Source organism: Amycolatopsis sp. NPDC059027, from assembly GCF_042739735.1.
Lineage (GTDB): Bacteria > Actinomycetota > Actinomycetes > Mycobacteriales > Pseudonocardiaceae > Amycolatopsis.
This window is the reverse complement of record NZ_JBHYIK010000058.1, coordinates 1-57,013: the sequence shown is the minus strand read 5'-3', so window position 1 is coordinate 57,013 and position 57,013 is coordinate 1. Positions and strand designations below refer to the sequence as shown.

Annotated in this window: 56 protein-coding genes and 3 pseudogenes (1 of these 59 cut by a window edge); 15 read left to right on the top strand and 44 right to left on the bottom strand. The window is 70.0% G+C overall.

The window, feature by feature from the left end; translation table 11 throughout:
- From ACFWY9_RS32860 to ACFWY9_RS32845, 4 genes are all read left to right on the top strand, one after another.
- Positions 1-384 carry the 3' portion of an alpha/beta fold hydrolase gene (locus ACFWY9_RS32860; protein ID WP_378340684.1) on the top strand. Its footprint begins 1,113 nt before the window's first position, so the window shows 384 of its 1,497 coding nt (coding positions 1,114-1,497); the start codon falls outside the window, past its left edge; the stop codon is at positions 382-384.
- Between the two features lie 380 nt (positions 385-764).
- Positions 765-1,622: an oxidoreductase gene (locus ACFWY9_RS32855; protein WP_378340683.1), complete on the top strand. Its 858-nt coding sequence runs from the start codon at positions 765-767 to the stop codon at positions 1,620-1,622.
- A gap of 108 nt (positions 1,623-1,730) precedes the next feature.
- Positions 1,731-2,246, top strand: a complete 516-nt coding sequence (locus ACFWY9_RS32850; protein ID WP_378326779.1) for an MBL fold metallo-hydrolase — start codon at positions 1,731-1,733, stop codon at positions 2,244-2,246.
- 66 nt (positions 2,247-2,312) lie between these two features.
- A complete protein-coding gene (locus ACFWY9_RS32845; RefSeq protein WP_378326762.1) occupies positions 2,313-2,963 on the top strand; it encodes a TetR/AcrR family transcriptional regulator in 651 nt (216 codons plus the stop codon).
- Between the two features lie 304 nt (positions 2,964-3,267).
- Here ACFWY9_RS32845 and ACFWY9_RS32840 read toward each other — a convergent pair whose 3' ends face one another.
- Positions 3,268-4,266, bottom strand: coding sequence for a 4,5-dihydroxyphthalate decarboxylase (locus ACFWY9_RS32840; protein ID WP_378340682.1), 999 nt, complete (start codon positions 4,264-4,266; stop codon positions 3,268-3,270).
- A gap of 109 nt (positions 4,267-4,375) precedes the next feature.
- Between ACFWY9_RS32840 and ACFWY9_RS32835 the strand changes: the two genes are divergently transcribed.
- Positions 4,376-5,230 carry a LysR family transcriptional regulator gene (locus ACFWY9_RS32835; RefSeq protein WP_378340681.1) on the top strand — a complete coding sequence of 285 codons (855 nt, stop codon included), beginning with the start codon at positions 4,376-4,378 and terminating at the stop codon, positions 5,228-5,230.
- Between the two features lie 747 nt (positions 5,231-5,977).
- Here ACFWY9_RS32835 and ACFWY9_RS32830 read toward each other — a convergent pair.
- Both ACFWY9_RS32830 and ACFWY9_RS32825 read right to left on the bottom strand, forming a co-directional pair.
- The gene (locus tag ACFWY9_RS32830; protein ID WP_378326759.1) at positions 5,978-6,547 is read right to left on the bottom strand and encodes a GNAT family N-acetyltransferase; all 570 of its coding nucleotides are present in this window, start codon (positions 6,545-6,547) and stop codon (positions 5,978-5,980) included.
- Positions 6,538-7,725 (bottom strand): hypothetical protein, encoded by a 1,188-nt coding sequence (locus ACFWY9_RS32825; RefSeq protein ID WP_378340680.1) that lies wholly within the window; start codon positions 7,723-7,725, stop codon positions 6,538-6,540. Before ACFWY9_RS32825 ends, ACFWY9_RS32830 begins: the two co-directional genes overlap by 10 nt.
- Before the next feature lie 195 nt (positions 7,726-7,920).
- Between ACFWY9_RS32825 and ACFWY9_RS32820 the strand changes: the two genes are divergently transcribed.
- Positions 7,921-9,210, top strand: coding sequence for a DUF222 domain-containing protein (locus ACFWY9_RS32820; protein WP_378340679.1), 1,290 nt, complete (start codon positions 7,921-7,923; stop codon positions 9,208-9,210).
- A 1-nt stretch (position 9,211) separates the two neighbouring features.
- Here ACFWY9_RS32820 and ACFWY9_RS32815 read toward each other — a convergent pair whose 3' ends face one another.
- The 14 genes from ACFWY9_RS32815 to ACFWY9_RS32750 all read right to left on the bottom strand — a co-directional run bounded on the left by ACFWY9_RS32815 (position 9,212) and on the right by ACFWY9_RS32750 (position 23,022).
- Complete coding sequence (locus ACFWY9_RS32815; protein WP_378326756.1) at positions 9,212-9,307, bottom strand: DUF397 domain-containing protein; 96 nt, start codon at positions 9,305-9,307, stop codon at positions 9,212-9,214.
- Positions 9,304-10,134, bottom strand: a complete 831-nt coding sequence (locus tag ACFWY9_RS32810) for a helix-turn-helix domain-containing protein (RefSeq protein ID WP_378340678.1) — start codon at positions 10,132-10,134, stop codon at positions 9,304-9,306. The genes ACFWY9_RS32815 and ACFWY9_RS32810 overlap by 4 nt, the downstream gene beginning before the upstream one ends.
- A gap of 27 nt (positions 10,135-10,161) precedes the next feature.
- Positions 10,162-11,883 (bottom strand): glycosyl transferase, encoded by a 1,722-nt coding sequence (locus tag ACFWY9_RS32805; RefSeq protein ID WP_378340690.1) that lies wholly within the window; start codon positions 11,881-11,883, stop codon positions 10,162-10,164.
- A 101-nt stretch (positions 11,884-11,984) separates the two neighbouring features.
- A complete protein-coding gene (locus ACFWY9_RS32800) occupies positions 11,985-13,136 on the bottom strand; it encodes a serpin family protein (protein ID WP_378340677.1) in 1,152 nt (383 codons plus the stop codon).
- A gap of 121 nt (positions 13,137-13,257) precedes the next feature.
- Positions 13,258-14,532, bottom strand: a complete 1,275-nt coding sequence (locus ACFWY9_RS32795) for a deoxyguanosinetriphosphate triphosphohydrolase (RefSeq protein WP_378340676.1) — start codon at positions 14,530-14,532, stop codon at positions 13,258-13,260.
- 41 nt (positions 14,533-14,573) lie between these two features.
- Positions 14,574-15,227, bottom strand: a complete 654-nt coding sequence (locus ACFWY9_RS32790) for a YdcF family protein (protein ID WP_378340675.1) — start codon at positions 15,225-15,227, stop codon at positions 14,574-14,576.
- 56 nt (positions 15,228-15,283) lie between these two features.
- Positions 15,284-15,889: a response regulator gene (locus ACFWY9_RS32785; RefSeq protein ID WP_378326751.1), complete on the bottom strand. Its 606-nt coding sequence runs from the start codon at positions 15,887-15,889 to the stop codon at positions 15,284-15,286.
- A complete protein-coding gene (locus tag ACFWY9_RS32780; protein ID WP_378340674.1) occupies positions 15,886-17,097 on the bottom strand; it encodes a sensor histidine kinase in 1,212 nt (403 codons plus the stop codon). The genes ACFWY9_RS32785 and ACFWY9_RS32780 overlap by 4 nt, the downstream gene beginning before the upstream one ends.
- Positions 17,098-17,122: 25 nt before the next feature.
- Entirely contained in the window at positions 17,123-17,860 is a 738-nt protein-coding gene (locus ACFWY9_RS32775) for an ABC transporter permease (RefSeq protein WP_378326749.1), read from the bottom strand.
- Positions 17,857-18,948, bottom strand: a complete 1,092-nt coding sequence (locus tag ACFWY9_RS32770; RefSeq protein ID WP_378340673.1) for an ABC transporter ATP-binding protein — start codon at positions 18,946-18,948, stop codon at positions 17,857-17,859. The genes ACFWY9_RS32775 and ACFWY9_RS32770 overlap by 4 nt, the downstream gene beginning before the upstream one ends.
- A gap of 104 nt (positions 18,949-19,052) precedes the next feature.
- Positions 19,053-20,441, bottom strand: a complete 1,389-nt coding sequence (locus tag ACFWY9_RS32765) for a glycine--tRNA ligase (RefSeq protein ID WP_378326777.1) — start codon at positions 20,439-20,441, stop codon at positions 19,053-19,055.
- A 92-nt stretch (positions 20,442-20,533) separates the two neighbouring features.
- Entirely contained in the window at positions 20,534-21,196 is a 663-nt protein-coding gene (locus tag ACFWY9_RS32760) for a class F sortase (protein ID WP_378340672.1), read from the bottom strand.
- 84 nt (positions 21,197-21,280) lie between these two features.
- On the bottom strand, positions 21,281-21,919 hold the full coding sequence (locus ACFWY9_RS32755; RefSeq protein ID WP_378326746.1) for a class F sortase: 639 nt from the start codon (positions 21,917-21,919) through the stop codon (positions 21,281-21,283).
- A 5-nt stretch (positions 21,920-21,924) separates the two neighbouring features.
- Positions 21,925-23,022, bottom strand: coding sequence for a hypothetical protein (locus ACFWY9_RS32750; RefSeq protein ID WP_378340671.1), 1,098 nt, complete (start codon positions 23,020-23,022; stop codon positions 21,925-21,927).
- A 282-nt stretch (positions 23,023-23,304) separates the two neighbouring features.
- On the opposite strand from ACFWY9_RS32750, the gene ACFWY9_RS32745 reads away from it, so the two are divergent.
- Both ACFWY9_RS32745 and ACFWY9_RS32740 read left to right on the top strand, forming a co-directional pair.
- Positions 23,305-23,688, top strand: coding sequence for an ArsR/SmtB family transcription factor (locus ACFWY9_RS32745; protein ID WP_378326744.1), 384 nt, complete (start codon positions 23,305-23,307; stop codon positions 23,686-23,688).
- A 5-nt stretch (positions 23,689-23,693) separates the two neighbouring features.
- Positions 23,694-24,107 carry a Fur family transcriptional regulator gene (locus ACFWY9_RS32740; protein WP_378326743.1) on the top strand — a complete coding sequence of 138 codons (414 nt, stop codon included), beginning with the start codon at positions 23,694-23,696 and terminating at the stop codon, positions 24,105-24,107.
- A gap of 5 nt (positions 24,108-24,112) precedes the next feature.
- On the opposite strand, the gene ACFWY9_RS32735 is transcribed toward ACFWY9_RS32740, so the two are convergent.
- From ACFWY9_RS32735 to ACFWY9_RS32630, 22 genes and pseudogenes are all read right to left on the bottom strand, one after another.
- Entirely contained in the window at positions 24,113-24,868 is a 756-nt protein-coding gene (locus tag ACFWY9_RS32735) for a TIGR03943 family putative permease subunit (RefSeq protein WP_378326742.1), read from the bottom strand.
- A complete protein-coding gene (locus ACFWY9_RS32730) occupies positions 24,865-25,884 on the bottom strand; it encodes a permease (protein ID WP_378340689.1) in 1,020 nt (339 codons plus the stop codon). The genes ACFWY9_RS32735 and ACFWY9_RS32730 overlap by 4 nt, the downstream gene beginning before the upstream one ends.
- 109 nt (positions 25,885-25,993) lie before the next feature.
- Positions 25,994-26,410, bottom strand: coding sequence for a hypothetical protein (locus tag ACFWY9_RS32725; RefSeq protein ID WP_378340670.1), 417 nt, complete (start codon positions 26,408-26,410; stop codon positions 25,994-25,996).
- Positions 26,407-27,240 carry an isoprenyl transferase gene (locus ACFWY9_RS32720; protein WP_378326740.1) on the bottom strand — a complete coding sequence of 278 codons (834 nt, stop codon included), beginning with the start codon at positions 27,238-27,240 and terminating at the stop codon, positions 26,407-26,409. Before ACFWY9_RS32720 ends, ACFWY9_RS32725 begins: the two co-directional genes overlap by 4 nt.
- A 41-nt stretch (positions 27,241-27,281) precedes the next feature.
- Positions 27,282-28,043 (bottom strand): DNA repair protein RecO, encoded by a 762-nt coding sequence (gene recO, locus ACFWY9_RS32715; protein ID WP_378326739.1) that lies wholly within the window; start codon positions 28,041-28,043, stop codon positions 27,282-27,284.
- A gap of 49 nt (positions 28,044-28,092) precedes the next feature.
- Positions 28,093-28,566 (bottom strand): CD225/dispanin family protein, encoded by a 474-nt coding sequence (locus tag ACFWY9_RS32710; RefSeq protein WP_378326738.1) that lies wholly within the window; start codon positions 28,564-28,566, stop codon positions 28,093-28,095.
- Positions 28,567-28,639: 73 nt separating this feature from the next.
- The gene (locus tag ACFWY9_RS32705) at positions 28,640-29,788 is read right to left on the bottom strand and encodes an RDD family protein (protein ID WP_378340669.1); all 1,149 of its coding nucleotides are present in this window, start codon (positions 29,786-29,788) and stop codon (positions 28,640-28,642) included.
- A gap of 202 nt (positions 29,789-29,990) precedes the next feature.
- Positions 29,991-30,443, bottom strand: a complete 453-nt coding sequence (locus ACFWY9_RS32700; RefSeq protein WP_378340668.1) for a DUF2752 domain-containing protein — start codon at positions 30,441-30,443, stop codon at positions 29,991-29,993.
- Positions 30,440-30,790 (bottom strand): CD225/dispanin family protein, encoded by a 351-nt coding sequence (locus ACFWY9_RS32695; protein WP_378326735.1) that lies wholly within the window; start codon positions 30,788-30,790, stop codon positions 30,440-30,442. Before ACFWY9_RS32695 ends, ACFWY9_RS32700 begins: the two co-directional genes overlap by 4 nt.
- A 25-nt stretch (positions 30,791-30,815) precedes the next feature.
- Entirely contained in the window at positions 30,816-31,145 is a 330-nt protein-coding gene (locus ACFWY9_RS32690; protein WP_378326734.1) for a CD225/dispanin family protein, read from the bottom strand.
- A 146-nt stretch (positions 31,146-31,291) separates the two neighbouring features.
- Positions 31,292-32,191 (bottom strand): GTPase Era, encoded by a 900-nt coding sequence (gene era, locus ACFWY9_RS32685; protein WP_378340667.1) that lies wholly within the window; start codon positions 32,189-32,191, stop codon positions 31,292-31,294.
- Positions 32,191-32,526 carry a cytidine deaminase gene (locus ACFWY9_RS32680; RefSeq protein ID WP_378326732.1) on the bottom strand — a complete coding sequence of 112 codons (336 nt, stop codon included), beginning with the start codon at positions 32,524-32,526 and terminating at the stop codon, positions 32,191-32,193. The genes era and ACFWY9_RS32680 overlap by 1 nt, the downstream gene beginning before the upstream one ends.
- Entirely contained in the window at positions 32,519-33,883 is a 1,365-nt protein-coding gene (locus ACFWY9_RS32675; protein WP_378326731.1) for a hemolysin family protein, read from the bottom strand. The genes ACFWY9_RS32680 and ACFWY9_RS32675 overlap by 8 nt, the downstream gene beginning before the upstream one ends.
- Before the next feature lie 14 nt (positions 33,884-33,897).
- On the bottom strand, positions 33,898-34,455 hold the full coding sequence (gene ybeY, locus ACFWY9_RS32670) for an rRNA maturation RNase YbeY (protein WP_378326730.1): 558 nt from the start codon (positions 34,453-34,455) through the stop codon (positions 33,898-33,900).
- Positions 34,452-34,784: pseudogene (locus ACFWY9_RS32665) on the bottom strand (PhoH family protein); the annotation flags it as partial. The gene ybeY and the pseudogene ACFWY9_RS32665, both read right to left, overlap by 4 nt.
- Positions 34,785-35,060: 276 nt before the next feature.
- A pseudogene (locus ACFWY9_RS32660) lies at positions 35,061-35,408 on the bottom strand (LAGLIDADG family homing endonuclease); the annotation flags it as partial.
- Positions 35,409-35,864: 456 nt separating this feature from the next.
- A pseudogene (locus ACFWY9_RS32655) lies at positions 35,865-36,644 on the bottom strand (PhoH family protein); the annotation flags it as partial.
- A gap of 116 nt (positions 36,645-36,760) precedes the next feature.
- Positions 36,761-37,123 (bottom strand): histidine triad nucleotide-binding protein, encoded by a 363-nt coding sequence (locus ACFWY9_RS32650; protein WP_378326729.1) that lies wholly within the window; start codon positions 37,121-37,123, stop codon positions 36,761-36,763.
- Positions 37,124-37,629: 506 nt separating this feature from the next.
- Positions 37,630-38,382: a 16S rRNA (uracil(1498)-N(3))-methyltransferase gene (locus ACFWY9_RS32645; RefSeq protein ID WP_378340666.1), complete on the bottom strand. Its 753-nt coding sequence runs from the start codon at positions 38,380-38,382 to the stop codon at positions 37,630-37,632.
- 5 nt (positions 38,383-38,387) lie between these two features.
- Positions 38,388-39,554 carry a molecular chaperone DnaJ gene (gene dnaJ, locus ACFWY9_RS32640; protein WP_378326727.1) on the bottom strand — a complete coding sequence of 389 codons (1,167 nt, stop codon included), beginning with the start codon at positions 39,552-39,554 and terminating at the stop codon, positions 38,388-38,390.
- Between the two features lie 35 nt (positions 39,555-39,589).
- Entirely contained in the window at positions 39,590-40,615 is a 1,026-nt protein-coding gene (gene hrcA / locus ACFWY9_RS32635; protein ID WP_378326726.1) for a heat-inducible transcriptional repressor HrcA, read from the bottom strand.
- Between the two features lie 84 nt (positions 40,616-40,699).
- Positions 40,700-42,196, bottom strand: coding sequence for a CoA-acylating methylmalonate-semialdehyde dehydrogenase (locus tag ACFWY9_RS32630; protein ID WP_378340665.1), 1,497 nt, complete (start codon positions 42,194-42,196; stop codon positions 40,700-40,702).
- A 153-nt stretch (positions 42,197-42,349) separates the two neighbouring features.
- Here ACFWY9_RS32630 and ACFWY9_RS32625 point away from each other — a divergent pair, with 153 nt between their 5' ends.
- Complete coding sequence (locus tag ACFWY9_RS32625) at positions 42,350-43,999, top strand: PucR family transcriptional regulator (RefSeq protein ID WP_378340664.1); 1,650 nt, start codon at positions 42,350-42,352, stop codon at positions 43,997-43,999.
- Positions 44,000-44,027: 28 nt separating this feature from the next.
- Positions 44,028-44,393 (top strand): SSI family serine proteinase inhibitor, encoded by a 366-nt coding sequence (locus ACFWY9_RS32620; RefSeq protein ID WP_378326723.1) that lies wholly within the window; start codon positions 44,028-44,030, stop codon positions 44,391-44,393.
- A gap of 84 nt (positions 44,394-44,477) precedes the next feature.
- On the opposite strand, the gene ACFWY9_RS32615 is transcribed toward ACFWY9_RS32620, so the two are convergent.
- From ACFWY9_RS32615 to ACFWY9_RS32605, 3 genes are all read right to left on the bottom strand, one after another.
- Positions 44,478-46,043 (bottom strand): DUF4153 domain-containing protein, encoded by a 1,566-nt coding sequence (locus ACFWY9_RS32615; protein WP_378340663.1) that lies wholly within the window; start codon positions 46,041-46,043, stop codon positions 44,478-44,480.
- Positions 46,044-46,119: 76 nt separating this feature from the next.
- Positions 46,120-47,223: an ATP-binding protein gene (locus ACFWY9_RS32610; protein WP_378340662.1), complete on the bottom strand. Its 1,104-nt coding sequence runs from the start codon at positions 47,221-47,223 to the stop codon at positions 46,120-46,122.
- Entirely contained in the window at positions 47,220-47,891 is a 672-nt protein-coding gene (locus ACFWY9_RS32605; RefSeq protein ID WP_378340688.1) for a response regulator transcription factor, read from the bottom strand. The genes ACFWY9_RS32610 and ACFWY9_RS32605 overlap by 4 nt, the downstream gene beginning before the upstream one ends.
- 250 nt (positions 47,892-48,141) lie before the next feature.
- Here ACFWY9_RS32605 and ACFWY9_RS32600 point away from each other — a divergent pair, with 250 nt between their 5' ends.
- From ACFWY9_RS32600 to ACFWY9_RS32580, 5 genes are all read left to right on the top strand, one after another.
- Positions 48,142-49,749 (top strand): NCS1 family nucleobase:cation symporter-1, encoded by a 1,608-nt coding sequence (locus tag ACFWY9_RS32600; RefSeq protein WP_378340661.1) that lies wholly within the window; start codon positions 48,142-48,144, stop codon positions 49,747-49,749.
- Positions 49,700-50,542 (top strand): nitrilase-related carbon-nitrogen hydrolase, encoded by an 843-nt coding sequence (locus ACFWY9_RS32595; protein WP_378326719.1) that lies wholly within the window; start codon positions 49,700-49,702, stop codon positions 50,540-50,542. The genes ACFWY9_RS32600 and ACFWY9_RS32595 overlap by 50 nt, the downstream gene beginning before the upstream one ends.
- On the top strand, positions 50,542-51,927 hold the full coding sequence (gene hydA / locus ACFWY9_RS32590; protein WP_378340660.1) for a dihydropyrimidinase: 1,386 nt from the start codon (positions 50,542-50,544) through the stop codon (positions 51,925-51,927). The genes ACFWY9_RS32595 and hydA overlap by 1 nt, the downstream gene beginning before the upstream one ends.
- Positions 51,928-51,937: 10 nt before the next feature.
- Positions 51,938-52,936 (top strand): TIGR03842 family LLM class F420-dependent oxidoreductase, encoded by a 999-nt coding sequence (locus ACFWY9_RS32585; protein WP_378340659.1) that lies wholly within the window; start codon positions 51,938-51,940, stop codon positions 52,934-52,936.
- Positions 52,937-53,054: 118 nt separating this feature from the next.
- Entirely contained in the window at positions 53,055-55,706 is a 2,652-nt protein-coding gene (locus ACFWY9_RS32580; protein WP_378340658.1) for a glycosyl hydrolase family 28-related protein, read from the top strand.
- Between the two features lie 72 nt (positions 55,707-55,778).
- On the opposite strand, the gene ACFWY9_RS32575 is transcribed toward ACFWY9_RS32580, so the two are convergent.
- Both ACFWY9_RS32575 and ACFWY9_RS32570 read right to left on the bottom strand, forming a co-directional pair.
- Complete coding sequence (locus tag ACFWY9_RS32575) at positions 55,779-55,958, bottom strand: DUF397 domain-containing protein (protein WP_378326715.1); 180 nt, start codon at positions 55,956-55,958, stop codon at positions 55,779-55,781.
- Positions 55,933-56,817, bottom strand: a complete 885-nt coding sequence (locus tag ACFWY9_RS32570; protein ID WP_378340657.1) for a DUF5753 domain-containing protein — start codon at positions 56,815-56,817, stop codon at positions 55,933-55,935. The genes ACFWY9_RS32575 and ACFWY9_RS32570 overlap by 26 nt, the downstream gene beginning before the upstream one ends.
- Between the last annotated feature and the right edge of the window lie 196 nt (positions 56,818-57,013).

Sequence of the window (57,013 nt, the reverse complement as noted above, 5' to 3'; positions counted from 1 at the left end):
ACCACCGGAACCCGCGATCTGGACCACGTATGGCAGGAGTTCAGCGCACTGCGCAAGCAGTACCCGATGTCCACCGCGGATGTGCCGGTCTACGCCGGCAGCTGCGCGCAGTGGCCCTACGCCGGGAAGAACTTCGACTACCGTCCCGGCCGCAGCGACCTGCAGATCATCGGGCACCGGCACGAATCCGTGACCCCCTACACCGGCGCATGGGAAATGCGTCAGCGCATCGGAGGCACGGTGCTCACCGTGCAGGACGACATCCACGGCTCACTGGCAAACCTGCCCTGCGCGAGCAAAGTGGCCCGATTCTTCGAGACCGGAGTGCCCGCCAACGACAGCTGCGACGGGGCACCAATCCCGGAACCGGTGCCGGTGCCCTGAACCACTAGGCCGGCACGTCCAAGCTACCCGGCCAAGACGACTGTGATTGACCACGATATCTGCCGCTGGGGCCAAGTCTGAGCTGGATATTGGGGAATGGCTGACCACGTCGGCTGTCACCGGCTGACCAAGCTTGTTGTCACCAACGGGTTCTGCAAAGTTCGCCGCGCTCGGCGTCGCCTCCAACGCCGTCACGCTTTTAGACGGCCAGGCATCTGGGCGCTGCGAGCCGGGTTGCGACAGGTTGTACGTAATCATGTCGAGCGCCTCCGCCAACGTTCGGGCTGGACCAGGCTCGATTCCGCTGCGCCGGCGTGCGGCGAGCCCACATGCTAGTCGACACAGTGTTGATTTAAGTCGACGATGTGTAGAGTACTGGCATGGTTGCACGAATCTTCCTCATTACCGGTGTCAGCAGCGGCCTTGGCCGGGCCTTCGCGCAAGGGGCGCTCGATGCCGGGCACACCGTGATCGGCACGGTCCGCAAGCAGGCCGACGTCGAAGCCTTCGAAGGGCTCGCCCCGGGCCGCGCCCACGCGCGACAACTCGACGTCACCGACGACCGGGCCGTGCCGGCCGTGGTGCGTGAAGCGGAGTCGGCCGTCGGGCCGATCGACGTCCTGATCGCGAACGCCGGCTACGGCCACGAGGGAGTCTTCGAGGAGTCGCCGATCTCCGAGCTGCGCGCCCAGTTCGACGCCAACGTGTTCGGCGTCGCCTCGACAGTGCAGGCCGTCCTGCCGTCCATGCGCAAGCGGCGCACGGGGCACATCTTCGCGGTCAGCTCCATGGGCGGGCTGATGACAGTGCCAGGGCTCGCCTACTACTGCGGCAGCAAATACGCGGTCGAAGGCATCCTCGAAACCGTCGCCAAGGAGGTGGCCGGCTTCGGCGTGCACGTCACACTCATCGAGCCCGGCTCGTTCCGCACCAACTGGGCAGGCAGCTCCATGGTCCGCACCGACCGGACGATCGAGGACTACGACGAGCTGTTCGAACCGATCCGCGCCGCCCGCCCGGCGGCGAGCGGCAACCAGCTGGGTAACCCGGCCAAGGCGGCCGAAGCGATCCTGAAGGTCATCGAATCGGACAACCCACCGGTGCACCTCGTGCTCGGTTCGGACGCGCTGCGTCTGGTCGCGGCCGGCCGCGCGGCCGTGGAGACCGACCTGCGCGAGTGGGAGGAGCTGTCGCACTCGACGGACTTCCCCGACGGCCACCAGATCGCGTCGAGCTGACCGTGGCCGCCACAGCGAACCGGCTCCACGCTCTCGAAGGCGCGACGCTGACGATGGCACGCGGGGACCTGATGACCGGCGGCGCCGGCGTCGACCGTTGACCGGCAGCTGGCGGCGATCGGGTACGCCTGCTCCGACGTGACTCACGTGGTCGTCTCCCACGGGCACTTCGACCACACCGGTGGCTTGAGCCTGTTCCCGCACGCGCGGCGCCATCTCGGGGCGGGCGAGCTGGAGCACGTCCACGCCCATGCCGAGGGAGAGTTGCGGGCCTGCCGCGCCGAGGACTTCGCCGGGCTCACCGGCTGGTGCGAGTTCGACGGGGACGCCGATGTGTTCGGCGACGGCTCCGTGAAGATCGTGCACGCTCCCGGCCACACACCAGGCAACGCCGCACTGCTCGTCACATTGCCCACCCGCACGGTGCTGCTCACCGCGGATACCGTGCACCTGCGACACGCGTGGGAGCACGAGCTGCCGATGCCGATCGACCACGACCACCCGCGCGCGATCGCCTCGATCCGGCGGCTCAAGGCGATCGCGGCGGAGACCGGCGCCGAAGTGTGGATTCCGCATGACCCGGAGGACTGGCGCGCACATCGGACTCCGGGTGCCCGCCGCTGAGGTGGACGTGACGTCGGGTTTTCTCGATGTCACGTCCACGGACAGACCATGATGTACGGTCGCCCCGTGGCGTCAGCGAAAACTGGCACGTCTCGGAGACGGCGCTCGACCCCGAGCAAGGGTGACCTGCGCGAGCAGGCGATCCTCGACGCGGCCGAAGCGCTGCTGGAACACGAGAGCGTCGAGTCGATCACGGTGGAGACCATCGCCAAGGGAGCCGGTATCTCGCGTGCGTCCCTGTACTTCTACTTCGGCTCGAAGCACGAAGTGCTCGCCGCACTGGTGGCGCGCACGGTCGCCGTATTGCGCGAGGACGCGCTCGGGGCCGCCGGCGACACCGGCTCCGCCCCCGCGGACATCGTCCGCGAAGCCTTGCGGCGTACGGCGAAGCAGTGGCGTGAGCATGGCCTTGTGATGCGCGCCGCCGTGGACTTCGCCCCGGTCATCCCGGAGATCGGCGAACTGTGGAAGGAAACGCTCGGCTCCTACGCCGAAGCGATGACCCAGGTCCTGGCCCGCGCAGGCGTCCCGGATGTGCCGGGGCCCGTCGGTGCCGCCGCCTTGGCCCGCGGACTCTGCTGGATGACCGAGCGGACCTTCTACTGGGCCTCAGCTCGCCCCCGCGACCTGCGCGCGGCAACCGATACCTGCGCCGAGATCTGGCTGCGAGTCATCGGTTCCACGCCCGACCAGACGCCCCAGGCTCCAGCGAACTAGCCGGCCGGCGGCAGGGGAAGGAATGCGGCCCACCGGAACTACGCACAAGGTGACGTCGCGTTCTTGATATCACCGAGCGACGTCTGTATCGACGTTTCAGGCAGACAGGCAAACTCGTGCTCGTCCTGCGATCGCCTTGCCGCCTGGCAAGGCGATCCCGCCGCCGAACAAGTACTGAGACCCGAACACCCGCTCAGCGGCAGAAGAGTGCGTTGGGACGCGACGCGGAGGCGTGCGCGGTTTGAGCAGGTCAAAGGTCGTGGTCGTCGACGCCGAGGGCACGGCGGTCTGCCGGGGTCGGAGGTCAGGTGTCGAGCAGTTCCGGCGCGAAGACCTCCTCGACCTTCCACTGTCGCGAGGGCAGGCCCTGTTCGTAGTGGTAGCGCAGGAACGTGTCGAGGGTGACGCGGTTGGCCGAGATGCCGTAGGGCCACCAGTCCGCGGCGAACTGCTCGTCATTGCGCTCGACCAGCGCGTGCATCCACGGGACCATGGTCGGGACCTGGTAGAGCCTGCGGTCGCGGCGGTAGCGGTCGGCGGCCGCGTCTTTGGCCGCGGTGAAGGTGCGGTAGACGTCATGGGCGAGACCGGGGTGCTCTCGTAGGAGGTCCCGCCGCACGACGATCGTGTGCATGATCGGGAAGACCCCGGTGCGCCGGTGGTAGTCGCGTTCCAGTGGTTCGAAGTCGGGGAACAGGCGGGCGACGTTCGGGGATCGGTCGAGCACGCATTGCGGGACGTTGGCGGAGAACAAGGCGTCGATCTCGCCCGCGTCGAGCATGTCGCTCAGCGTTTTCCCTTCGGGTGCCTCGGACACCTCGATGTCGTTCGGGTGCGGGTGGGGAATGAAGCCGAAGGGGGCGGAGGGGTGTTCGAGGCCGCCGATCAGCCAGCGGTTCCGTTCCGGCTCGAACCCGTATTCGTCCATCAGGATCCCCTTGGCCCACACCCCCGAATCCTGGCCGTAGGTGCCGAACTCTCCGATCGTCTTGCCCACGAGATCACGTGGTTCCGTGATCCCCGAACGGGTGCTGACGAAGACGCACGAGTGCCGGAACACCCGGTTCGGGAAGATCGGCAGTGCCACGAACGGCAGATCCGGCTCCAGCAGCCGGAGGTAGAACGTCAGGCCCAGTTCGGCGATGTCGAACTCGTTCCCGCGAATCAGCCGTTCGAAGATCTCCGGCAGCGTGGCGGCGGTGTCCATCGTGTACTCGAGGTCGCCGGCAGGCACGGTCCCGTCGAACAACGACCGTGTCGTGTCGTACGGGAAACAGCCGATCTTGAGCTTCGGAGTGGGCATCGGTTTTTCCTTTCACTTCAGGATTTCCACCTCCGATTCTCGGCGCGGGGCCGCCCGCGGGTCCAAGACCGTTTTCGTCGGTTCGATACCGTACGGGTATCGTGCCGGGGTGGATCTGCGCACGCTCCGGTACTTCGTCGCGGTGGCCGAGGAGCGCCACGTCGGCCGGGCAGCGAGCCGCCTGCACATGGCGCAGCCGCCGCTCAGCCGGGCGATCCGGCACCTCGAGGGCGAACTCGGCGTCATCCTGTTCGAGCGCACCCCGAAGGGCGTCACCCTCACCGCCGCCGGGACGGTGCTGTACGACGAAGCCGCCGCGTTGCTGGGGCAGGCCGACCGGATTCCCGGCCGGGTGGCCGCCGCGGCGGGAGCGGCGCACCTGACGGTCGGGACGCTCGCGGACACGGCCGAGCACGCCAGCGGGCGGCTGGTCCCGCTGTTCCGGGAACGCCACCCGCACGTGGACGTCAGCATCCACGAAGCCGATCTCGGCGACCCGACGGCGGGACTGCGCGCCGGACTGGTCGACGTGGCACTGACCCGCGCCCCCTTCGACAGCACCGGGATCCGGACGCACGCGCTGCGCTCGGTGCCGGTCGGGGTGGTGGTGCGGAGCGACGACCCGCTCGCCCGCCACGACTCGGTGTCGGCGGCCGACCTGGCCGGCCGCCGGTGGGTCCGGCTGCCGGACGGCACCGATCCGGTGTGGACCGCCTACTGGACCGGCGGAGCGCACGACGACGCCTCGCCGGTCATGCGAACCATCCAGGAATGCCTGCAGGCGGTCGTATGGAACGGGACCTCGGCACTCGCCCCGGTCGACCAGCCACTGCCCGCCGGGCTGCTCGTCGTCCCGCTGACCGGCCACCCGCCGAGCGAGATCGTCGTGGCCTGGCCGAAGACCAGCCGCAACCCGCTGGTTCGCGCCTTCGTCCAGGCAGCCGGAAGCACCTACCGGACCTGAACCGCGACCCACGCCAAGATGGCACAACTGGTCGTCGAAACCGAATCGCCGCCGCCGGAACTCCGCACGTTCTGACAGCCGACGTTCATCGAGTACACGCACACTCGTCGGCATGACAGGACGTTCGATCGCCGGCACTATGATCGGTCCGCACATGCAGATCTGGAACATGTTCTCCCGGTGCGTCGCCTGCTGTTGGTGGTCCACCGACTGGCTACGTGGTGATCCCGTAGGACCTGTTCCTTCGCAGCAGCCAAAGGCGGCAGGGAGCGAGGAAAAGCAGAGTGTGCTCGTCTCACGAGCCGGAGATCGAGCGCGGTCGGGCCACGCGAACACAAGCCTCCCCGCCGAACCGGGTGCGGTCGGTTGTCACGGAGAAGCGCGGTCGCATCTCGGCATCTCGCGAACGAAACCACTGCGGATCGTCCGCTCCATCGACGTGTCCGATGACAATTGTCGTGGACATGTGACAGATATCGTGGTCGGTCACACAAGACGACTGTGACGGCCACGCGTACTTGTCGTAGGCCACCGCTTCCGCCGGCTGAGGCCTGCGCTTCGGTCAGCTGTTGTCGTCGCAGCCGGACAGGCCTTTCTGTCGTCTTCTACGCGCCGGGGTTCGTGCCCTCGCGCTACACCGGTAGCGGGCAATACTGGAACGTGCCGTATTTGTCTGCACAGGGGCGCGTGGTACTCAGCGTCGGAGTGCTCATTCGTCGACGTCGGCGACTGCTCGGAGGGCACCGGTCAGTCGCCAGGGAGGACGATCGTGCCGAGTTCCTGCACACAGGGGGCGAACGGGTCGTCGAGAGCGGGCATGGCGAAGAGCGCACCGGAGGTGTGGCCCGGCACGGTTCTGACCCAGAGCCACCCGTAGCGGCGATGGTAGGCGTGGAGGCCGGGATTGTCGGTCCAGACGTTGATCCGGACGATCTCGGCACCTGCCCGGTGGGCGCGCCGCCGGGCCCAGTCGGTCAGCAGGCAGCCGATCCCCCAGCCCGCGTACCGGCGGTCGACGACGAGCTTCGCCAGGTACCGCGCCGGAGCCGCCCGTTCCTCGGGTGTCCACAGGAAGGGGTCGCCGACGGGCAGGACGGTGCGGCTGGCCACCGGCTCACCACCCGGTTCGAGCATCGCCATCACGGTGGCGCCTTGCTCGATCCACGAGCGGGCCTGTTGCGCGTTGAACGGCTTGGACCACTGGATGGATTGGTGCTCGTGCGCGATCCACGCCGCCGCTTCCGCCCGCCACCGGGCCAGTGTGTCCAAATCCGCGAGTTCGGCCACCCTCAGCCAGAGCGGACCGGTCAGCGCCACTCGGCCCCGACCATCGGCTCGACCTCGAACATCGTATAGAGCGCGCCCACCAGCCGGCAGCCGTGGGAATCGAGCGCAGTGCCATCCGCGGTGGTCAGTGCCCGGCGGCTGACCAGCCGGGCCAGTGGCGTTCCAGGGCCGACCAGTGTGCCGGGGCGTGGAAGATGCAGCAGGACGCACTCGTCCGGCCCGCACTCCAACAGGCCGAAGCCCTCCCTCCGCCACCGCAGCCCGGCACCGTCGACCGCGTACACGCCGGTGCGCGGAGCAAGCACCACTTTCCCGGGCGCTCCTGTGTGACGGATGGTCAGCAGGGCGGCGTCCTGCGGGTCGAGCACGGACTTGGCCGCAGTGGGGTGGCCGTGAGGCTCCAGGATGTGCCGCAGCTGGGTGGGCAGTTGCCGCTGCGCGAGTTCGAGCTCGCAGAGGAGCCAGGTGGAGCCCTGGAGCCGGCAGTTGAGCTCCAGGGCGATCAGCGCGTCGCCGGCGGCGACGAAGTCCGCTCCGAAAAACCCACGTAGCCGAGCTTGACCAGGCCTTCGCCGATCCGCTCCATCGCCTCCTGACCGCGTTCCAGTACGGCAGGCGGCAGCAGGCTGGCGGCGCGGTAGTTGACCGAGACGTCGCCTGCGTAGGCTGACCAGCCAGGGCCCACCCGACGGGATCCGGGTCAGCGACTGCTCGTCGGCGACCAGGTAGGTACCGGCACCGGTGGAACCGATTGGAGCCTGCACGACGAACCTGCTGCCGGAACGGTTACGCAGCCCGCAGTAGTCGAGCGTGCTGACGACCGTGTCGGCAGGCGTCGAAAGCCCCAGCGCACGCAGCCAGGGGCGCATGGCGGTTTTGTCCTCCAGCACCGCGGAAGACGGCCGGGGACGCGGGGGCGAGGGGAGAGCACCAAGGCCTTCCAGCGCCCTCACCCACTTCGGCTGTACGGCCAGGTACGAGGCAAAGCCCAGTTCCCGCCCCCGTCGGCGATCCCCGACCAGCGCGGGAAGGCTCGAGACCAAGCGATCGACCGCATCGAAGTGCCGCGCCCAGCCGACATCAGCCTGCTCACTGCTCAGCACGACCGAGATGCACCCGGTGCGCAGCAGCATGTACGGGCGCGACACAAAGCCAAGCTGCGGTACCGCTCTCAGTAGCCGGCACGCGTCATCGAGCGAGGTGATCATCAGGCGCATTATGCGGAGCAACTGGATTCGCTGTCGTGCGCAACGCTGACCCGTCGATCACCCGACACGGCTGTTCAGCCGTTAGAGGCAGGCCGCGAGGACAGTCACGATGCGGGCGAAAACCACGGACCCTCGCACCGAACGCCCCGGAAAGCTGATCTGACACCTGCAGCTACACTCGATCGTGTAGAACACATGTTCGAGAATCGGGGTAAAGTCGATGCTGTGAGTACCAGCGGCAGCACCCAGGAATCGCGCACCGAGTGGTGGCGCGAGGATGTCGGCTGCCTGCTCGACAGATTCTTCGACAGCGAGCGCGTACAACGGCGTGAGGCGGCCGTCCAGGGCGAGATCATGGCCGAGCTGGAACGTCGCGGGGTGCGCGATACCACCGGCTATGGAAACCTCACCCGGCTTTTGCAGGAAACACTGAACATCCCCTATGCCGAAGCGAAGGCTCGGGTGGCGCGGGCGTTGGCGTTGAACGGCACCCGTGATCTCACAAGCGGGGAGCAGCTGCCGCAGGCTCCGGCGACCGCGCAGGCTGCCGTGGAAGGTGCGGTCGGTGCCGCGCAGATCGACGAGATCCTGCGGGTGCTGGACAAGCTTCCCAAGACCGTATCGGTGCAGGATCGGGAGCAGGCGGAGAAAATCCTGGCCGAGCTGGCCCGTTCGGCCGGACCCCGGGAGATCCGCGCCGCCGGACGACGCCTGCTCGCCCAGCTCGACCCCGACGGGAAAGAGCCGAAAACCCGGGACCCGAAACCGTTCCAGCCCGAGTTCTCCATCGCCCCGCACCGCGACGGCGGGCATCAGATCAAAGCACGCGTCGACGACGAGACCTCCGCGCGCCTGCAAGCGATGCTGGATCCACTCGCCAAACCCCGTCCGGCCACCGAGGAAGAAGGCCGCGACACACGTACCCAGTGGGAGCGACGTGGCTGCGCGTTCTCCGAACTGGTGCGGATGTGGTCCGAACACCCCGACCTGCCGACGCAGGCCGGGGAAGCCACCCACATTGTCGTGACTGTCGGGCTTAAGGAACTACGGACCGGGATGGGGCAGGCGACTCTTGACCTGCTCGGCGAGATCACCGCAGCCGAGGCGCGACGACTCGCCTGCGACGCCAAGATCATCCCCATGGTCCTGGGTTCCCACGGCGAGCCCCTCGACGTCGGCCGGGCACAGCGACTGGCCACTCCGGCCATCCGCCGGGCGCTGATTCGCCGCGACGGCGGCTGTGCCTTCCCGGGCTGTAATGCCCCTGCTTACCGTTGTACGGCGCATCATGTCGTGTTTTGGGCACACCATGGCGAGACCAAAGTGGACAATCTCGTGCTGCTGTGTTCCGTGCACCACAAGGTAATCCACCACTCCGAATGGGAAGTCCGGATCGCCAGCGACGGGCTACCGGAGTTCGTACCGCCCACGTGGCTGGACGCCACCCGTACGCCGCGACGTAACACCATCCATCTACGGACCTAGATCAGCGCTGGGCGTGCAGGAAGGCAGACCAGGCGGTGGCCGGGAGAATCAGCGTGCCACCGTCGCGGTCCTTGGTGTCACGGACACCGTCCTTCATGATGCGCGTTCCTCAGCTGTCGTCAAGTCGCCGATGACGCGGGCGATGAGCCGGGCGGAGTCTTCGACCGACAGTGCCACAGAGCAGATCTGCCGCCAAGCGGACTTGATCCGGTCGACCGGGCTGCCGTCCTCGAGAAAGCTGTTCAACGCGCGTGTCTCGGCGTAGGCGAAGGTCGGCTCGGCAAGGTAATCCAGCAACATCACCGGCCCTTCATGCCCGGGATGCGCCCCCACGGAGAAGGGCACCACGCACACCGTGACAGTGGATCGCCGGTTCAACGCCAGCAGATGCTCAAGCTGCGCACGCATGATGCTCGTATCACCAACGGTGCGCCGCAAGGTCGTTTCCTCGACAATCAACTGCACGTCCGGAGCACCACGCCTGTTGAGTATCCGCTGGCGGCTACGCCGCAGCGACACCCGCTTCTCGACATCGGCTTCGGAAAGTCCCGGGTTGAGACGCCACATCAACGCACGCGTGTAGTCAGAGGTCTGCGCCAGCCCGGGGATCATCAGCGGCTCGTAGTTCCTGATAGCGACAGCGTCCTGCTCGAAGCGGATCAATTCCGCCCACATCGGTGACATCGCACCGCTGACCTCGTGCCCGTTGCGTTCCTCGCCTCGGCGCAGCAAGTCGAGCAACTCCTTGCGTTTGTCCGCAGGCACGCGCAGGAAGCCGAGGATCGCCGAGACCTCGTCCGGGTAGAGACCACGGACCCCGGTCTCCATGCGGCTGATCTTGCTTTCCGAGCACCCGAGCGCATCGGCGACCTCCAGACAGGTGACGCCCCGCTCGATCCGCAGCGCGCGTAACTCCGCGGACACCCGTCGCTGCCGCTTCGAAAGGAGGAGTCAGGCCGTCAGCGGGCGGACGTCCCAGACCCAGACGCCGCCGACGAACTCCGCCGGCTTGCGCAGCAGAAGGTCCACAGTGGACCGCAGGACGTCGGCGTGGTCGCGGGGGCCGAGCACGAGGACGTCGGCGTTCCAGGCTCGCAGGTCTTCGAGCGCCCGCGTCCGGTCGGCCTCGCTGACCGGCCAGGCCTGGCCGGTGCGCTCGACCTGTTCGAAGATCTTCGACGTCGGGCGCGGGTCGGCGCCGTAGCGCCCACGCTTGTCGGTCTTGCTCTGCGGGCCGACGAAATAGCCCTCGGGCATGGGATAGCCGAGCCCGGCGTCGACCTGCCAGTGCAGCGGCTCGGCTTCGCCGGTGCTCGGCAGCGGCACCGGGACGAGCGAGCCGCCTGGGGCGACGTAGGTGCGCCAGGTGCCGTCGGCGAAGAACGACGGCGAGGACGGGCGCGGTTTGACCACGAGTTCGGTCGGCGCGATCGGGAGCAGCACGGCCACCACGGCGCCGATCCACATCAGCCGCAGCGGCAGCCGCCGCGAACCGTTCACGGCGTCGGAATCGGGCTGCTTCGCCGCGGCGGCGAACACGCGGTCAGTGGCGATCGCGAGCAAAGCGCCGACGGCGGGCAGGCAGCCCATCGCGAGCCGTGATTCGAGGATCGAGTCGAGGAAAGGCAGACCGGACAACCACTTCCACGGCCCGGGGATGCCGGTCTCCTCCTTGACCATCATGAGCTGCACGCCCATCGACAGCCATGCCATGACGAACATCGTGATCGCGAACGCGCGGGCCACGACGTCGCGCCACAGCCAGATCGTCAGCACGACCATCAGCACGATGAGCGGCCAGCCGAAGAACGCGTTCTCCTCGGTGCGGTTCATCGACACGTCCGCCGCCGCGGACGGCACACCCGAAACGGACTGCGTCGCGAAGCGGGTGAACGCCGCGAGGTCGTTGCCCGCCTCGCCGTGCCGCAGCTCGTGGAAGCTCTGCGGGCCGAAGAACTGCCACCACAGCGGGAAAGCCGTCAGCACCAGGGTGATCACGACCCCGATGCCGACGCCCTTCCCGAGCGGCTTCAGCATCGGCTTGAACTCCCGGCGGCGCGGGATCAGATACGCGAGGACGAACACCAGGAACGTCAGCGCGAAGATCATCAGCGGTTCTTCGCCGAGGAAGATCTGGTACGCGGTGAGCAGGCCCAGCACCACGCCGTTGCGGACCGGCCGCTGTCCCTTCGCGATCTGGATGACCTTCAGCGCGATGAACGGCAGTACGAACAGCACCACGAAGTTCGGATGCGCGCAGGCGTGCGAGATCATCGGCGGGGCGAACCCGCAGAACGCGCCGCCGATCGCGGCGGAGACCCGGTTCGTGGTCAGATGCCGGGAGAACACCCAGTACCAGGCCGACGCCGTCCCGGCGAGCCCGATCGTGAGCACGATCGCCCAGGTCGCCGTCGCCCCGAGGACGAGCGTGACCGGGGCGAGCGGGATGGTCAGGCCGAACATCGAGGCGTTGGCCATCATGTTCACGCCGTCGGGGTAATTCTGCAGGTCCGTGAAGAGCGGATTCTTCAGGTGCAGCACCGCTTTCGCGGTCACCGACGCGTACCACTCCCACTGGCTCTGGTCGGCCGCGCCGTTCCAGAGGTAGCCGCTCTTCAGGTCGAACCAGAGTCCGTTGTAGAGCAGGATCGTGAAGAGCAGGAAGCCGCCCATGATGGCGCTGTCCTGCCACGCCCAGCGCCGCGGTCTCGTATCGGTCACCGCAGGGGCGGGATCCGGGTCGGTGAGTTCGGGAACAGCTTCGGACCGCACACTCACGGTTGGACCACCCTGGCGAAGAAGTAGACGGCGCCGGTCTCGGCGTGCCGGACCAGCAGCAGGAACGGCCGGTCGACGGACACGACCACCGGGTCGCCGGGCATCAACGACATCAGGCGCATCGTCACCGCGGTCGCCGCGGCGCCTTCGAGGCCCTGTTCGTCCAGCCGCAGCACGGCCTGGTGCAGCACATCGGACACTTCGAGCCGCGGATCCGGCGAGAGCCCGCTCAGATCGGCGCGCTGGGTGAACATCGTCCGCACCCCGAGCTCACCGAGCGCCGCCTTCAACGGCGTGCGGACGTCGAGGGCGAGCTTGGGCATCGCCAGTTGGACCTGTTGCGACCGCGGCGCTTCGAGCAGCCCGGCCAGCGCGTGCTCGTCGAGCGCCGCCTCGGCCTCGGCGAGTTCTCCGTCGGGCAGCAGCACCACGGCCTGCACACCACCGGCGGCGGGAAGCTGGACGATCTGCCAGCCCGCGGAGTGCGCGTAGCCGAGGCGCTCGTCCAGCCGCATCGTCGGCACTTCCCGGGTTCCGGCGGGCGCGTGGAACTCGGCCGGGCCGGTCGCGCCGTCCGGAAACCGGTGCAGCCACGAGGTTTTCAGGTAGAGGGCGTTGACGAGCGCCGCCACCGTGTCCTCGTCGATCGAGCCGGGCGGCAGCAGCGACGGGATCAGCCCGTGCGTGGTGTTCTCGACGTCGGCGTTGATCCGGGTGCGGGCACCTTCGGGATCGCCGACGAACGGCGCGCTCGCGACGGCACCGTTCGGCCACGCGGACAGTTCGGCGCGGAAGCCGTCCTCGAGCGGGAGCGCGTCCCACGCCCAGAGCGTGTTCGCGACGGCGAGTTCGGGTTCTTCCCGCTGGGTCTCGGGCGCCAGTTTCGCGGCCGCGCGCAGCAACTCGGCGTGCGCGTCCAGCGCGGCGGTGTCGGCGGCTTCCCCGGCGAGCAGGCTCAGCAGTTCCCCGGCGGTGGCGCCCCGGGCGGCACGCGTGACGAGTCCGAGCGCGGATGCCACCGAGTACGGCGAGAAGCACAAGTTCGAGGCACTTTTTCCCGCCGAGGACTCATCGGCGCAGTTTTCCCCTGCCGCGCCGACCCGGTGCAGGGCGAGGGTGAACCGGAGGTGGCTGTCTGTGGCGGCCATAGCGCGACCTTACCCGACCGGGTCACCTCGGCCGCAGACGCCGAAAGCCGCAGTACGGAGTCCGGCCGCCGGTGACAAGTCCGCGGCCCGGAAGCCGTACCGCCGTGCTCAGGACGGCCGCTCAGCCGTAGCGCGCGACGTACCACGAATGCCAGGAGTGGGCTTGCGCGTCGGTGAGCGAGGCCACCTGATCGACCACCACCCGCAGCCGCTCCGCGTCACCGGACGCGGCTTCCCAGGCCGGGACGAACAGCGGGTCCAGCGCCTCGGGCCCGCGACGGCAAAGCGCGCCGACCAGGTCCGCGACCAGCTGGCGCTGACCGTCCTGCATGGCCAGCCGCCGCCGGTCGCTCATCACGTACCGCAGGGCGAGCGCCTTGAGCAGCGCCACCTCCGCGGCCACCTGCTCGGGCACGACGAGCCGGGCGGCGTACCGCGTCAACGGGCCTTCCCCGTAGACCTCGTGGGTCGCGGTGACGACCGCCGTCGCGAACCGGCCGACCAGCTCGCTGGTGAGCCGTTTCAGGGCGACCTGCGCCCGCGGCGAGCTTTCCGGCCCGGCACTCACGACCTCGGCGACCACCGGCAGATCGAGCAGTTCCTTCGCCGCACTCTCCAAAGTGGACACCGACTGGCTGGAGAAGTGCCCGGCCGCGGCCTCCGCGACCGCACTGCGTTCGTCGGGATCTCCCAGCAACCGCAAGGAAATCCGGCCGGCGAAGACGCCGTCCTCGACGTCGTGCACCGAGTACGCGACGTCGTCGGCCCAGTCCATGATCTGTGCTTCCAGACAGGTCCGCGCCGCCGGTGCGCCCTCGCGGATCCACGCGAACGCCGCCGCGTCGTCGGCGTACACGCCGTACTTCGCCTGGCCGGGACGCCGGTGCCACGGGTACTTCGTCGTCGCGTCGAGACAGGCCCGGGTGAGGTTGAGGCCCGCCGTCACCCCGTCCGCCCCGACCGCCTTCGGCTCCAGCCTGGTCAGGATGCGCAACGTCTGCGCGTTGCCCTCGAACCCGCCACAGGACCGCGCGACCTCGTTAAGCGCGCGTTCGCCGTTGTGCCCGAACGGCGGATGCCCGATGTCGTGTGCGAGGCCCGCGGTGTCCACCAGATCCGGATCGGCGCCGAGTTCCTCGGCGATCCCGCGGCCGATCTGGGCGACCTCGAGCGAATGCGTCAGCCGGGTGCGCGGGACGCCGCTGACCTCGGCGCCCTCCCCCGGCCCGACCACCTGCGTCTTCCCGGCGAGCCTGCGCAGCGCGGCCGAGTGCAGCACCCTGGCCCTGTCCCGGGAGAACGGGCTGCGGCGTTCCGGGCGCGCACCGGCAGGCGCCGAACCCTTGGCGGGTTCGGGCAGCAGCCTGGCCTGGTCGTGCTCGGTGTAACCGTCCACGAGCCCAGCTTATGCGCCGGGTCCGACAATCCGCGTCCCGCTCAGTCCAGGATGGTGTCGAACAACGCGTCGGCCGGGGTCCTGGTGAGCCGGTAGAACAACAGCGCGCCGGTCTCCCTGACGATGTACCTGACCTGCGTGTTCCGCGCCTGGACGATCGGCCCGCTGTGCGTCGGCGCGGCCCACGCGTCCAGCCCGGTGTCGGTGGCCATGATCCGAGCACGATAGGAGTGCCACGGGTCGCTCACCAGCACGGCGCTGTGCCAGCCGTGGGCCCGCACCTGCGTCGCCACCGCGCGCAGGCTGCGCAGCGTGTCGTTTCCCTCACCGACAGGCAGGGTCGCCGATGCGGGCACGCCGTGCCGGGTCAGCCACCGCGCACCGGCCTCGGCCTCGGTGTAGTTGTCCCGCTCCTGCTTGCCGCCCGCGGTGACGATCGTCTTCGCGACGCCCGCGTCGTAGAGTTCCTTGGCCTTGACCAGCCGCGCGGAGAAGACGTCCGACGGCGTCCCGTTGTACTGCGCCGCGCCGAGCACCACGATGACGTCGGCGGGCGTGCGATCGTCGCCCCTGGCCACCTGCCAGACCCGGTACGCGGTGCCGCCGCCGACGAGCAGGGCCACCAGCAGCGTGCCGAACACGATCCGGCGCGCCCAACTGGCCCGAGAGAGTTTGGTCCGTACGGCGGTACTCACGCCGCGCATCCTTCCAGAAGATCACTCACCGGCATCGGCGACGCACCGTGCGTGCGTCAAAGCCAGCCGTTCTCCTCGGCGAGCCGGACGGCTTCGGCGCGGGTGCGCGCGCCGGTCTTGCCGATGGCCGCGGACAGATGATTGCGCACCGTGCCCTCGGACAGGTGCAGCACGCGGGCGATGTCGGCGACCGTGCTGCCGTCCTTCGCCGCGCGCAGCACGTCGTGCTCCCTGCCGGTGAGCGGGCTCGCCCCGGTCGCCAGCGATTCGGCGGCCAGCGCGGGATCCACCACCCGGAGTCCACTGTGGACTCTGCGGACGGCGTCGACGAGCTGCTCCGGCGGGGCGTCCTTGACGACGAAGCCCGCGGCGCCCGCGGCCATCGCCCGCGCCAGGTACCCGGGCCTGCCGAAGGTGGTGCAGATGATCACCCGGCAGGACGGCAGCGCCGTACGCAGCTCGGCCGCCGCGACCAGGCCGTCCTTGCCCGGCATCTGGACGTCCAGCAGCGCGACGTCGGGGGTGGATTCCTTCGCGGCGGGCACGACCTCGTCCCCGGAACCCACCTGGCCGACGACCTCGATGTCGGATTCCAGCCCCAGCACGGTGGCGAGCGCGCCGCGCACCATCGCCTGGTCGTCGGCCAGCAGCACCCGGATCAAGCCAGTCCTCCCGCGGGTTCGGCACGCACGGCCGGGGTGGCCGTTTCCGTGGTGGCGGCCGAAATCTCCGCCCGGACCACCCATCCTCCCCCAGGCTTCACCGACGTGCGCAGCGTCCCCCCGACCGCGTCGAGCCGTTCGGCCAGCCCGCGCAGTCCGTTGCCCGCCACGACCTCGGTGGCGTTCCCGTTGTCCTCGACCTCGAGCCAGTTCCGGCCGAGCCGCACCTTGACCTTCTTCGCGCCGGAATGCCGGAGCACGTTGGTCACCGCCTCCCGCAGCACGTAGCCGAAGGTGTTCTGGTACTCCGGAAGGACGTTGTCGACCGCGTGCGGCAGATCCGCGTCGATCTCGGCCGCCCGCAGCGCAGCGCGGGCGCCGACCAGTTCGGCCGACAGCGAAACCTCGCGGTACTCCGAAACGGTGGCGCGCACGTCCGAAAGCGCGCTGCGGGTCAGGCCTTCGACCTCGCGGATCTCCTCGACGGCGCGCGGGATGTCGCCGGAACTCTCCAGTACCCGCCGGGCCAGCCCCGCCTTGACGGTGATCGTGGTGAGGCTGTGCCCGAGCAGGTCGTGCAGGTCGCGGGCCACCCGCTCACGCTCGTTGACCACGGCCAGCGTCGCGATCTCGTGGTTGGCCCGCTGCAGCCGCTGGATCGCGCGGACCATGTTCGCCATGAAGAACATGCCCGCGGTGATCGAGGCGATCGAGATCAGATCGCCCTTGTGCTCGCCGAACCGCCCGGCGACCACCACCTCCAGCAACGCCAGCACCAGCGTCGAGCCGTCGAGGACCAGCGCCCACGCGGGCGGCAGGATGAAGGCCAGCGTCGCCGTCGCGTAGATCAGCAGCCACGCGTTGAAGCCCACCAGCGCCATGACGACAAGACCGAGCACGAGCATCCCCGCCGAGAAGATCAGCTTGTCCCGCAAGGGCCGGTGGAACACCAGCGGGAACAGCAGATAACTCAGGCCGTACGCGCCGGCGAGCACCAGGATGACGACCTTGGACCACGCGGGCCCCGGATCGTCGAGCACGCGGGAGAAGACAGGTGCCAGGAAGGGGAGGAGGAAGACGAGACCGATGACCGGCCACCGGCCCTTGCCCGGCCCTTCGTCCTTGCCCAGCGGCGAATCCTGCCACAGTGCGGCCCGGTCCTGGCCCCACAGCCAGTGGCCGTCATGGCCGGACAAGCGCTCTCCCACGTGCCTTACCTTCCCCTGAGCCCGGTCAGACCCGGGCGCTGTCCTTACGGTAACGCCTGATCACGAGCGCCCCGAGCACGACGGTCCAGGCGGCGAGCACGCCGAGCGCGGTCGGGAAGCCCACCAGCATGGTGTTCGTGACGGCGGGCCGCACGAGCTGGACGATCCAGTACGTCGGGGTGATCTGGGCGAGGTCGTGCATCCAGCCGGGCATGCCCTCGATCGGGATCCACAGCCCGCCGAGGAATCCCATCGCGAGCATCAGCAGCATGTTGACGGGCTGCATCGAGTCCGGCGTGCCGAACTGGCCGATCAGCAGGCCGAGCAGCACCAGCGGGATCGTGCCGAGCCAGATGCCGAGGACGATGCGCAGCCAGCCGGAGGCGTCCAGGTGCACGCCCTGGAACAGCACACCGATGACCGGCACGATGATCAGCGCGGGCAGCCCGACCAGCATGCCGGACAACGCTTTCCCGCCGAGGTAACCCGCTCCGGACAACGGAGTCAGCCGCAGTTGCCGCTGCCAGCCGGAAGCCCGTTCGACGGCGAGCCGCGTCCCGCTGGTGGTGGCCGCGGCGAACGTCCCGTAGGTCATCATGTTGACCATCACCACCGCGACGAGCGCCGCGTGGTTGGGCGCGTCCTTGGTGAAGACGTTGGCCTGCAACAGAAACATCACCACCGGCAGGAAGAGGACGAACAGCAGGAACCGGGGCGAGCGGAAGACCCGCCGGACCTCGATGGCGAAGTAGGACAGTTTCATCGGGTGTGCTCCTGGTCGGTTTCGTCCGCGGTGAGCGTGAGGAAAGCGCCTTCCAGCCCGACGGCGCCGATTTCGATGTCGTGCACGGCGGGGACCGCGGCCATCAGCGCCCGCAACGTCGTGTCGGAGTCGGAACTGGAGATCGCGACCCGGCCACCGCGCAGTTCGTAGCCGGGGGGGGGGGGGGGGCCCCCCCGCCCCCCCCGGGGCCCCCCCCCCCCCCCCCCCCCCCCGCCGCGGGGGCCCCCCCGCCCCCTCGTGGGGGTGGGGGGCCCTCTGGTGGCGCGCGCCCCCCCCCCCCGGCGGTTGCGGGGGGGGTGCGGGGCCCCCCCCCCCCCCCCCCCGGCCTCGGCCGCCCCCGGCACCCCCGCCCGGATCGTGCGTCCCCCTGCCAGCGCACGAACCTCGGCGACGGAGCCGTCGGCGACGATCCGCCCCGCCCGCATCAGCACGACACGGTCGGCGAACTCCTCGGCCTCTTCGAGGTAATGGGTCGCGAACAGGACTGTGCGCCCGGATTCGGTGAACGCGTACATGGACTTCCAGAACTCGCGGCGGGTGCCGACGTCCATCGCGGCGGTCGGTTCGTCGAGCACCAGCAGGTCCGGATCGCTCACCAGCGCGACCGCGAAGCGCACGCGCTGCTTCTGGCCGCCGGAAAGCTTGGTGGCGCGGCGGTTCGCGAGGTCCTCGATCCCGGCACGGCGCAGGGCCTCGCGCACGGGCATCGGCTTGCGGTGCAACGCCGCGACCATCCCGACGGTCTCGCCGACCGTGAGATCCTCCAGCAGCGCGCCGCCTTGGAGCATCGCGCCGATCATCCCGTTCCGGACGGCGTCCGCGGGTGTCCTGCCGAATACGGACACGGCGCCGGAGTCCGGTGTGGACAATCCGAGCAGCAGGTCGACGGTGGTGGACTTCCCGGCGCCGTTCGGGCCGAGCAGCGCGACCACCTCGCCGGGGGCGATGGTCAGGTCGACGCCGTCGACCGCGCGCACCTCGCCGTAGTGTTTCCGCAGCCCGGTCAGGTGAACCGCGGCCCCCGCCGCGACCGCCTCGTCCCCGTGGCCGATCCCTCGCGTTTCCATGCCCCCGAGCCTGCCGCCACCGGCGGCGCCGCTCACAGCTCACCCGTCACGACCCCGCCATGACTTCTGTCATGGCGGGGTCGTGGGGATGGCGAAAACCGCGGTCAGCAGCCGATCAGGCGGGCGGCGAGGTAGGACTCGAGCTTGTCGATCGCGACGCGCTCCTGGGCCATGCTGTCCCGCTCGCGCACGGTGACGGCCTGGTCGTTGAGCGTGTCGAAGTCGACGGTGACGCAGAACGGCGTGCCGACCTCGTCGTGGCGGCGGTAGCGGCGGCCGATCGCCCCGGCGTCGTCGAAGTCGACGTTCCAGTGCTTGCGCAGCATCGCGCCGACCTCCTTCGCCCGCGGCGTCAGGTCCGCGTTGCGGGACAACGGCAGCACCGCGGCCTTGAACGGTGCGAGCCGCGGGTCCAGCTTGAGCACCACGCGCTTCTCGACGCCGCCCTTGGCGGTCGGCGCCTCTTCCTCGTGGTAGGCGTCGACGAGGAACGCCATCATCGACCGGCCGACGCCCGCGGCGGGCTCGATCACGAACGGGCGGTAGCGCTCCTTCGTGGTCTGGTCGAAATAGGACAGATCGACACCCGAGTGGTTCGAGTGCGTGGTGAGGTCGAAGTCGGTGCGGTTGGCGATACCTTCCAGCTCGCCCCACTCCTGGCCCGCGTTGAAGTCGAACCGGTACTCGATGTCGACGGTGCGCTTCGCGTAGTGCGAGAGCTTTTCCTTCGGGTGCTCGTAGTGGCGCAGGTTCTCCGGCTTGATGCCGAGGTCGGTGTACCACTTCGTGCGCTCGTCGATCCAGTACTGGTGCCAGGTCTCGTCCTCGCCCGGCTCGACGAAGAACTCCATCTCCATCTGCTCGAACTCGCGGGTGCGGAAGATGAAGTTGCCCGGCGTGATCTCGTTGCGGAACGATTTGCCGACCTGGCCGATGCCGAACGGCGGCTTCTTCCGCGACGTCGTCTGCACGTTGAGGAAGTTGACGAAGATGCCCTGCGCGGTCTCCGGGCGGAGGTAGTGCAGGCCCTCCTCGGACTCGACCGGGCCGAGGTAGGTCTTGAGCATCATGTTGAAGTCACGCGGTTCGGTGTACTGGCCGCGGGTGCCGCAGTTCGGGCACGGGACCTCGGACAGGTCGTCCTCGGAGGTCTCCTTGCCGGTGCGCGCGGCGAACTCCTCCGCGAGCTGGTCGGCGCGGAAACGCTTGTGGCAGGACAGGCACTCGACCAGCGGATCGGTGAACACGCCCACGTGGCCGGAGGCGACCCACACCGGGCGCGGCAGGATCACCGAGGAGTCGATGCCGACGACGTCGTCCCGGCCCTGCACCACGGTCTTCCACCACTGACGCTTGATGTTGTCCTTCAGCTCTACGCCGAGCGGTCCGTAGTCCCACGCCGACTTGGTGCCGCCGTAGATCTCTCCGCAGGGGAAGACGAAGCCACGACGCTTGCACAGGCTGACGACGGATTCAATGGTGTTGGCGGGCACTCCACGCTCCGGAAGCATGCGGGGACGGTTATCGGACTCGAAGGACTAGCGTATCCGCCCGCCCCCGCGGCTCCTCCGGCGAGGTGACCGGCTCACGGACGCGACACGAGCGACGCGGTGACGACCCGGTTGTCCTCATACCCCGTGCTTCCGCCCACGTACTCACCGCCACAGGTGACGAGCACCAGCTTGTGCGGACCGTCCGGTCCGAAAAGCTGCTCCGAACGAGCCGCGAGCTGTGTCTTGTGGACGGTCTCGACGGTGTCGATCCGGTAGGTCCACCGGCCGCCCGAGGTGTCGGTCAGCGCGAGGTCCTGACCGGCTTTGACCTGCCAGAGCTCGAAGAACGGGCCCTTGGCGCCCTTCCAGTTCACGTGCCCGGAGAGCACCGAGACACCGCGGTCGGCGCCGAGGTTCGCGCCCCACCACGCGGCCTCGTCGAGGGCCTGCGGGATGGGCAGCGTCCCGTCCGCGGTGAGGTCCTGGCGCACCGCCTTCGCGGTCCCTCCGCCGGGGAGCGTGAGCTTGCCGGGCGCCTTCCCGGGGTCGGCGCTTTCCTGCCCGGCGGGCGCGCCCGGGGCGGACGCCGGAGCCCCTGGCGTCCCGTTCGCGACGACAGGATCACCCGTTCCGGTGAACATGAGCAGGGCCGCGACCACCGCGGCCACCACGAGCGCCGCGGCGGCGACGAAGATCCAGCGCCGGGAAGTGCGTTTCGGCGTGGCTGCTCCGGCGGAACTGGACGGGAACGTCATCGGGTCGTGCTCCTTCGCTCGGCGGTATCGGCAGGGCAGGACATGCCGCGTGCCACGCGAGCGGTTGCATCGAATTCCCCGGCGTCAACCGCCGTCCGGGCGGGAGATCAGCGACGCGGTGACGATCCGGTTCTCGTCGTAGCCCTCGGTGCCGCCGACGTAGTCGCCGCCGCAGGTCACCAGCACCAGCCGGTGCGGCCCGTCCTGGCCGAAGAGGCGCTGGGCCTGCGCGGGCAGCTCGCCCTTGGCGACCGTGACCGCGCCGGTGACGCGGTACAGCCACCGGCCGCCCTTCGCGTCGAGGATGCTCACGTTGTCGCCGGTCTTCATCCGCCACAGCTCGTCGAACGGGCCTTTCGCGGCCGCCCAGTTGACGTGCCCCGACAGCAGCGACGCGCCGTGCTCGGCACCGAGGCGCGCGCCCCACCAGGCGGCGTCGCCGAGCCCGCGCGGGATCGGGAGGACACCGGTGCGGGTCACCTCGGTGCGGACCAGCCGCGCGATGCCGCCGCCGGGCAAAGCGACCGTGCCGGGACGCTGCTGACCGGGCGCGGAGTTGTCCACCGGGAGCACCGCGGGCGCGCCGTCCTCGCCGGGGAGCGCGCCCGGCGGCGGCTCGACGGCCGCGGTCGGCGCGGGCACCCAGGTCAGCACGATCACCCCCGCGGCGATCGCGAGCACCGCCACCACCGCCGACAGCACGGCCAGACCGGTGCGCAGCACGCGCGTTACTCCTGTCCCGCCTTCGCACGACGGCGACGGCCCAGTACGACGGCGAGCGCGGCGAAGGCGAGACCGCTGCCCAGGAGGCCGAGCCCGAGCGGGACGCGGAAGCCGTCCGCCGGTGCGGACGCGGCGACGTACCCGGCGGGGACCTGCGTCGGCACCGTGGGCTGCTGCTGCCCGGTCGCGCCGGTGCCGGTGCCGCCCGCCGCCCTGGCCACGAAGCTCTTCGGGATCGAGCAGCTGACGCCGCCGAGGACGGCGTTCGTCTTGACGTCCTCGAGGTTCACGCCCTGCGCGTCACGGACGTGCGTGGTGATGTCGACGCGCCAGCCCGCGACCGCGGTGACGTCCCCGTCGCGCCAGCCGTCCTGGCGGACCAGCTGGTCGAAGGCGGTCACCCGGGAGATCGTGACGTCCGAGACGGTCTTGTCCTTGCTCGCCTGCTGGACGTCGCCGGGCGGGCCGAGCTTCAGGTTCTTCAGCTCCAGCGCGGACCCTCCGCCGGGGACGGCGACCGGGGCGAGCGTCCCGTCGGTGCCGCGGACCCAGAGCTTCGCGACGGAGGTCGTGGCCGTGGTCCGGTTCGTCGCCGTGCAGTCGACCGCGCTGCGCGCGCCCTCGAACACCAGAACGGTGTTGTCCAGCGGCTTCGCGCCGCCCTGCCAGGTGTCGCGGAAGGCGTAGTTGGTCTCGGCGGCCGCGGTCGGCACGGTGCTCTGCTGCAGCGCGGCGACGACGTCGTGGTCGCGGCTGGCGATCGCGGACGGATAGGCACTGGCCGACGCGCCGGAGAACTTGCCGAGGTCGATCTCGTAGTGCCCGCCCAGCGTGGCCTTCTCACCGTCGTTGTTCGGCACCGCGACGCGCTCGGCGGACAGCTTGGACTGGCCGGGGCTCAGCGGCGACCGCTGGGTCTCGGTGATCAGCGCGCCGCCGTGCTGGCCGCCGCCGGCACCGATGCGCACCGACGCGATGTTGGCGAACGACACCGGGCCCGTCTTCTCGTCCACGGACTGCGGAGCCTGCGCCGAGGCCACCCCCGGGACCGCCAGCAGCACGACCAGTGCCGACGCGGCCGACTTCGTCACGAAACGCCTCATGATGCCCCAACTGCCTCCGCTCCGGACGGACACGAACGCGACCGCCGGTTCGGCGGCCCGGCGGAAGTTCCTGCGACAACCTTGCACCGTCCGCCACAGGTTGCGAAGTGGAACCACCGATTTACCCCGATGTCACCTGAATGGACTAGCACCTTCCGCGCGTCGAAGACCAGGCGGCCGTCACCGGAGGGAACACTAGGATAGGAGGTGCCGTTATCGGCAATGACTACGGAAATCATGGTCCGGACCGGCCGGGCATGGTGTAAGGGGCGGAGGCTCGACATGGCGACGGTGACCCCGGGTGCGGCCGTGCCCGCCTGGGCGGACGACGACGGCACGCACACCCCCGGCCAGCCGGGCGCCGCCCCCGCGGCGACGGCTTCGGCCGCCATCCTCGCCGACGCCGGTGACCTGCTGCGGGCGCTCGCCGCCCCGGTCCGGATCGCGATCGTGCTGCAACTGCGCGAGGCCGACCGCTGCGTACACGAGCTGGTCGACGCGCTCGACGTCGCCCAGCCGCTGATCAGCCAGCACCTGCGCGTGCTGAAGACGGCGGGTGTGGTCCGCGGTGAACGCCGGGGCCGCGAGGTCGTCTACCGGCTGGCCGACGACCATCTCTCGCACATCGTCGTCGACGCGGTGGCACACGTGCAGGAAGGGAAGTAGTGACGATGAGCCAGGCCGCCTCCCGCAGTACGACGCCGGTTCCCGGCCGCCGGTCCACCCGGCAGCGGACCGCCGTCGTCGAGCTGCTCAACACCATCGACGGTTTCCGTTCCGCGCAGGAACTCCACGACGAGCTGCGCAAACGCGGGGACGGCATCGGGCTGACCACGGTCTACCGGACCCTGCAGTCGCTGTCCGAGGCCGGGGAGATCGACGTCCTGCGCACCGAGTCCGGCGAGGCCATCTACCGGCGTTGCTCGGCACATCACCACCATCACCTCGTGTGCCGCCTGTGCGGGCGGACCGTCGAGGTCGAGGGGCCCGCGGTGGAGCGCTGGGCCGAGAAGGTCGCCGCCGAAAACGGCTTCTCCGACATCAGCCACACCGTCGAGATCGTCGGCGTCTGCACCGACCACTGAGGCGCTCAGTACTCATAGGGATCCTTCGGGGCCGGGATGGGTGTCACCGTGGTGGCGGTGAGGTCCGGGGTGTAGCCGTTGGCCTTCGTCGCGGTGCCGGGGACGACCTGGCCGGTCACCTGGATCCAGGTGTCGCTCGCGAGGTGGTCGGCGCCGCCACCCAGCAGCCGGACGGTCGCCGGGAAGGCGTCCGCGGCGCAGCAGGTGATCACCAGCCGGGCCAGCAGTGTGCTGCCGCCGGTGTGCACGACGAACCCGGACAGCGAGACCGTGCGGCCGTTCAGCGTCCCGTTGTGGTCCCAGCCCGCCCGGCTGACGAACTGGTTGAGGGGCAAGGAAACCACGGAGTCCGCGGGCAGCGGCGGGAAGGCCGCAGCGTCGGCCGCGGCGCTGCTCTGCGGGGCCCTGGCCTCGGTCCTGGTCACCGAATCGGAGCCCAGCGCGGGCGGTGCGACCAGGAACACCGCCAGCACCGGCAGCACCAGCAGCCAGGCCGACCGGGCCGCGTGGTGATGCCCCTCCCCTGCCCCGTGGTCGTGCGCGTCCTCCGCTGACACCGGCGGCGCCGAGGCCCGAGCCCGTGCCGCCAGCAGATCGCGCACGATCGCGATCGCGCCGAGCACCACCATCACCGCGCCACCGGCGATGATCCACGGCTGCTGCGCGGGCTTGACGTAGCGCAGGTAGTCGCCGTTCAAGGCGATCTTCACCAGCGCCCCGCCGAGCAGGATCAGCAGGACGTTCTGGGTTTCCCGCCTCACGAAACACCTCCGAGGAAGACCACACCGGCCAGCACGCCGCAGAGCAGCGCCACCACGAACGTCACCGGCGCGAACCGCAGCGCGAACGACCGGCCGAACGTACCCGCGTGCAAGGCGAACAGCTTGACGTCGACGGCGGGCCCGACCACGAGGAACACCAGCTTCCCGAGCAACGGCACCGCGGACAGCGACGCGGCCACGAAGGCGTCCGCCTCACTGCACAGCGCGAGCACCACCGCGAGCACGGCCATCACCAGCACCCCGAGCACGATCTGCTCGCCCAGCACGCCGAACCACTTCGCGGGCACCAGGACGTTCAGCGCCGAGGAGATGAACGCGCCGAGCACCAGGAATCCCCCGGACTCGACGAGATCCGAGCGCGCCGTCTCGGCGAAAACCCGCCACCGGGCACCGTTTTCGACCTCGGGCAGCCGTTTCAGCGCGCGTTCGGTGATCCACTCCAGCTTCCCCCAGCGTGCCCACAGCCAGCCCATGGCCATCGCCGTCACCAGCGAACCCGCGAAGCGCGCAAGCACCATCTCGGGCCTGCCGGGGAACGCCACCGCGGTCGCCACGAGCACCACCGGGTTCACCGCGGGCGCGGCGAGCAGGAACGTCAACGCCGCCGCGGGCGCCACGCCCTGCCCCATCAGCCGTCTGGCCACCGGCACCGAGGCGCACTCACACCCCGGCAACGCGACCCCGGCGAGCCCGGCGACGCCCACCGCGACCCCGGTCCGTCTCGGTAGCAGCCGGCGCAGCACGCGCGCGGGCAGGAACGCCGCGATCGCGCCGCTGATGAGCACGCCGAGCACCAGGAACGGCAGGGCCTGCACGCACACCGCGACGAACACGGTGGACCCGGTGCGCAGCGCGGGCACGTCGAACACCCGCTGCAGCCAGCCCTGCGCCAGTATCGCGATCAGCAGGATCGCGCAGAGCACCTCGATCGACGAGACGCGGAACCGGCGACGAGCCCGCACCGGCTCGGCGGGGTTGTTGGAAATGGTTTCCACGGTCGCGATGATGCCAGGCCGCACCGACACCCTCGCGAGCGAGCGGAAGTTCGATGCCCGTTTCGGCACCGAAAACTCCGTTCGCGCCGGTTTTCCCGGCGAAAACGTCTCAGCCGAGGCCGGGCAGCTCCACCCGCAGCTGCGACGCGGTGGACACCACGAGCATCATCAACGTCCCCAGTGGCGCGGGTTCCATCCCCCTCGCCGGGAACGCGTACCGGAGCGTGACGTCGACACCCTTCTCGCTGCGGGACACCCCGAGCGTGCCGAACAGCCCCTCGCCCGCGCGGCGCGCCACCGCGGCCGCGATCGATTCCTCGTCGGGCAGGTCCCACGCGATCACGCAGGTCATGCTCAGCACCGCGAGCCCGTCCGCGAGCATGCTCGCCTGGACGACGCAGGGCACGTCGTTGTGGGAGAACGTCAGCACGCCGTCGTCGTCGACGTGCACCTCGAGGTAGCGCTCCAGCCCCTCACGCGCCCGCGTCAGCAGATCGGCCGTCTCCTCGGCCTCGGCGGTGCTCACGACGCGCCTCCCGAGGCATCGCCCGAAGCCTGGTCGACGGCGCCGCCGAACCGGCGGTCGCGCTTCGCGAACTCGAGGCAGGCCCGCCACAGGTGGGTGCGGTCGAAGTCGGGGAACAGCGTGTTCTGGTAGACCATCTCGGCGTAGGCCGACTGCCAGATCAGGAAGTTGGACGTCCGCTGCTCGCCCGACGGCCGCAGGAACAGGTCCACGTCCGGCATGTCCGGCTGGTAGAGGTACTTGCCGATGGTGCGGTCGCTGATCTTGTCCGGGTTCAGCTTGCCGTCCGCGACGTCCTGGCCCATCCGGCGCATCGCGTCGGCCAGCTCGGCCCGCCCGCCGTAGTTGACGCACATGGTCATGTTGAGCGCGGTGTTGTGCTTGGTCTTCTCCTCGGCGACCTGCAGCTCCTTGATCACGCTCGCCCACAGCTTCGGACGCCGCCCCGCCCAGCGGATCCGCACGCCGATCGAGCCGAGGTAGTCGACCTGACGGCGGATCGTGTCGCGGTTGAAGCCCATCAGGAAGCGCACCTCTTCGGGACTGCGCTTCCAGTTCTCGGTCGAGAACGCGTACACCGAGAGCCACTTGATGCCGAGTTCGACCGCGCCGCTCGCGACGTCGATCATCACGGCCTCGCCGCGCTTGTGTCCCTCGATCCGCGGCAGCCCGCGCTGGTTGGCCCAGCGACCGTTGCCGTCCATCACCAGCGCGACATGTTTCGGGACCAGTTCGCGCGGGATCTCCGGCGGCCGCGCCCCGGACGGATGCGGATCCGGCGCCCGCAGCTCGTACCGCGACGCCTTGGTCTCGCGTCCCCTGCGCAGCACCTCGTACCCTCCCAAAACCCGGTAGTTCTTCGCCGACGACCCTACTGGCCCGGCGCGGCGGCCTCCCTGGCACGCCGCTCGACCAGGGGCAGCGAGCGGAGCTGCCGTTCCAGATGCCACTGCAGATGCGCCGCGACCAGGCCACTCGCGTCACGCCGCACCACCGGCACCGAATCCTGGGCGACCGTCCACTCGCCGTGCATGAGCGCGTCGAGCAGCACGAGCACCTCGGGGGCGGGATGCACGCAACCGGGGACACGGCAGTCCTGGCACATCGAACCGCCCGCGGAGACGCTGAACGCGGCATGCGGGCCGGGCAGGCCGCAGCGGGCGCATTCGGTGATCGCCGGCGCCCAGCCTGCGTAGGACATCGCGCGCAGGAAGAACGCGTCGAGCACCAGCGAGGAGTCCCGCTCGCCACCGGCCAGCGCGCGCAGCGCGCCCACGACGAGCAGGTACAGCTTGAGCACCGGCTCGCCCTCTTCGGCGGAAAGCCGGTCCGCGGTCTCGGCGATCGCGCTCGCCGCGGTGTAGCGCTGGTAGTCGGCGACCAGCGGCAGCGCGAACGCGTCCACGGTCTCGACCTGGGTGATCACGTCGAGCGTGCGCCCGGTGTAGAACTGGACGTCGACGTGGCCGAAGGGCTCCAGCCGCGCCCCGAACCGCGACGACGTGCGGCGCACTCCCTTGGCGACGGCCCGGACCTTGCCGTGCCGCCTGGTCAGCAGGGTGACGATCCGGTCGGCCTCACCCAGCTTGTGCGTCCGCAGCACCACTCCGGTGTCGCGATAGAGGTTCACCACCCCGACATCGTCCCACCCGGGGACGACATCGGGGTGGAGCGACCCCGGATCAGTGGTAGTAGCTGTAGGTGCGGACGCTGGAGGCGGCCACGATCGCGACGATGATCCACACGATGGACAGCGCGCAGCTGATGCCGCCGATGATGGTGGCGATCAGGCAGAGCGTCTTGGTCGTCTTCGACGCCTGCTCCGCCATCATGTAGTTGCCCTGGGCCTTGTACGTGTTGACCTCGTTGGACTTCATGATCGCGAAGATCGCGAGGATCCAGAACAGGAAGATGCAGCCGATCGCCCAGCCCTTGTAGTCCTTGATGGCGTTGATGTCGCCACCACCGGGCGGCATCCCCGGGCCACCGCCGAACGCGGGCTGGCCGTACGCCGGCGACGGCTGTCCGTAGGGCGCGGGCTGGCCGTACGGCGCGGGCATCCCGCCGGACTGCGCGGGCGTGCCGCCCGACTGCGGGTACCCGGGCTGCTGGCCGTAGGGCTGCTGGCCGGGCTGCTGGCCGTAGGGATTGGTCATGACGGTGTTCCCCAATTACTCGTGATCTTCCGGCGAGCGTTCCCCGCCGGTGGTGACCGGGTACCGGCCCCCGCTACCGCGGTGGCTGGTCCTGGCCGGGTTGGTTCGGCGGCAAGCCGCCGGGCTGGATTTTCTGCGTCTCATCGGCCTGACCGGAGCCGGTGGCAGCTTCCGGACGCAGCATCTGGGTGCGCTCGGCCTGAGCATCGCCAGGCCCTGCCTGCTGACCGGTGTCCGGCCGCAGCATCTGGGTCCGCTCGGCCTGAGCATCGGCGGGTCCCGCCTGCTGACCGGTGTCCGGCCGCAACATCTGGGTCCGCTCGGGCTCGTCCTGGCCGCCCGCCGCGGGCGCCGACGGCGCGACGGGCTGGGCGAAGCCACCGGACTGCGGCGGCTGGCCGAAACCGCCCGGCTGCCCAGGCGCGGGCGGCTGGCCGAACGCGCCCTGCGGCTGCTGGCCGAAGCCGCCGGTCTGCGGCTGGCCCGGCTGTGGCTGGCCGAAGCCACCCGAAGGCTGGCCGGACACCATCGGCTGCACGGGCTGTCCCGGCGGCGGATATCCGCCGCCGTACGGCTGCGCGGGCGCGGCGGCGAAAGGCGAAGAACCCGCGCCGGGAGCGCTGTCGTCAGTGACCACAATGGACCCGACGATCTTGTCGGCGAAGGTCTGCGCCTTGTCGTCCCACAGCGGCCAGAGGAACCCGAGATAGCAGACGGCGCTGTCGAGGAAATGGCAGACGTCGCGCAGGAACGCGCCGCCGACGCCGAGCGGCTGGGCGGTGTCTTCCTTGACCAGCTTGATCTTCAGCACGCGCTTGCCGAGCGACTGGCCGGTATTGCCGCCCTGGATCCAGCGGTTGTAGATGGTCCAGCCGAGCCCGGCGAGGCCGCCGATGCCGAGGAGAATGCTGCCCGCCGTGATGGACCCGATCATCACCAGGTACCCGATGAGCTGAATGCCGATGATCGGCCCGAGGTCGATGAGGAACGCGCCGACGCGCTGGCCCCAGTTCGCGAGGTTCCGCGGCGGTCCGCCGAACGGCGAAGGCGCGCCGAAGGGCGCGGGCTGACCGTAGGGCGCGGATGGCCCCGGCTGTCCGAACGGGGCCTGCTGACCGGGCTGCGGCTGCCCGTACGGCGTCGGCTGGCCGAACGGCGCGGGCGGTCCGAACGGCTGCTGCCCCGGCTGGCCGGAGGGCTGCTGGCCGTAGGGATCGGTCATCGGGTGTTCCCCCTCGCTGGTCGCTCCCCCGCACGGGCCTCGTGCGGGAATCGGCCCAAATGTACGGCAGTGTGGACGGTCCGGCCGGTTCGCGGAGCGTACTCGGTGGGGCAAGGGTTCCACACCGCAGGCGTCCATGCCGCACGAACTGTCGAACCGGTCCGACGCAGCCGCGCCGCCACCGGTTCCGGCCGCGGCCGAATCAGACGTACAGGCCGGTGAACGGGGCGAACGGCAGGTTGCGGACGACGAACCACACGACGAACACCACGGCGAAGGTCAGCGGGGTCCACCGCCAGTGGAGCCAGCTGTTCACCGGTCTGCCACGCAGCCGTCCGACCGCCCAGCCGGCGGTACTCCACACGAAGAGCAGAACGACCACAAAGGACACCGCGTTGTAGTGCAGCGCGGCCGGGATGTCGCCGTGCAGCAGGCTGTAGGCCATCCGCAGACCACCACAGCCGGGGCAGTCGATGCCCAGCAGCGCCTTGGTCGGGCACACCGGCAACGGGCCGCCAGGGGTGGTCGGGTCACCGAGCCACACCGCGACACAGCCCACAGCGGCGCCCGCGGCGATGGCCAGCGGCGGGGCCAGCGCGCGCGTCCTCGCCCGCCAGCCCCGCGCCGGGAATCCCGTGTAGACGGTCGTGGTCACGGCGTGAACCCCTTCACCGAGGTGCCGACGACCACGAGCATCACCACGACGAAGATGACGTAGAGCAGCAGGAGGATCCCGACGCTGATGGCCGACCACATCGCCCATTTCTTCGCCTCGTCCGCGGCCTTGTGCGCCTCGGCGTGAAGTCCTTGGAACCACAGCGAATTCACCTGGCTCGACTTCACGATCGCGACGATCCCCAGCGGCAGGCAGCACAACACGGTGGCCAGGATGGCCCACACGAGGTTGTTGTCCGGTGGCGGCCCGTAGTTCGGCGGCCCCGGGTAGCCGTAGTACGGCTGCTGCCCGCCCGGCGGGTACGGCGGTGGGTACTGGTTGGTCATCGAGACCCCCCTGCTGGTTCGTACGTCAGTATCGCGTGCTGACGGTGCCCCCGAGGGTGAACACCCCGGCGAGCGACAGGATCAGGGAGATCACCGACAGCACCACGCCGACCACGGCGGCGATGATGGCCCACTTCTTCGCGGCGTTCGCCGCTTCCTGCGCGGCGGCGGTCTGCCCCTGGGCCCACAGGCTGTTGACCTTCGTCGCCTGGACGATGGAGACGATACCGAACGGCAAGCAGCAGAAGATCGTGGTGAGGATGGCCCACACCAGGTTGTTGCTGGGCGGCGGTCCGGGCTGGTAGCCGCCCCCCTGGCCGCCGGAGTAGTTGGGCAGGCCCTGGTTCTCGGTCATTTTCTCGGTGTCCCTTTCGGTGTACGTGAGGTACCGGCCTGTCACGCTGCCCGATCAGCGCCCGATGCCGGAGGTGAGACTGTAGGGCGCACCGTCCGGTACCGCTCCGCGTTTCGTCCCGTCGCGACCGAATCGAGACCGAGAGTTCAGAAACCGAGCCTGCGCAGCTGCTTGGGATCACGCTGCCAATCCTTCGCCACCTTCACGTGCAGGTCGAGATACACTTTCGAACCCAGCAGCGCCTCGATGTGCTTACGCGCGGTGGCGCCCACCTCACGCAGCCGTTCGCCCTTGTGCCCCAGGATGATGCCCTTCTGGCTCGACCGCTCGACGTAGAGGAACGCGTGGACGTCGATCAGGTCGTCGCGGCCCTCACGGGGCAGCATCTCCTCCACGGTGACCGCGATCGAATGCGGCAGCTCGTCGCGGACACCCTCCAAAGCGGACTCGCGGATGAGCTCGGCGACCAGGGTCTGCTCGGGCTCGTCGGTGAGTTCCCCGCCCGGGTACAGCTGCGGCCCCTCGGGCAGCTTGGCGACCAGGACGTCGGCGACCTCCTCGACCTGAAAACCGTCCACAGCGGACACCGGGATCAGCTCGGCGAAGTCCATCACCTTCTGCAGAGCCAAAAGCTGCTCGGCGACCTGTTCCGGTTTGACGAGGTCGGTCTTGGTGACGATGCCGATCACCGGCGTACGCTTCGCGATCTTGGCCAGCTCGGTGGCGATGAACCGGTCGCCGGGACCGATCTTCTCGTTGGCGGGCACACAGAATCCGACAACGTCCACTTCGGACCATGTCGAGTGCACGACGTCGTTGAGGCGCTGCCCGAGCAGCGTCCTCGGCCGGTGCAGGCCCGGCGTGTCGATGATGACGAGCTGGCTGTCCTCCCGGTGCACGATGCCGCGGATCGCGTGCCGGGTGGTCTGCGGCTTGCTGGAGGTGATGGCGACCTTCGTGCCGACCAGCGCGTTGGTGAGCGTCGACTTCCCGGCGTTGGGCCTGCCGACGAAACAGGCGAACCCGGAACGGTGCGGCTCGCCCATCAGCGAAGCACCTCCAGCACCACGCCCGAGGGATCGGCGAGCACGATCGGCGCGTGTTCGGCGATGTCGCGCACGGCGTGCACCGACGCCTCCTTCAGCAGCGGCTCGCCGCTGACGACCACGGCGGCCTCGATGCCCTCGGCGCCGCTGGACAACGCCGCGGCGATCGCCGCCTGCAACGCGGTGAGCTGGAAGGACGGCTGGTCGACCGTGCTCGCGGCGTAGGTCCGGCCGTCGGTGTCGCGCACCGCGGCGCCCTCGGCGGCCTGCGTGCGCGCCCGCGACGAGCGGGCCAGGGTGACCAGCTTCTGGTCCTCGGCGTCCAGCTCAGGCATGTTCGACTCTCCTGTCACGTTCATCGGGGTGGGGCGGCTTGCCGCGGCGGCGCCCGGACCCGCCGTTGCCCTCGGCCGCTTCCTCCTCGGCCTTGGCGACCGGCTGCACGACGACCGAGGTGATCCGCATCCGCCCGCGGCGGTCCTTGCCCCCTTCGGCGAACAGCCTAAGACCAGCGACTTCGGCCTCCGCGCCCGGCAGCGGAACGCGGCCCAGCTGTTCGGCGAGCAGCCCGCCCACGGTCTCGACGTCGTGGTCTTCTTCGAGGTCGAGACCGAACAGCTCGCCGAGATCGTCGAGCCCGAGCCGCGAGGAGACGCGGAACGCGCCGTCCGCCAGCTCTTCGACCTCGGGCCGCTCGTCGGTGTCGGACTCGTCGGTGATCTCGCCGACGATCTCCTCAAGGATGTCCTCGATGGAGAGCACGCCCGCGGTGCCGCCGTACTCGTCGACCGCGATCGCCATGTGGTTGTGCGAGAGCTGCATCTCCTTCAGCAGCTCGTCGAGGCGTTTGGAGTCCGGCACGAAACTCGCGGGGTTCATGACCTCGGAGACCCGCCGCGCCGAGCCGTCGGCCATGTACGCGGGCATGAGGTCCTTGATGTTGACGACGCCGACGATGTCGTCCACCGATTCGCCGATCACCGGCACCCGGGTGAAGCCGGTGCGCAGCGCGAGGGCCAGTGCCTGCCGCACGGTCTTGTCGTGCTCGATCCAGACGATCTCGGTGCGTGGCACCATGACCTCGCGGGCGACGGTGTCGCCCAGCTCGAACACCGAGTGGATCATCTCGCGCTCGGAGTCCTCGACAACGCCGCGTTCCTGCGCGAGGTCGACCAGCTCCCGCAGTTCGACCTCGGAGCTGAACGGGCCTTCGCGGAAACCGCGGCCGGGCGTGATGGCGTTACCGATGACGATCAGGAGCCGTGACAGCGGGCCCAGCACCGAACCGAGCACGCGGACGGGACCGGCGACGACGGTCCCGACCCAGTACGGATGCTGGCGGCCGATGGTGCGCGGCCCGACGCCGACAAGGACGTAGACGACCACGACCATCACCACGGCGGCGACGGCGACCGCGAGCCCGAACGGTTCGATCTCGTCGAGGCACACCACGGTGACCAGCACGGTCGAGGTCAGCTCGCAGCTGACCCGCAGGAGCAGCAGCAGGTTGATGTGGCGGCGGCGTTCGTCGATGACCGCGGCGAGCTGGCGCGCGCCGACCCGGCCCATGCGGACGAGGCCTTCGGCGCGAGCCTTGGAGACGGTGCTGATCGCCGCGTCGGCCGCCGCGAACACCCCGCCGAGGAGGACCAGCGCGATGGCGATGACGAGCAGTGCGGTGTAGTCGCCCATCGGCGGAGGACCCGTCAGGCCGGCGGCTCTTCGGCGGGCGGAACGGTGTCGAGCCCGGCGGTGCCGAGCAGCCGTTCGTCCGCGCTGCGCTGCGCGTCGCGGCGATCGAGCGCGGCCACCGCGGCCTGGTACTCGCCGAGAATCCGCTTCTGCAGGCCGAACATCTCACGTTCCTCGGCCGGTTCGGCGTGGTCGTAGCCGAGCAGATGCAGCACGCCGTGCACGGTGAGCAGGTGCAGCTCGTCGAGCAGCGCGTGCCCGGCCTTCTTGGCCTGGTCCTTCGCGAACGCCGGGCAGAGCACGATGTCACCGAGCAGCGCGGGTGAGGCGTCCGGCGCGTCGGGACGGCGGGAGGAGTCCAGCTCGTCCATCGGGAACGCCATGACGTCGGTGGGGCCCGGCAGGTCCATCCAGCGTTCGTGCAGATCGGACATGACGTCGAGCGTGGTGAGCAGGATGGACAGCTCGGCGAGCGGGCTGACCTCCATCTTGTCGAGCGCGAACCGCGCGGCGGACACGATCGAGGTCTCGTCGACGTCGACGCCGGATTCGTTGGCGATCTCGATACTCATCGGCGGCCCCCCTTCCAGCCGTTGCCGGGCTGGTCCTGCGCGTCCTGCACGGCCTGCCACTTCTCGTACGCGTCGACGATGTCGCCGACCAGCTTGTGCCGCACGACGTCCTGGCTGGTCAGCTCGGCGAAGTGCAGGTCGTCGACGCCGGTGAGGATGTCGCGCACGACGCGCAGGCCGCTGCGCTGGCCGCTGGGCAGGTCGACCTGGGTGATGTCGCCGGTGACGACGATCTTGGCGCCGAAGCCGAGCCGGGTGAGGAACATCTTCATCTGCTCGGGCGTGGTGTTCTGGGCCTCGTCGAGAATGATGAAGGCGTCATTCAGCGTGTTGTGCGTGAGCAGGTAGTCCTCGGTGACATACAGCGAGTCCGCCGCGGCCACCTGGATGCACACCGCTTCCGCACGTCCGGCCGGTTCGATGCTCTCGATGAACCGCATCGGACGCCCCCCGCCACCGGCTTCGCGGTACTTGAACCGCTTGCGGGTCAGGCGGAACGGCTCGATCCCGGCGGGCAGCCGGATCTCGACGATGTGGGCGTCGTGCCGGTAGCCGACGTCACGTCCCTTGGCACGGCCCGGCTTGCGCCCCAGCGCCGCACGCCGCCGGGTGTAGGCGACGCCGCCGAGCGACTGGACCAGGCGGATGACATCGTCCTTCAGCCGCGCCGAGGTCGTCGTGTACTGGATGCGGCAGGTGCGGGCCCGCTGGGTGACCGGCCCGCCGTCGGAGTCCAGAAGCCCCTGCAGGACCGCGAGACGGACGTCCGCGGAGTTCTGGAGGTAGACCTCGGGGATGAACTTGGAGTGCGAACGGGTCCCGATCAGCTCAAGCGCGCGCAGGGCGCCGGTGACCGGGTTCTCCAGCGTGATCACGTCGCCGGGTTCCCGCACGCGGTTCAGCGTGTAGTCGACGCCGCCCTTGTGGCGCACGCGCACCCCGGGAAGCGCCATCTCTAGGGCGATCGCCAGCTCCGGGTCTTCGGTCGCGAAGCCCGGCGTCGTGGAGCCGGTCAGGCATCCGTCGCCGAGCAGGAGCCCCAGTGCGTAGGGGTCCATGGGCACGTCCTGCTCGGGGTGGCAGACCGGCGCCGTCAGCATCGGCAGCTCGTAGCGGCGGGCGTGGGCGGCCCGGAGCTTGCCGATCATCTCCTTCGTCTCGACGACGCGCCAGGGCTTGCCCCGGCGCTTGTCGGCCGCCGTCCGGACCGTCCAGAGGTGGTCACCGCAGCAGAGCGTGGACGCCCCGTCCCCGGCGGTGACGCGGTAGATGTCCTTCTCGCCCTGCGGGTAGACGCCGAGGACCACGGTGGGCTCGCCGTTCGAGCCGACCACGAGGTCGCCGACCGCCAGCTCGCCGATCGGCCGGTAGCCGTCGGGGGTCAGCACCGGCGTGGTGACGGGCTGCGCGCGGCCGCGCATGTAGGCCAGCGGCGCGATCTCGATGGTGCCGGCCTGCATGAGCCGCGGGATGGACTCGGGCTCGACCATGTCGTGCAGCGCGTCGTAGAGCGGGCGCAGGTACGGGTCGATCTTCTCGTTGAGCGTGCCGGGCAGGTAGCCGAGCCGCTCACCGGCCTCGACGGCCGGGCGGGTGAGCACGATGCGGGTGACCTGCTTGGCCTGGAGCGCCTGGACGGCCTTGGCCATGGCGAGGTAGGTCTTACCGGTGCCTGCGGGGCCGATGCCGAAGACGACGGTGTGCTTGTCGATGGCGTCGACGTAGCGCTTCTGGTTGAGCGTCTTGGGCCGGATGGTCTTGCCGCGCCGGGAGACGATGTTGAGGCTGAGGACCTCGGCGGGCGAAGCGTCGCCGCTGGAGAGCATGCCGACGGTGCGCCGGACGGTGTCGGGGCCGACCTGCTGGCCGCCCCCGGCCAGTGTCACGAGCTCGGCGAAGACGCGTTCGGCGAAGGCGACGTCGGCGGGGGTGCCGGTGAGGGTGACCTCGTTGCCGCGGACGTGGACGTCGGCGGCGAGGAGTTCCTCGGCGACCCGGAGGTTCTCGTCGCGGGATCCGAGCAGGGACAGCGCGGCGGCGTCGGGGATCGGGAATCGGGACTGGGCCGCCTGGGTGGCGGTGGCCTCATCGATGGCCGCAGTGCCGCTGGACGACTTGTCGATGGACTCTGCGGGGACGCCGTCGGGGACGTCGGGCTGGGCGGCTCCACCCTGTGCGGTTCCGGCCACGTGGCCTCTGGCCTGCTTTCTGCGCTATCGCTGCTTTCGGGGTTTCTGACCCCTCGATGCTAGCGGTTTCGCCTGCCGCGGCGCAGTCCGGTTACCGCAGGCCGCCCGGGCCCTGACTACCCGCCGACCTTGCCGAAGTGCCCCAGCGACTCCCCGCCGAGCACATGCGCGTGCACATGAAACACGGTCTGCCCCGCATCGGCATCAGTGTTGAACACCACCCGATAGCCAGACGAAGAGATCCCTTCGAGCGAGGCGACCTTGGCAGCCGTGGCAACGACGTCACTCAACAACTGCGGGTCAGCCGCCGCCAACTCGGCGACATTGCGATACCTCTTCCGCGGCACCACCAGCACGTGCACCCGCGCCTGCGGATTGATATCCCGAAACGCGAACGTCGTTTCGTCCTGATACACGACCTCCGCCGGAATCTCCCCCGCAATGATCCGCTCAAACAACGTCTCCGCGTCAGAACTCATGCCCGACACCCTATCGACCCAACCCAGTGCACGAGGGCCGCCAGGCCCGAGTAGCACGCACCACCCGTGATCCAACGGCGCACTCACGTGATTGGACGCGCAACTCACGTGATCAGAAGGAGAACTCACGTGATCAGACGAAGATCTCACCCGCTGGGAGGGGACCACGCTGGGTCGGGAGCTGCCGCACCGTGGGGGGTCCGGGGGGCTCGGCCCCCCGGGTAGGACGCGGAACCGCCCGGGGCGCGAAGGGTGGGCTGGAGCGAAGCGGAAGCACACACGAAGACGCCGCGGCGCGGTGGAGCCTGGGGGTCGCTCCACCGCCGCCGCGGCTCCGCCGGACCGAGGGGGGAGGTGCCCGGCGGGGTTCTTCGCGCGCGACCGGGTCTCACCCAGTAGCGCGCCGAAACCGTGTGTGGCGCGTTAGTAAACGAGAGTAACGGCTCACAGTGTGATCGCGCCATAACTCGCCGCAAATTGTGGCGAATTTTTTGGTTGAAGATTTTTCATAGCCAGCGCGTGCTGAGTGCGCCGAGGGCGCCGAGAGCCACGGCGGCGGCCGTTGACGTGCGCAGAACGGTCGTACCGAGGCGGACGGCGCGGGCGCCTGCCTGAGTGAGGGCGGCGAGTTCCTCGTCGGTGATGCCGCCCTCGGGGCCGACGACGAGGAGGAGGTCACCCGTGCCGGGGATGGCGAGGTCGGTGAGCCGGTCGGGGACGTCGGATTCGAGGACGACGGCCAGCGACATCGTGGCGGCCAGTTCGGCGAGTTCGCGGGTGCCGGCGGGCTCGGTGACGTCGGGGACGTGGGCGCGGCGGGCTTGTTTGGCGGCGGCGCGGGCGGTGGCGCGCCAGCGGGCGAGGGCTTTGTCACCGCGGGGGCCGTCGTCCCAGCGGGCGATGCTGCGGGCGGCGCGCCAGGGGACGATGGCGTCGGCGCCGGCCTCGGTGGCGAGTTCGACGGCGAGTTCGCCGCGGTCGCCCTTCGCGAGCGCCTGGGCGACGAGGACGCGCAGGGCGGGCGGTTCCTCGGTCCAGCGTTCCTCGACGGTGAGGGTGAGGGTCGCGTCGCGGCCGGCCTGGACGACCTCGACGACACAGCGGGCCATGCCGCCCGCGCCGTCGGAGAGGACGAGCCGCTCCCCCGCGCGCAGGCGCCGCACGGTGGCCGCGTGCCGGGCTTCCTCGCCGTCGAGCACGGCGCGCGTGCCCTCGGGCAGCGCGTCGGCGAGGAAGACCGGCAGGGTGGTGTCCGGCACGCGGGTTACCGGTGGTTCTTGGCGCGCAGCTTGGAGAACAGCCCGCCGTGCTTGGTGCCGTTGGTGGCCAGCGTGGGCACTTCCTCGCCGCGCTGCTGGGCGAGGTCGATGAGCAGCTCGCGCTGGGCCTCGTCGAGTTTGGTCGGCACCTGGACGTCGATGTGGACGTGCAGGTCACCGCGCCCGTCGACGCGCCCGGAGGACCGCAGCCGCGGCATGCCCTTGCCGGTGAGCACGAGTTCGGTGGCCGGCTGGGTGCCGGGTTCGATGTCGAGCTCGTAGTCGCCGTCGATGAGGGTCGCGATGGGCACGGTGGCGCCGAGCGCGGCGGTGGTCATCGGGATGCGGAAGTTGCAGTGGATGTCGTTGCCCTGGCGGACGAACACCTCGTGCGGGGACTCGTCGATCTCGACGTAGAGGTCGCCCGCGGGGCCGCCGCCCGGACCGACCTCGCCCTGTCCGGACAGGCGGATGCGCATGCCGTCCCCGACGCCGGGCGGGATCTTCGCGGTGACGGTGCGCCGCGACCGGATCCGGCCGTCGCCGCCACACTGGCGGCAGGGGTCGGGGATGACCTCGCCGAACCCGCGGCACACCGGGCAGGGGCGCGCGGTGACGACCTGGCCGAGGAACGACCGCTGCACGGACTGGACCTCGCCGGCGCCGCCGCAGGTGTCGCAGGTCTTGGTGCCGCTACCGGCGTTGGTGCCCGCGCCGCGGCACAGGTCGCACACGACGGCGGTGTCCACGCTGATCTCGCGGTCGGTGCCGGTGGCGCACTCCTCGAGGCTGAGGCCGAGCCGGATCAGCGCGTCGGAGCCGGGCTGGACGCGGCTGCGGGGGCCGCGGCCACGACCGCCGCCCCCGCCCGCGGCGCCGAAGAAGGCGTCCATGATGTCGCCCAGACCGCCGAATCCGGCGAACGGGTCGCCGCCACCGCCGCCACGGGCGCCGTTGTCCATCGGGTCGCCGCCGAGGTCGACGATCTTGCGCTTCTGCGGGTCGGACAGCACCTCGTACGCCGTGGTGACCTCGCCGAAGCGGTGCTGCGCGTCCTCCGACGGGTTGACGTCGGGATGCAGCTCCCTGGCCAGTTTGCGGTACGCGCGCTTGATCTCCTGATCGGACGCGTTCTTGGCCACGCCGAGGATGCCGTAGTAGTCCCTCGCCACCGTCTTTGCCTTCTCCTTCTTCTCTGCCTGCCCGGTCAGCGGGCGGACAGGATCTGCCCCACGTAGTTGGCCACCGCGCGCACCGCCGCGATCGTGCCCGGGTAGTCCATCCGCGTCGGGCCGACCACCCCCATGCCCCCGAGCAGCATGTCGTCGCGCCCGTACCCGATGGACACGACCGAGGTGCTGCGCATCTGCTCGTCTTCATTTTCCTCACCGATGCGCACGGTGATCGCACCGGGGTTGCGCGCAGCGGCGAGCAGCTTGAGCACCACGACCTGCTCCTCCAGCGCCTCGAGCACCTGGCGCAGCGAGCCGGGGAAGTCCGCGACGTTGCGGGTGAGGTTCGCGGTGCCGCCGAGCACCAGCCGTTCCTCGGGATGTTCGACCAGCGACTCCACCAGCACGGTACAGACCCGGGTCAGCGCGTCGCGCAGGTCACCGGGTGCCTGCTCGGGCAGCTCCGCCACGCGGCCCGCCGCGTCGGTGAGCCGGCGCCCCGACATCGCCGCGTTGAGCACGGTGCGCAACCGCGCCACGCCCTCGTCGGTGATGACGTCGCCGAGGTCGACCGTTCGCTGGTCGACGCGCCCGGAGTCGGTGATGAGCACCAGCATCAGCCGGGCGGGGGTCAGCGGGACGACCTCGAGGTGCCGCACCGCGGCGTTGGTCAGCGCCGGGTACTGGACGACGGCGACCTGCCTGGTCAGCTGGGCGAGCAGCCGGACGGACCGGCGCAGGACGTCGTCGAGGTCGGTGCCGCTGTCGAGGAAGGTCGTGATCGCCTTGCGCTCGGCCGTGGACAGCGGCTTGATCTCGGACAGCTTGTCGACGAAGAGCCGGTAGCCCTTGTCGGTCGGGATGCGGCCCGCGCTGGTGTGCGGCTGGGTGATGTAGCCCTCTTCCTCCAGCGCGGCCATGTCGTTACGCACAGTGGCGCTGGACACGCCGAGGTTGTGCCGCTCGACGATCGTCTTGGACCCGACCGGCTCCTGGTTGGAGACGTAGTCGGCGACGATCGCGCGCAGCACCTCGAACCGGCGCTCATCCGCGTTGGCCACTCGCACCTCCGTAAGCCCGTCGTACTCACAACGAGTTTACGGAACCTTGAGTGCCCGGCGCTCAGCCCGTGACGGATCCGGCCGTCACGAGTTCTTCGGGAAGCCCAGGTTGACGCCCGCGTGGGAGCGGTCCGGCCAGCGGGACGTGACGACCTTGGTGCGGGTGAAGAAGTGGAAGCCCTCCGGCCCGTACGCGTGCGAGTCGCCGAACAGCGAGTCCTTCCAGCCGCCGAACGAGTAGTAGGCGACCGGCACCGGGATCGGCACGTTCACCCCGACCATGCCGACCTCGACCTCGTTCTGGAAGCGCCGCGCCGCCGCGCCGTCCCCGGTGAAGATCGCGGTGCCGTTGCCGTACGGGTTCGCGTTGATCAGTTCCAGCGCGGCCTCGTACGAATCGGCGCGGGCGACCGACAGCACCGGGCCGAAGATCTCGTCGGTGTAGATCGACATCTCCGGGCGCACGTGGTCGAACAGCGTCGGGCCGAGCCAGAAGCCGTCCTGGCCGCCGTCCGCCTCGACGCCCCTGCCGTCGACGACCAGCGAGGCGCCCGCCATCACCCCGGCGTCCACATAGGACTCGACGCGGGCGTGGTGCGCCTTGGTGACCAGCGGCCCCATCTCCGAGGTCGGCTTGCGGCCGTCCCCGACCCTCAGCTTCGACATCCGCTCGGTGATCTTCGCGACCAGTTCGTCGCCGACCGGGTCGACCGCGACCACGACCGACACCGCCATGCACCGCTCCCCCGCCGAGCCGAAGCCCGCCGAAACCGCGGCGTCCGCGGCGAGGTCGAGGTCGGCGTCGGGCAGCACGACCATGTGGTTCTTCGCCCCGCCGAGCGCCTGGACCCGCTTTCCGTTGCGGGTCCCGGTTTCGTAGACGTACCGGGCGATCGGCGTCGACCCGACGAACGAGATCGCCTTGACGTCGCGGTGTTCCAGCAGGCCGTCGACCGCGACCTTGTCGCCGTGCAGCACGTTGAGCACGCCCGCGGGCAGCCCGGCCTCGGCGAACAGCTCGGCGATGAAGTTCGCCGCGGACGGGTCCTTCTCGCTCGGCTTGAGCACCACGGTGTTGCCGCACGCCAAGGCGTTCGGGACGAACCACAGCGGCACCATCGCCGGGAAGTTGAACGGCGAGATCACGCCGACGACGCCGAGGGGCTGGGCGATGGAGTAGACGTCGACCCCGGTCGAGGCGTTCTCGCTGAAGCCGCCCTTCAGCAGTTGCGCCGCGCCGCACGCGTATTCGACGTTCTCGATCGCGCGGGCGATCTCGCCCGCCGCGTCGGACTCGACCTTCCCGTGCTCGCTCGTGACGATCTTCGCGAGTTCGTGCTTGCGGGCGACGAGCAGTTCACGGAAGGCGAAGAGGATCCGCGTGCGCCCGGCCAGCGACGTCCCGCGCCAGCCCGGCAGCGCCGCCGACGCGGCCGCCACCGCCCGGTCGACCTCGGCCTGGTCCGCGAAATCGACCTTCGCCGCGACTTCGCCGGTCGCCGGGTCGAACACGTCCCCGCTGCGCTGCGCCACACCGTCGAACGGTTTGCCGTCGATCCAATGGCTGATGCGGTCGGTCACGGGGCCGCTCCTTCGTCGTGGTGTAAGCCTGCGCTCCGGAGTCTCCTTCGCGCGCGGCACACCGGGCCATCGGCAACATGTACGGACTCGGCCGCGCGGCCGTACAGTCTGTTCCCACTCCGGAGACTGCTTCACCTCAGAGAATGTGAGCCGATGTACCCGACCGTCGCCGAGGTCCTGGCCCTTCCCGTGCTGCGCCAGGGTCGTCCGCACGTGGTGGCCGGGGCGGCCGGGCTCGACGCGGCCGTGCGGTGGGCGCACGTCGCCGAGGTCGCCGACATCGCGCATCTGCTCCGCGGCGGCGAGCTGGTGCTCACCACCGGCGTCGCGCTGCCGGACGACGGCACCGCGCTCGCCCGCTACATCGGCGATCTCGCCGGAGTCGGCGCCGCGGGCCTGGTGATCGAGCTGGTCCGGCACTGGCACGAGAAGCTGCCGCCCGCACTGGTCGAGGCTGCCGACCGGCACGGCCTGCCGCTGGTCACGCTCTCCCGCGAGACGCGGTACGTCACGGTCACCGAGGCGGTCAACGGGATGATCGTGGACGCCCAGGTGGCCGAGCTGCGCGCGGCCGAACGCGTGCACGAGACGTTCACCGCGCTGACCGTCGCGGGCGCCGAACCGCGGGTGGTGCTCGGCGAGGTCGCGCGGATCACCGAGCAGCCGGTGGTGCTGGAGACCCTGGACCACGAGGTGCTCGCCTACGACGCGGCGGGCACCGACCCCGGCGAGCTGCTGACCGGCTGGCCCGCGCGCTCGCGGGCGATCCAGGTCGGCGAGCGGACCGGGTACCACGCCGGCGCGGGCTGGCTGGTGACCGTGGTCGGCGCGCGCGGGCACGACTGGGCGCGGCTGGTCGTCGTGTGCGCCGAGCCGCCGCCGCACCGGCACCGCGTCGTCGCCGAGCGGGCCGCGTCGGCGCTCGCGGTGCACCGTTTGGTCGCGAAGGATTCCGACGGGCTGGAACGGCAGGCCCACCGCGCGGTACTCACCGAACTGCTGTGCTCGCCGACGCCGTCCGCGGAACTCCTGGCCCGTGCCTCGGCGCTGGCCGTCCCGCTGACCGGACGCCGCCTGATCGGGCTGGCGATCCGCCCGCGGATCACCGTGACCGGGCGGCCCGCGCTCTCCACGCCGCCGGTGCTGCGGGAACTCGCCGAGGCGGCCGCGCTCTCGGCCCGGCGGGCGAAGGTGTCGGTACTGGTCGGGCCGGACGACGTCGCGGTGCGCGCGCTGCTCGCGCTGTCGCCGGAGGCGAACGCCGACGCGGTGTTGCAGCGCCTGGCCTCCGACGTCCACGAGGCCAGGAGCAGCGCACCCGCGGTGATCGCGGTCGGCACGACCGTGTCGAGCCCGGCCGAGGCCCGCCGGACCCTCGTCGAGGCCGCGCACGTCGCCGCCGCGGCGCTGCGGGAAGGCACCGATCGGCCGGTCCATCGGCTGGCCGACGTCCGGCTGCGCGGGCTGCTGCATCTGCTGGCCGACGACGAGCGCGTGACCGCGTTCGCCGCGCGGGAGCTGGGTCCGCTGCTGCAACGCGACGCCGCCGCGGGCAGCAGGCTCGTGCAGGCGCTGCGGCACTACTGCGCCCAGGGCGGCAACAAATCCGCGGCAGCGGCGGCCGCCCACACCTCGCGTACCGCGTACTACCAGCAGCTCGCCCGGATCGAGCAGGTGCTCGGCGTCCGGCTCGAAGATCCCGAGTCGATGCTCTCGCTGTACGTCGCCCTGCTGGCCCACGACATCGCGGCCGATGTCACCCAGCAGAGCGACGAAGACTCACCCGGACGAGGAACACAGTGACCGGTATGGCGGTGCCGATACACCCGATATGGCTTTCTTCCCTCTCGCGCCGCTCGCCGCCTGCCTGATCGGCCTGTGCCCGGCGCCGCACGAACTCCCCTCCTCGCTCGAGCTGAGCACCCACGAAGTCACCGGGCGGCTCGCGGCCGTGACGCTGACCTGCGATCCGGCGGGCGGCACCCACCCCGCGCACGACAGCGCCTGCGCGGTGCTCGGCCGCGCTAAGGGCGATTTCGACAAGATCACCCCGCGCCACCAGGCCTGCACCCTCAACTACTCGCCGGTCGACGTCTCGGCCACCGGCGAGTGGCGTGGCAAACCGGTCGCCTTCCGCGCGACCTACGGCAACGCCTGCGCCGCCGACGCCGAAACCGACGGCGTCTTCAAGTTCTGACGCCCGCAGGTGACCGGGCTGCCCCCTCGGCAGTCCGGCCACCCACGTCCACAGGTACTACTACGGGCCGCGGACCCCTCCGGTTCAGCGGCAGTCCTCGATCCAGTGGCCCGCCACAGGGACAGGCCGGGCTGCCGAGCGGCTGGCGTTCCACTCCGTCCAGCCGTCCTTGCCGAGCCGGTCCAGCACGGGCCGCAGCACACACGACCGCCGCGGTTCGGGCAGCAGTTCGGCGGCCGGGACGACGTCGGCGGAGAACCGGCTCAGATAGGCCGCGTCGAGCGGCTTCCCCTGGGCGAACCGGTCGATGTTGGCCCCCGCGATGACGCGCTCCGGGTCGAGCACCGCCAGCGCGAGCAGGGCCAGCGCCGCCGCGCCGACAGCGGCCCTCGGCAGCCAGGCCGTCCGCAGCCGCACCAGCGACGCGAGCACGAGCAGGAACACCACGCCGAGCCAGAGTTCGCAGACCTCGACCAGCACCCGCAGCACGGTGAAGCCGTACGCCTCCTGGTATGTCCACATGCGACTCAACGCGGACACCACCAGAACCAGGCTCAACACGCTGAGCGCGCCGAGCATCGTCCGTTGCCACACGCGGTCCTTCGCCGTCGCGTTCGGCGCCCAGCGCAGCGCGGCGGCGACCAGCGCCAGGGTGAGCACGGTGACGGCGCACAGCTGCCAGAAGCCGCCGCGGGCGTACTCGGCCGAGGTCAGCCCGTCGGTGCGCAGCACGTAACCGGTCCCGCCGAACAACACGACGAGCCGCACCGCGACGAACACCGCGAACAGCAGCACCAGCACGCCCAGCGGCAGCGCCCACTCCAGCCGGTGACCCGCGCGGACGGGCCGCGTGTCCACGGCCGGATGCGGTGGCGAGGCGAGGAGATAGCACGCCCCGGCCAGGCCGAGACCTGCCGCGACGAAGACGAAGCCCCAGCGCAGCGCCGCGGGCGGGTCGATGTCCGGCACGAGCGACGACACCAGCTGCGCGAAGGTCTCGTCGGCGCTGCTCAGCAACGGCACGAAGACGGCGAGCAGGCCCGCGGTCGCCAGTACCGCGAATACCACCCGCTGCCCGGTCCCGGCCCGGCGGAGCGCGAGCGCGCCCAGCCCCTTGCCGACCCATGGCAGGCCCCGCAGCGCCTCGACCGGCACCGCGAGCACGTCGTAGACCAGCGTGTTGACCGTCCGCCCGCCGACCACCGCGAGCGAACCGCAAAGACAAGCCGCGAGCACACACAACACGAACAACCAGCCCGAATCGCGGTACGCGCCAACGGCGAGCAACGCCAGCGCCAGCAGCCCCCACCCCGCACTCGCCTTCGTGAAGTGCTGAGGTGTCCCCGCCTCGCGGGAACGGCGGTCCACGACCACCACCCCTGCCGCCAGCACGAGCCCGGTCAGCACCCAGCCGATGCCCGGCTTTCCCAGTGGCAGCAGGATCGCGGCGGCCAGCCCGGCCACGGCGGCGGCGGGCAGCACGGCGGGCGGCAACGGGACAACTGTCCACTTCGGAGGGACGGTCACCTGGTGCAGCACCGGTACCTGCGGCGCCTTCGGCAAGTCCACTGTGGACGTCGCGGCCGCCGATGGCTTGGCCGCGCCGGGCGGCGTGGCGTGGGCCGGCTCTGGCTTGGTCGGCTCGGACATGGGATTTCTCCTCGGTTTCTGGGCAGCGCGAAGCAGACCTCGGCCGTGAAGGCCGGGCCGTGATGTGCTTTCCGGTTCAGGAAGCGGGCAGGGTGACGCGGATGCGGCCGCCCTCGGGCTCACCGGGCGGGGTGTCGACGACGCCGATGGTGCCGCCGTGCAGATCGACCACCCAGCGGGCGATCGCGAGGCCGAGGCCGGTCCCGCCGCCCCCGGCGCGCTCGCCGCGGGTGAACCGCTCGAACACGCGATCCCGTTCCGCGGCGGGGATTCCCGGGCCCTGGTCGCGCACCTCGATGATCACCTCGTCGCCGCGTTTTTCGGCGTACGCCCGGACTTCTCCCCCGGCGGGCCCGTGCCGGGCGGCGTTCTCCAGGAGGTTGACCACGACCTGGTAGAGCCGCTCGCGGTCGGCGCACCGGGGGGGGCGGGGGGGTGGAGCGTGGAAGGGGCAACCCCCACCACGGCCCGGGGGCGGGCCGCCCCGGGTGGCGCGGGGCGGTGAGCCCGCCCCGGCCACCCGCACGCCGCGGCCGGTGGCCGTCGCCATCACCTCGGCCTCGGCGGCGACGTCGGCCAGCAGCTCGGCGAGGTCGAACTCCTCGATGTCGAGCTTGAACGTCCCGGCGTCGATCTTCGACAGGTCGAGCAGCTCGGTGACCAGCTTGCTGAGCCGTTCGGTCTGCTGCAGCGCCGTCTTCAACGTCGCCGGGTCCGGTTCGGCGACGCCGTCGACGAGGTTTTCGAGGACGCCGTTGAGCGCGGTGATCGGCGTGCGCAGCTCGTGGGAGACGTTCGCGATCAGCTCGCGGCGCTGCTGGTCGGCGGCGTCGAGGTCGGCGGCCATCTGGTTGAACGCGTGGGCCAGCTCGCCGACCTCGTCGCGCGCGGTCGCCCGGATCCGGCGGGTGTAGTCGCCCTTGGCCATCGCGCGGGCGGCGGCCGTCATCTCGCGCAGCGGCCGGGTCATGCCGTGCGCGAGGATCTGCGAGGTGAGCAGCGCGAGCACGACGGCGGCGATCGTGGTGCGCGGCGGGATCCAGCCGATCTGGTAGGTGAAGAACGTCAGCGCGATCCCGCCCGAGACGACGAGCAGGATGGCCAGCTTGAGCTTGATCGACCGGATCGGGTCGAGCGGCCGCGGCAGCAGATCGACGAGTTTCACCAAACGGGCCTTCACGAACCGACCTCCAACGCGTAGCCGACGCCGTGCACGGTGCGGATCAGGTCCGCGCCGAGCTTGCGCCGCAACGCCTTGATGTGACTGTCCACCGCGCGGGTGCCCGAGGCGGTGCCGTGCACGTCCCAGTCCCACACCTCCGCCAGCAGCCGCTCCCTCGGCTGCACCGCCCTCGGCCGCTTGGCGAAGTGCACGAGCAGGTCGAACTCGATCGGCGTCAGCTGCGCGGCCACCCCGGCACGGGACACCCGCCGCTCGTCGACGTCGATCTCCAGATCGCCCAGCACGATCCGGGTGCCGGGGTTCCGCGCGGCGCGCTCGACCCGGCGCAGCAGCGCGTGGACCCGCGCCGTGAGCACCCGCATCGAGAACGGCTTCGTGAGGTAGTCGTCCGCGCCGACGCCCAGGCCGACCAGCAGATCGGTCTCGTCGGCACGGGCGGTGAGCATCAGGACCGGCACCGGGCGCCGCGCCTGGATCCGGCGGCACACCTCGAGCCCGTCGAACCCGGGCAGCATGACGTCGAGCACCACCAGCTCGGGTTCGTGCTCGACGTCCGCGGCGACCCCGGCGGGCCCGTCGTGGGCCACTTCGACGGTGAATCCTTCGGCCCGCAGCCGGGCGGCGATCGCGTCGGCGATGGTGCGGTCGTCCTCGACCACCAGCACCCGCCGTCCTCCCCTGTCCATGCCGCCGACTCTAAGCAATGACCGTGGAGGCGTTCGGAGTGAGCTGTGGAGATCCTGTGAAGACCCGGCCCGGGTTTCGGCTTCGTTGCGAAGGCGCTACCGCGAGGTATGTGACGTACGTCATGCACCCGAGGCGTCCGTGCGCAATCGACAGACTGCGTTCCGACCTGTCGAAGAATGAACAGACTGACAGTCCCACCCGGACTCGGGCGGCGCGCAGGATTCGGCGATGGAGCCGACGAGCCGCCAAGACCAGCCCGAGGTACGCCCTCCCGCCGAGGGCGCGTCAGCGCAGCTCGTGCACGGGGACGGCCGGGTCGAACTCGGTGACGTCCGGTCGTTGGAGAACAGCCGCTTCTTCAACGAGGAACTGGCGCCGGTCCCGGTCGGCAAGCGGACCTGGACCACCTACAACTATTTCGCGCTGTGGATGGGCATGGCGCACAACATCCCGTCGTACGCGCTGGCGGCGTCGCTCATCGCGCTCGGCATGAACTGGCTGCAGGCACTGATCACGATCACCCTCGGCAACCTGATCGTGCTCGCGCCGATGCTGCTCAACAGCCACGCCGGTACCAAGTACGGCATCCCGTTCCCGGTGTTCGCGCGGGCGTTCTACGGGCTGCGCGGCGCGAACCTCGCCGCGCTGCTGCGCGCGTTCATCGCGTGCGGCTGGTTCGGCATCCAGACCTGGGTGGGCGGCGAGGCGATCTACGTCATCGTCGGGCGGCTCGCCGGATCCGGCTGGCGCGATTCGGCGATCGTGGCGGGCCAGCACTGGACGCTGTGGCTGTCGTTCGCGGTGTTCTGGGTGATCCAGATGCTCATCATCTGGCGCGGTATGGAGGCGGTGCGCCGCTTCGAGAACTGGACGGCGCCGCTGGTGTCGGTCGGCTTCCTGGTGATGCTCGGCTACGTGCTGATCAACGCGGGCGGGTTCGGGCCGATCCTGGCCGATCCCGGGAAACTCGGCTGGGGCACGGGCTTCTGGAAGGTGTTCGCGCCGTCGCTGATGGCGATGATCGCGTTCTGGTCGACGCTTTCGCTGAACATGCCGGACTTCACCCGCTTCGGCGGCAGCCAGCGCAAGCAGGTCCGCGGCCAGATCCTCGGCCTGCCCACCACGATGACGTTCATCGCGGTGGTGGCGATCCTGACCACGTCCGGCGGCAAGGTGCTCTACGGCGCCGAGCTGTGGGATCCGGCGAAGCTCGCCGACAAGTTCTCGAGCCCGGTCGTGGTCGTCGTCGCGCTCGTCGCGCTGGTGCTCGCGACGATCTCGGCGAACCTCGCGGCCAACGTCGTCAGCCCGTCCTACGACTTCTCGAACGCCTTCCCGAAGCGGATCACGTTCGCCGTCGGCGGGCTGATCACCGGGATCGTCGGCATCCTGATCCAGCCGTGGCGGCTCTACTCCGACCCGAGCATCTACATCTTCGCGTGGCTCGGGTTCTACGGCGGGCTCCTCGGCGCGGTCGCCGGGGTCCTGGCCGCCGGGTACTGGATCGTGTACCGGACGCGGCTGAAACTGCGGGATCTCTACACACCCGATGGGGTGTACTGGTTCACCGGTGGCTGGAACTGGCGGGCGCTGGTGGCCACTCTGGTGGGTGCGGTGCTCGCCGTCGGCGGCGCGTACAGCGCCGAAGGGAGCGGTCCGTTCCCCGCGGACGGGCTGATCCCGTTCCTCAAGCCTCTCTACGACTACAACTGGGTGGCCGGTCTGGTCGGCGCGTCCGTCGTCTACCTGGCACTGGCCCGTCCCGTAACGAAGAAGGAGGAGATCAGTGAGCGAAGTGGTCAGGGCCGGGTTGATCCAGCAGCGGTGGACGGGTGACAAGGAGTCCATGATCGCGAACGCGGTCGACGCCATCGGCAAGGCCGCGTCGCAGGGGGCTCAGGTCGTCTGCCTTCAGGAACTGTTCTACGGCCCGTATTTCTGCCAGGTACAGGACACCGACTACTACTCCTACACCGAGGGCATCCCCGACGGCCCCACCACGAAGCTCATGCAGGAGGTCGCCGAACGCCACGGCGTCGTGCTGGTCGTCCCGATGTACGAGGTCGAGCAGCCCGGCGTGTACTACAACACCGCCGCGGTGATCGACGCCGACGGGACCTACCTCGGCAAGCACCGCAAGAACCACATCCCGCAGGTCAAGGGCTTCTGGGAGAAGTTCTACTTCCGGCCAGGCAACATGGGTTACCCGGTGTTCGACACCGCCGTCGGCCGCATCGGCGTCTACATCTGTTACGAGCGGCATTTCCCCGAGGGCTGGCGGGCGCTCGGCCTGGCCGGGGCGAAGATCGTGTTCAACCCGTCGGCGACCAGCCGGGGCCTGTCGGAGTACCTGTGGCGCCTCGAACAGCCCGCGGCCGCGGTGGCGAACGAGTACTACGTCGGCACGATCAACCGCGTCGGCGTGGAACCCTTGGGCGACAACGACTTCTACGGGCAATCGTACTTCGCGGACCCACGCGGACAGCTCGTCGGCGAGGCGGCGTCCGACACAGAGGAAGAGATCGTCGTCCGCGATCTCGACATGGGCAGGCTCGCCGAAGTCCGTGATCTGTGGGCGTTCTATCGCGACCGGCGCCCGGACAGCTACGGCCCGCTCGCGGAGGCGTGATGACGACGCTCATCAAGGGCGGCCAGGTCCTCTCCCCGGCGGGCGCGACGACAGCGGACGTCCTCGTGGACGGCGAACGCATCGCCGCCGTCGCCGCGCCCGGTGTGCTGATCGAGGCCGAGGAAATCATCGACGCCACCGGGAAGTACGTCATGCCCGGCGGGATCGACGCGCACACGCATATGGAAATGCCCTTCGGCGGCACGCATTCGGTCGACACGTTCGGCACCGGGACCACGGCCGCCGCGTGGGGCGGCACCACCACGATCATCGACTTCGCGGTACAGGCCAAGGGCACCTCGCTACTGTCCACCTTGGACAAATGGCACGAGAAGGCCGACGGGAACTGCGCGATCGACTACGGCTTCCACATGATCGTCTCCGACGTCAACGACACGACGTTGAAGGAGATGTCCGCCTGTGTCGACGGCGGGGTCGGCAGCTTCAAGATGTTCATGGCCTACCCCGGCGTGTTCTACTCGACCGACGGCGAAATCCTGCTGGCCATGCAGCGGGCGCGCGAGATCGGCGCCACGATCATGATGCACGCGGAGAACGGCATCGCGATCGACCAGTTGGCCGCGCAGGCCGTGGCGGCGGGCAAGGTCGATCCTGTCCAACATGGACTGACGCGCCCGCCCGAACTGGAAGGCGAGGCGACGTCACGGGCTATCCAGCTCGCGAACGTCACCGGGGCACCGCTGTACATCGTGCACCTCTCGGCGTCGCAGGCGCTCGCGGCGGTGGCGGAGGCTCGCGAGGGTGGCCAGAACGTCTTCGCCGAGACGTGCCCGCAGTACCTCTATCTGTCCATTGAGGACTTGGCGAAGCCGGGCTTCGAGGGCGCGAAGTACGTGGCCTCGCCGCCGCTGCGGGACAAGTCGCATCAGCCCGACCTCTGGCGCGGCCTGCGCACGAACGACCTTTCGGTGGTCTCGACCGACCACTGCCCGTTCTGCTTCAAGGACCAGAAAGAGCTGGGGCGCGGCGACTTCCGGGCCATCCCGAACGGGATCCCCAGCGTCGAGCACCGGATGGACCTGCTGCACCAGGGCGTCGTGGCGGGTGAGCTGTCGCTGGGCCGCTGGGTCGAAACGTGCTCGGCCACCCCGGCGCGGATGTTCGGACTCTACCCGCGCAAGGGCGTGATCGCGGCGGGCTCGGACGCGGACATCGTGATCTACGACCCGGCGGCGAAGCAGACCCTGTCCGCCGAGACCCACCACATGAACGTGGACTATTCGGCGTACGAGGGGTTCGAGATCACCGGCAAGGTGGACACGGTGCTTTCCCGGGGCCGCGTCGTGGTGTCGCCGTCCGGCTTCACCGGCAGCACCTCGCACGGCAAGTTCCTTTCCCGGCAGCTCAACCAGTATCTGAACTGAGGGGGCGTCAATGGATTTCGGGATTGTTCTGCAGGCCGATCCGCCCGCGAGCGAGGTCGTGCGGCTGATGGCCGACGCCGAGAACGCGGGATTCCGCTACGGCTGGACGTTCGACTCGTGCGTGCTGTGGCAGGAACCGTTCGTCATCTACTCGGCGATCCTCGCGGCGACGTCCTCGCTGATCGTCGGGCCGATGGTGACCAGCCCCGGCACGCGGGACTGGTCGGTGATGGCCTCGACCTTCGCCACGCTCAACGACATGTACGGCAACCGGACGGTGTGCGGGATCGGCCGCGGCGACTCCGCGCATCGCGTCGTCGGGAACCCACCGTCCACTTTGGCCACTGTCCGCGAGTGCATGCGCCAGGTCAAGGACCTCGCAGAGGGCCGTGAGGTGACGATGAACGACACGGCCGTGCGCATCCCGTGGATCCGGGGCGGGCGGCTGGAGATGTGGATGGCAGGCTACGGGCCGAAGGCGCTGAAACTGGCCGGTGAGCACGCCGACGGGTTCATCCTGCAGTGCGCCGACCCCGCGATCGCGCGCTGGACCATCGGTTCGGTGCGGGAGGCGGCCCGCGCGGCCGGGCGGGATCCCAGCGGCATCACCATCTGCGTGGCCGCTCCCGGCTACGTCGGCGACGACGTCGCCCACCAGCGCGAGCAGCTGCGCTGGTTCGGCGGGATGGTCGGCAACCACGTGGCGGACCTGGTCGCGCGCTACGGCGATTCCGGTCCGGTGCCGCACGAGCTGACCGACTACATCCGTGAACGCGAAGGGTACGACTACGCCCATCACGGCCGCGCGGGCAATCCGTCGACCGACTTCGTCCCGGACGAGATCGTCGACCGGTTCTGCCTGCTGGGCCCGGCCTCGGCCCACATCGCGCGGCTGGAAGAGCTGGTGGAACTCGGCGTCGACCAGTTCGCGCTGTACCTGATGCACGACCGGCGCGAAGAAACCCTCGCGCACTACGGAACCCAGATCATCCCGAAGCTCACCGCCTGACGCGCGCCGGAACTTCCCGATCGGGCAACCCGGCCGACGCGAAAGGACGTACGGACAACGGGTTCACCGCCGTCGATCAGTCCTAAGGTGACAGTCCCGACGACGGCGGAGGAACGCAATGGGACTGGCGACAGCGGTGGTGGCGGTCGAGGTCCAGGCAGGGGACGTACTGTGCCCCGCACTGGACCCGGCCGCGCCGGCGAAGCTCACGAAGGCGACACCGGCCGCACTCACCGCGGGCACGATGGTCGCCGGGGTCGCGGCGGCACCCGCGACGGCGGGCGGGACCGTGAGCTACTACCCGCCCGCACAGGCGGCGCCGACGTCGGTGACCGGGCTCGGCGCCGGGATCGCGGCCGCGGTGGTGGCCGACGAGAAAGGCCGGTGCGCGCGGCAGAATCCGGTGGCACAGGGCGCGTTCGTCGTCGGTTCCTGTGACACGCAAGGCGTTCTGGCCGTCGCACCGAAACACGACTTCGCCAACGTCCTCGATTTCGGCGCGCGGGGCGACGACCAGAACGACGACTGGGCCGCGATCACCCGGGCCATGGGCTCGCTCGACCCGATCCGGCCCGGGGTGCTGTACTTCCCCGCCGGGAACTACCGGATCAGCCGTCCGCTGCACGTCGACCGCGAGCAGGGCCGGATCGAGCTGCTGGGCGAGAGCGAGCACACCACCACCATCCGGTTCTTCGGCCCGCACGGCCCCGCGCTGTGCGTCTCGCCGAAGACCGTGGGACACCTGCCCACCGCGGACGCGCTGCTCACCGGCAACGGCAAGGCCGGGGTGCTGCGCACGGGCAGCCGCAACACGATCAACCTGCGGGACAGCCCGGCGCTGGACCTCAATGGTGCCAAGGCTTTCAGCGTCGCCTGCACCGTGCGTCCCGACGAACTCCCCGGCGGCGGTGGCGCGGCCGTCCTCAGCAGTTCGGGCAAGCGGCTCACCAGTGAGAAGGCGACCAGCGCGTTCGGCGTCTTCCTCGGCGGTACGACCGGCAAGATCACGGTCACCGCCACCGCTTGCCTCGGCGGCAAGGACTACACGATCATCCATCCCGGCGGCTTTCCCGTGGGGCAGACGCTCCATCTCGCCCTCGTCTGGGACGGCACGCAGTTGTGCCTGTACGCCGGTCCGCCGGGGACGAGCCTGGCGCCCGCGCAACCGCCGGAGGGACAACGCCCGGCGAGCGGTGCGACGCTGACCCAGCCGGTGGAGGAAGGCGTCTACGTCGGCGTACAGAGCACCGGCGGCTGGCCGGAGTACCGCACCCCGACCTACCCGTTCACCGGCCGGATCGACTCCATCCGCATCACCGAGTTCGCGATCGACCGGGACGCCGAACGCAAGTTCACCGCGCCCACGGCGAAATTCCCCGAGGACTTCGCGAGCAACGTGAAGACCGATCCCGCCGCCCCGGCGAAGCGGCTGGTCACCCGGATGCTGATCAACTTCGACCGTGACGCCGGCGTGTTCACCGTCGGCTCCACCTGGCTCGGGCAGCCCCAGTTCCCGATCCCGGTCTATCTGATGCACCAGTGGAGCGACGGGATTCCCGCCAACGCGATCACCACCGTCCGCCGCCTGGAGTTCCAGTCGCCGTCCGGCGCGGGCGTCCACGCGCAGCTTTCGGTCAACTCGCGGTTCAGCCACCTCCGCGTCACCGCTTCACGCGACGGCGTCCGGCTGCGCAACAACAGCTACCTCGTCGACATCGACCACCTTTACGTCGCGGCCACCCGGCTCGGCCTGACGCTGGGCAGCACCACCACCCTGGCGAACGTCACCCGGTTCCAGACGGCGGGCACGCAGTACGACTTCGTGGCGACCGACGTCGTCAGCGTGCACGCCCAGGACTGGTACATCGGCGGTTCCCGCTCCATCGTGCCGCTCCTGCTGACTTCGGCGGCCTACTCCGGCCACTTCCACGGAGTCGGCGTGGTGATCAGCTCGGAGGACGTCCAGCGGACCACCGAACAGACCTGGCTGGCCGCGGTGGCGACGTCCGGACTGCCGCATTTCACGCTGGAGAATTCGACGCTGGAGACGGTTTTCCTGAACCAGCTCGACTGTCCGCCGGTGCTCATCGACGAATCGCTGGTCCCGGTCGACGCGAACCGTGACTTCCCCGGTTCGTCGGTGTTCCTCAACTGCTACTTCGAGCCCAGCCCGAAGGCGCGGGCGAACATCGAGTTCTCGGGCCGGAAAGGACCGGGCCCGGTCCGGCTCGCCGGGAACATCAGCAGCGACCCCGCCAAGCCGTGGGTACCACCGGAGAACGCGAACCTGGTGTCCCACCTCGGCGGTTGTGTGTCCACAACGGACAGTGGGCAGACGCAGTGGCGGGGCGGCCGGGACTGGGTGTTCGCCCACGACACCACGACCGGCCGGATCGGCGCCCGCGAACGCGAGACCCAGGGCAGCGGCATCGCGGGCACAAGCCCGGCGTTGCTGGCCGCCGTCCCGCTGGCCCCGGGCGCGAGCCGGTACCGGGCCGAGGTCATGGCGACCGACGCGGCGGGGCACGCGGCGACCTGGGTGATCGAGCAGGGCCTCAGTACCGTCGGTACCACGGTCACCCCGTGGTCGCCGCAGCCACGCGTGCTCGATTCCTTCGGCTCCGCAGGAGGTTCGGTGCCCACGGGCTGGGTGCCACCCGAGATCGTCGCGTCCGGCGGGAACGCCGTGGTGCGGTGCTCGGCGCCTTCGGGACTCACCCTGGCTTTCACGGTCAAACTCCAGACCTTCGAAGGACTGGCCGTCACCTGAGTCACCCCGGCGTAGGCGCTGGCGAGTGTTCCGGCCGCTTGTCACCGGTCGGAGCACTCGCCGCGGGTATCCCTACGACCGTCCCAGAACTCGCAGGAAGGCCGCGAACGCGGGGGCCGACATCTCCAGTGTGCCGCCCTCGCGGTCCTTCGTGTCGCGCATCCGTGCCCCGGCTTGGCTTATCGCCAGCTCCACGCACGCGTTCTGCGGCCCACTGTAGCTACTCTTACGCCATACCGTGTTCTCGATCATCGTTCCTCAGTCCGTCCAGTGCTGCCCGGATCAGCTCCGCGGACTCCTTCGGCGACAGTGCCACCTTTCGGCGGACCTCCTCGAAGGTCTCCACGAATGCCTGTACGTCCTTTGCATTCTCCACTGTCTCACCCCCGGCGGCGTACTCCAGGTAGGCGAGGTCCGGATCGTCCTCGAAGCTGAGGACGATCATCGGACCGGACATGGTTCCATACGCTCCAACACCGAACGGCACCACTTGGACAGTCACGTTCCGGCGGGCACCGGCCGTGAGCAGGTATTCGAGCTGTTCAGCCATGATCTCGGGACTGCCGATCACCCGTCGGATCACCGCTTCGTCCATGATCGCGTACAGGCGCAGCGGGTTGGTGCCCTCCAGCAGCCGCTGCCTGGTCTGCCGCTCGGCGGCGGCCCGCAGGTCCCATCCCTCCGGCCGATGATGTCGCCGAGTCGCTTCGCCGATCGTCTCCGCGTACCGCGCCGTTTGCAACAAACCCGGCACCGCCACAACATCCAAGGCCCGCTCCAGTACGGCGTCGGATTCGTCGTGGCGGAAGGCGCGGTACTTGGTGGGCAGGTCGGTGACGTTCTCCACGCTGGTACTGCCCTGTTTGGCGTGTTCCCAGAGCCGGGTCGCCTCGGCCCGCTGCTTGTCGGTGACCCCGTAGAGACCGAGCAGTGCTTGCAGCAGCGTGAAGCCGGGCAGGGTGAGCCCGCCTTCCATCCGCGTGATCGTGGTCGCGGCGATCCGGAACTGCGGGGCGATGTCCTCGGGCCGCAGCACCGGCACGGTGTCCTTCCGCAGCGCCTGCATGTACCGGCCGAGCTTGACCTTGCGGCGTGTCTTCTCCAGTGCCATGCCGCGACCCTAGCCGACACCTGCAGCTAATGCTTTCACCCGATCAGTCAATCCCCAATGCAGAATGCATCCGATACCGTCAACACGGTCTGCGGGCCGCGGGGGGGCCCCGAAGCCCCCCCGGCCCCCCGGCCCCACAATCACGCGGACAACGAGGCAGACCCGGTTGACTCACCGGGGCATAGCCCTGGGTCTG

Coding starts and splice junctions, on each gene's coding strand:
- ACFWY9_RS32855 (WP_378340683.1), top strand. CDS start 765: ATGGTTGCACGAATCTTCCTCATTACCGGTGTCAGCAGCGGCCTTGGC.
- ACFWY9_RS32840 (WP_378340682.1), bottom strand. CDS start 4,266: ATGCCCACTCCGAAGCTCAAGATCGGCTGTTTCCCGTACGACACGACA.
- ACFWY9_RS32825 (WP_378340680.1), bottom strand. CDS start 7,725: ATGATCACCTCGCTCGATGACGCGTGCCGGCTACTGAGAGCGGTACCG.
- ACFWY9_RS32820 (WP_378340679.1), top strand. CDS start 7,921: ATGTTCGAGAATCGGGGTAAAGTCGATGCTGTGAGTACCAGCGGCAGC.
- ACFWY9_RS32815 (WP_378326756.1), bottom strand. CDS start 9,307: ATGAAGGACGGTGTCCGTGACACCAAGGACCGCGACGGTGGCACGCTG.
- ACFWY9_RS32805 (WP_378340690.1), bottom strand. CDS start 11,883: ATGGGCGGCTTCCTGCTCTTCACGATCCTGCTCTACAACGGACTCTGG.
- ACFWY9_RS32800 (WP_378340677.1), bottom strand. CDS start 13,136: ATGGCCGCCACAGACAGCCACCTCCGGTTCACCCTCGCCCTGCACCGG.
- ACFWY9_RS32775 (WP_378326749.1), bottom strand. CDS start 17,860: ATGAAACTGTCCTACTTCGCCATCGAGGTCCGGCGGGTCTTCCGCTCG.
- ACFWY9_RS32770 (WP_378340673.1), bottom strand. CDS start 18,948: ATGGAAACGCGAGGGATCGGCCACGGGGACGAGGCGGTCGCGGCGGGG.
- ACFWY9_RS32760 (WP_378340672.1), bottom strand. CDS start 21,196: ATGACGTTCCCGTCCAGTTCCGCCGGAGCAGCCACGCCGAAACGCACT.
- ACFWY9_RS32750 (WP_378340671.1), bottom strand. CDS start 23,022: ATGAGGCGTTTCGTGACGAAGTCGGCCGCGTCGGCACTGGTCGTGCTG.
- ACFWY9_RS32745 (WP_378326744.1), top strand. CDS start 23,305: ATGGCGACGGTGACCCCGGGTGCGGCCGTGCCCGCCTGGGCGGACGAC.
- ACFWY9_RS32740 (WP_378326743.1), top strand. CDS start 23,694: ATGAGCCAGGCCGCCTCCCGCAGTACGACGCCGGTTCCCGGCCGCCGG.
- ACFWY9_RS32710 (WP_378326738.1), bottom strand. CDS start 28,566: ATGACCAATCCCTACGGCCAGCAGCCCGGCCAGCAGCCCTACGGCCAG.
- ACFWY9_RS32705 (WP_378340669.1), bottom strand. CDS start 29,788: ATGACCGATCCCTACGGCCAGCAGCCCTCCGGCCAGCCGGGGCAGCAG.
- ACFWY9_RS32695 (WP_378326735.1), bottom strand. CDS start 30,790: ATGACCAACCAGTACCCACCGCCGTACCCGCCGGGCGGGCAGCAGCCG.
- ACFWY9_RS32690 (WP_378326734.1), bottom strand. CDS start 31,145: ATGACCGAGAACCAGGGCCTGCCCAACTACTCCGGCGGCCAGGGGGGC.
- era (WP_378340667.1), bottom strand. CDS start 32,191: ATGGGCGAGCCGCACCGTTCCGGGTTCGCCTGTTTCGTCGGCAGGCCC.
- ACFWY9_RS32680 (WP_378326732.1), bottom strand. CDS start 32,526: ATGCCTGAGCTGGACGCCGAGGACCAGAAGCTGGTCACCCTGGCCCGC.
- ACFWY9_RS32675 (WP_378326731.1), bottom strand. CDS start 33,883: ATGGGCGACTACACCGCACTGCTCGTCATCGCCATCGCGCTGGTCCTC.
- ybeY (WP_378326730.1), bottom strand. CDS start 34,455: ATGAGTATCGAGATCGCCAACGAATCCGGCGTCGACGTCGACGAGACC.
- ACFWY9_RS32650 (WP_378326729.1), bottom strand. CDS start 37,123: ATGAGTTCTGACGCGGAGACGTTGTTTGAGCGGATCATTGCGGGGGAG.
- ACFWY9_RS32625 (WP_378340664.1), top strand. CDS start 42,350: ATGTACCCGACCGTCGCCGAGGTCCTGGCCCTTCCCGTGCTGCGCCAG.
- ACFWY9_RS32620 (WP_378326723.1), top strand. CDS start 44,028: ATGGCTTTCTTCCCTCTCGCGCCGCTCGCCGCCTGCCTGATCGGCCTG.
- ACFWY9_RS32615 (WP_378340663.1), bottom strand. CDS start 46,043: ATGTCCGAGCCGACCAAGCCAGAGCCGGCCCACGCCACGCCGCCCGGC.
- ACFWY9_RS32600 (WP_378340661.1), top strand. CDS start 48,142: ATGGAGCCGACGAGCCGCCAAGACCAGCCCGAGGTACGCCCTCCCGCC.
- hydA (WP_378340660.1), top strand. CDS start 50,542: ATGACGACGCTCATCAAGGGCGGCCAGGTCCTCTCCCCGGCGGGCGCG.
- ACFWY9_RS32585 (WP_378340659.1), top strand. CDS start 51,938: ATGGATTTCGGGATTGTTCTGCAGGCCGATCCGCCCGCGAGCGAGGTC.
- ACFWY9_RS32580 (WP_378340658.1), top strand. CDS start 53,055: ATGGGACTGGCGACAGCGGTGGTGGCGGTCGAGGTCCAGGCAGGGGAC.
- ACFWY9_RS32575 (WP_378326715.1), bottom strand. CDS start 55,958: ATGATCGAGAACACGGTATGGCGTAAGAGTAGCTACAGTGGGCCGCAG.
- ACFWY9_RS32570 (WP_378340657.1), bottom strand. CDS start 56,817: ATGGCACTGGAGAAGACACGCCGCAAGGTCAAGCTCGGCCGGTACATG.